Raw genomic sequence first — 54,979 nt, 5'->3', positions numbered from 1 at the left:
GGCGGTGCGTTTCTGCATCAAGGAATACAGGTTCATGGGGCTACTCCTTTGTAGGAAACTAAAGTTTGAGACCTTGGCCAGCTGGTCTGACCATCTGATGTTTATACTTTCACATGTGACTTGAGTCATGTCAAGAAGTGGCCGTTTCGTGACGATTCCGTCTGTGCGCGAGCTCCAGGGGAGCTGAAGGCCAAAGGCGCGGAATTCTTTGCCGAGGCAGACGAGGAAACAGCGGGGCCGGCGAGCTTCATCGTCCTGGACCCGGATGGCAACCCGGTGCTCGTCGACCAGCACGTCTGATCCGGGGGTCATGCCGGCGTATGCGCCGGAAAATCTTCATTGTGGTGGCTGGCCAACTGCGCCACCATGATCGTATGGATGCTGAAAAACCTAAAGCGGCGGAACTGAGCCTTCCGCAGGCTTTCCTGTTGTTGGCGACGAACGACAAAGACGGCAAACCTGAAGTGCCGGTGTTCGCACTCAGGACGACTTTGGCGGGGGCAATCCTGGCCGAATTGGACCTGCTTGGTGCCATCGGGCTGGACGGGAAGCACGTCAAGGCTACGGGTGCAGCCCCGCAAACGGACTTCCAGCACGAACTGGAGCTCATCCGTGGCAAATCCCGGCCCCACACGCCCAAGCAGTGGGTTTCCATGCTGGAAGGCCGGGCCCAAGTGCAGCGTGTCTACGAAGGGATGGCGTCGCGGGGAATCGTGGAACATGTCGGCGAAAAACACCTGGGCATCTTCAAGTCCATGCGGTACCCGGAGAAGGACCACAGCCCCGAAGCTGCGCTCCTGGACAGGATCCAGGCGGCACTGAACGGTGCCCCGGCCGAATCCGCGAAGCCTAAGGCCGAGCCCGATGCCAGTGCGTCTGATGGGGCGACTGAATCCACGGCGGCCGCCGTCGAGCCAGATACAACGTCGGCTTCCACGGAGTCCGACGCCGGGCACGGCACCAAGCCCGATACGGCGTCGGCTTCTACGGAGTCCGACGCCGGGCACGGCACCAAGCCGGATGCTCCGCCTGGTTCCAAGGAAACCGACGCCAGGACCACGGCGCTGATTGCCCTGCTTCATGCGGCCGGGCTGTTCGGCAAGCTCTTCCCGGCAGCGGATAGGGGCCGGGCAAGCGAGCTGGCGAAGGACTATTGGCCTTCCCGGGCGGTGGAGGACGAACTTCTGTTGGTCAGGCTGGCGCAGGAAGAAGCCGCAACCTTGTGACGCCGGCGGCTAGGAACGGTCTTCGTTGGCCATGCGCGCTACGTGGAGGGTGACGTACACGAGCAGCTTGTGTCTTCAATGGTGCAGATCGCCTGAGGCCGGATCAGAGGAGGGCTAGTTCGGCGAAAGTCGGCGGTCCGCTTCCCGGTGACCTTCGGCCGAAACGGGACGACGACGGCGGGAGACTCCCGCCGTCGTCGTGGTGTTGCGTGTGGGTAGTGCTAGAGGTTGACCGTCTCGAGGTTGGCTTCGCCGTGGTTCAGGCTGAGCGTAAACGTGCTGGGGCCGCTGGCGTGGACCGCGATGTTGCTCTTCGGGGTGTTGTGCCGGACCGAGAGATCGTGGATGAGGGCGTCGAGCTCGTGGTGCATCGTGGAGCGGTCCCAGAGCTTGTGGGTGACAGAGGTGGCAGTTTCAAACGTCATTGTTCAGTGCTTCCATTCGTGAATCCGGGTGTCCGGCTGCCGCACCGATGCGGAGCCGCCGTAGGGCCAAACCGGGAACGCTCCGGGACCGTTGGCGGCTCTGCGAGCTCACCGGTTTGGCCTCATTGCGTCCACCAGGATGGGTAAAACTGTTGCCGCCGGCCCTCTGATCCGCTGCGTGCGCGGGGCGTCGAAGGGGCCGTGGGCTGCTGCGGCGGGACTCTGACGTCCCTGCCGTGCCTTTCCATAGTGCACAGCGCGGCTCGATCGGCTCAAGCCGAATTGGCATTTATTGCCCGTGAGACTCGTCACAGGCGTTGGGGGATCGCAGCGTCCCCGCCCTCCCGGTTATGGTGTTGGAGCCGCGCAAGAGCCCAAGGGAACCTGAAGGAGCACGTTGTCCGCCGAAATGTCCGCTGCCCTCGCCGGGCTGGTCCTGATCGCCGTCGAGGTCATCCGGTCAGTACCCGCACTCCTGCGCGTGCAGCGCACCGGGACCAGCGACGGCGTCAGTGGCCTGAGCCTGGGCGTTCTGGCCGGCACGGGACTCGGCTGGCTGGCGCTGGCTGTGCTGGTCCAGAGTTGGTGGGTGCTGGCGGCCAACATCCTGTGGATCGTCATCCACGCCTTCCTGTGCCGGGAGGTCGCCAGGACCGACGCCCGGAAGAACCGCGAAATTATCCTGGCCGGCACCGGTTCGGCGGTAGCCCTCGTGCTTGCAACGGCCGGAGCCCGGTTCTTTTTGCCGGTTGAGGACGCCCTGGGTTTCATGCTGGGTCTATCGACTCTTTTCTACGCCGTCCCGGCGGCCTACGAAGGCCTGGTCAGCGCGTCAACCCGCGGACTGAGCCTGCTGTCCCTCGGCGTGAACACCGTGGAAGGGACCATCTATTTCCTGGCCGGAACCGCCGTCCTCACGATCGCCGAGGCGGGGGACCCTGTGTTCGGCTTCGCTTTCTTCGGGGCAGTCAGCATCGCCTCCAACGGCGTGCGGTTCGTGCGCGTCGCCTACCGGCGGGTCAAGGGCCTCGACTTGCCTCTGCCACCGGCGGCCGCGCCGGTCGCCGAGTCCCGGCCGTAGCGCCCCGGACGGACGGGGGAGCACGACGACGGGAGGCCCCCGCCGTCGTGCGCCTGGTTACCGGACTGGTCGTGATGGCGGCAGTGCCCGTCGCTGACGCGCCTCACGGTGACCGCAGGTCATCGAGCAGCTGTTGCACGTGGTGCGGCTGCTCGATGTTCGCGAAGTGGCCGCAGCGGGGGATCGTCACCATCCGGACGTGCGGGACCACATCGGCCAGCCGGGCCAGATCGGAGGGAGGCGTGAACACGTCGCTGTCCCCGCGGGTCGCCAGCACCGGGCAGAGGATCCCGCGCCACGGAGCAAAATCGTAGTGCGCCGCGGCCTCGGCAGCAGCGCAGAAGCCTGCGGGCCGGGCATTGCGGCCAAGGCCGCGGATCACGCTTTTGGAAAGGGCTGCGGGGTTCGCGAAGAACGGGGACAACAGCAGTCCCATCGCAGGCGTGGCACGGACTGCGCGGACCAGCGCCGACCCTGCCGGGCCGAGGGCCGTCACGGAACGCATGAGCAGCAGCATGCCGGCGAACGCCGGGAATCCGGACAGGCCGCGCAGCGGCCGACGGGCTGCTTCGGCCACGCCGAAGGTCGTAGCAGAGATGGCGGCTACGCTGGCGGTCCGCTCCGGCGACGTCGCGGCAATGTGCAACGCCAGGAACCCTCCCATGGAGTGGCCCACCAGGTTCCACCGCAGGTAACCGAGCGAGTCCAGCACGCCGGTGACAACGCTGGCCATCGCCTCGATGCTGAAGTGTTCGAGCCGCGCGCCCTTCGTGGATTCGCCCCAGCCCGGCAGATCAATCAGCACCCGCGTCCGGGTCTGCGCGCCGGCAAGCAGCGGGACGAAGTCAGCCCAGGATCCCGCGGCGCCGTGAAGGTAGACGTCGGGTGTGCCGGATGCGGGAGGCAGGCCTCCGGTGCCCTGCTGGACACGCACTGTGCAGGGACCCAATTCCGTGGGCAGGACATACCGCTGCAGGGCGGGCGCCACGTTCGGGCCGGTGCCCGGCTGAAGTCTCATCGTCACCCTCCGTTCGTGGTTTCCACACCTGATTCGGAGCCGCCGGCGTTCCGGACCGGTGTATCGCTGACCGCCTGGTGCCTGCGTTGGTGATGAATCCTGAACCAGCGGCACCGGCGGGTCCAGGGCACCCTAGGGGCGGGTGCGCTTCAGCCTGAGTTGCGCAGCCGGCGTGTGTTTGCGGCTCAGTCCCCGGGCGGGAGCGGGAGCCACCGGCACCGGTCCGCCAGGTTCCGGGCCCGCCGCGACAGCGGCCCGCCCGTAGCGGGCGGCCAGCGGCGTGGCGCTGAAGCCATGGGCCACGACGCTGAGCAGGACGGTGGCCGATATGACGGCCACTGCCTCGTCGGACGCGGGCCCCAGGGTTTCCAGCGCCAGCAGCGCGAAGACGAGCGAAGCCAGGCCGCGCGGGCCGAACCACCCCACGAACAGGACGGTCTTCCGGTCGAGTCCTGCACCGATCGAGGCCAGTGCCACCGGCAGCATGCGCACCAGCGTGAGGCTGAGAATGGCGTATACGAGAGTCAGCGGGACGAAGTTCTCCACCATCGTCGGAACTGCGATGGCTCCGAACGCCAGCCACACGAGCAGGGACACCAGGCCGCCCATCTGCTCGACGAAGACCAGTTCCGCCGGCCCCCGCTGGCCGGCGCACGTGCCGAACGCCAGCCCGCCGCAGAACGCGGCGACGAACCCGTTGCCGCCAGCGGCGAGGGCGGCGGAGTAGGCGAGCAGGCTCAGGGCAAGGACCCCGATGCCGGCGAAGTCCTCACCGGCGGTCCCGCGCCGGCGGGCCGCCCGCAGCAGCCACCCGCCCAGGGCCCCGGCTCCCGCGCCGACGCCGGCACCGATGAGCAGCTCGACGGCGGCGCTGCCGGGACCGTGGGCGCTCTCCAGACCCGCCGCGGCGGCCGCGCCGGCAATCGCGACCATTACAACCGGGGTGGCGATGCCGTCGTTGAGGCCGCTCTCGACAGTGATCAGCTGACGGATCCGCGACGGCACCGCCGGATTCGTCACCACCGGGATCCCCAGCGCGGCGTCGGTGGGGGCCAGCGCCGCGCCGACGAGGAGGGCAAGCCACAACCCGAACGGAGGGAAGAACCATAGGGCCAGGGCCCACCCGAACACGATCGTCAGGGGCAGGCCCACCCCCAGCAGCCGCACATAGCGGCCCACATCCCGGCGCAGCTGCTGGAGGGGCAGGCGGGCGGCGTCGGAGAAGAGCACCCACACCAAGGTGACCTCGACCATCGGGGTGAGGCCAGCCGGTGGTGCGGCGCCGTCGACCAGCCCGGACAAGGCCAGTCCTGCGCCGAAAGCTGTAAACACAACGGGGGCAGTCAGGTCCGCCCGCTGTAGCCGCGCCGAAACCAGGGCCCAGGCGAACAGGGCCGCGGTGATGAGGACGATAGCCGTCAGCTCCATGACGGATCGGCGCCCGCTTCCGCGGTCTCCACTTCAAATGCGCCGGAACCGGCCATACTCAAATTTTAGGCGGGATGGGCCAGCCAGCGCCCCGGTCCAAAGTCCCCTTGAAGCCGGGAATGGCGGGGCGTGGCCGGGCGCGCGCCGGACTCGCCGGAAACCCGCGAGATCGTCGGAAGCTTACGGCGAAATGGCAGCTTTCCGGCGACCTCGGCGCTGGGTGGGTGCGGAGCTAGGGCAGACGTGACGGCCGCAGCAGGCTGGGCGTACCGGCGCGCGCGGGATCCAGCTCCACGGGGCTGACCAGCACGGCCGGACCCTGGTGCAGTGTGCCGTCGGAGAGCGGCTGGCAGCGCACCCCTCCCCGGCCACGCATGGCGGCGTGCGCGCCCAGTGCCAGCATCTGGTCCATCCAGGCGCACGGGTGGGCCGGCCGTCCGGCCTTGAACCGCACCAGTTCCCCGCGCGATTCCAGCGCAAAGTCCCCGCCAATGAGGGGAGCCAGCTGGGCACCCCTGATGACCACGTTGCGCCGGGCCAGCAGCGGATCAAACGGTGCGGAGCCCAGCTCGGCGGCCATCTCCTCGAGGGCCTCGACGGCGATCAGGGTGACGGCCGCGTCCATGTGCGCGGCCTTGCCGAAGAACCGGTCGCCGACGATGCCCTTTCCGGCCACCAGCTCCACCCGGTCCGCGTCCGTCGTGGGGACGTCGGCTGCACCCTCGCGGGCGCGGCCGAAGTAGGCGTGGGCGGGCGACACGAGGAGGTGGAGGATCTCGACGTCGTACCTGTAGTTTGCCGTCATGTCCCCAAACTATCCTCCAAACCGGGGGAACCACAGGCTAAAACGGGCGACGGCGGACGGGATACGCGGATGCTGTGGCGGAAACCGGTGAGCGGGAGCAAAATGCAAGGAGCGTGAGATTCTGACCAGGCCGAGAGACCCGAGCGAGGCCTCGCTCTTCAGGAACCCGCGCCACGACGCAGCCAGCAGATGGTTCCTAGCGATGAGGTGAAGGCCATGGATGAATCCAATGCCAACGAGAACGTGGTCAACAGGCTGGTCTCCTGCATCAACGACCGTCGTGTCGAGCTCATGGACGAGCTCTTTCACGACGACGCCGTCATGCACTGGCCGCAATCCGGGGAACTCGTGCGCGGCGCAGAGAACCGGCGGGGAATCTACAACGCCTTCCCGCAACTGCCCACCATCACGCCCCGCAAACTGGTCAGCAGCGGGGACCTGGTGGTCCTCGAGGCGTCACTGGACTACGGCGGCCCGGCGTATGAAACGGTCTTTATCTTCGAATTCCGGGACGGCAAGATCGCCACGGAAACGGCGTACTGGAGTGAGGCCTTCGAGGCGCCGGCCTGGCGCGCCCAGTGGGTTGAAAAGGCCTAGCGGGGAAACCGCGGAGCGGCCTGCTCCCGCGGCGAACGTCTTCTGACGGGCGGAGTGCGGATGCAATGATGGTCGCCATGAACATTGTCGAGTTTCTGGAAGCGCGCATCGCGGAAGAAGAAGCAGCGATCCGGGACGGCATGTTCGTCGTCGGCACGTCCGAACTCCCGGAAGACGGAAGCGACGGCAAGGGGTCACTCGGTGGGCGGATGCAGGAAGAGTGCGCAGAGAAGAGGGCCATCATCGCCAGCTGGAAGGAAGCTGCCGAAGGCGAGGGAATTGAAGATCCCGGGGATGCTGAAGGGACCGTTGCCATTGCCCGCCGGGCAATGCTGACGATTCTTGCCGGGTCCTATCGTGACCATCCGGACTACGACCCCGGCTGGTCGCCCGAGCTGCCCAACGATGTGTCGGCTGAGGTGCGTGCCGAACCCTGAGGCGGGGTGCCCGGGCGGGCACTTCTTGGGGCCCGGGCCTGGCGGGAGCCTGCCAAGCGGTCCTGCCGGGCGCTATTCGGCGGACGGCCGCTTGCGCTGCATTTTTGTTGCCGCCCGCTGTCCCTTTGCCGCGAGGCGGCGCTGGTTCGAGCCCCGGGTGGGTTTGGTCGCCCGCCGACGGGCGGCTTCGGGAGCGAGGCCCTCCGCCACAAGATTGGCAAGCTTGGCCAGGGCCAGCTCGCGATTGCGCAGCTGGGAGCGCCGTTCGGAGGCGGTCACGGTGATCACCCCGGCGACGAGGCGTCGTTCAAGGCGCGTGACCAGCCGCAGCCGTTGTCCATCCGAAAGTACTGCCGAGTCGGCGACATTCCAGGAGAGTTCAACGCGGCTGTCGGAGGTGTTGACGTGCTGGCCGCCGGGCCCCGACGAGCGCGAGAACCGCCAGCCGAGTTCCGACGCGGGAATCGTGAGCGCGGGCGACACCTCCAGATCCATGCCACTAGCGTTGCACGGTTTGGGTGGATCAAGGTCCCGGAGCGGCGAGCTGCCGCGCCGCAGCCGTCCGGCGTCGGCTGTCTGCCGGGTCTACCCCGCCTCGGCCGCGCGGGCCGCGGCGCCGACGGGCGCCAGCCGCAACCTGCCCACCCGCTCAGCCAGGATCCGCCGCGCCTCCCCGGGGAGGCCCTCGTCGCTGATGAGCTCGTCTGCCTCCTCCAGGCCGGCGATGGTGCTGATGCCGAAGGTGCCCCACTTCGTATGGTCGGCCAGGACCACTACCCGGCGGGCCGCGGCCACGAAGGCCCGGTCCGTCTCGGCTTCCAACACATTGGGCGTTGTGAAGCCGGCGTCGGCATCCACGCCGTGGACGCCCAGGAACAGCACGTCCAGGTGCAGCTGCTTGAGGGCCGACGTGGCCAGCGGACCCACCAGGGCATCCGAGGGCGTGCGCTCGCCGCCCGTCAGGATCACCGTGGACGGGGACGGGCTCTGGTGGAAGACGTCGGCCACGCGCACCGAGTTGGTAACCACGGTGATCCGGGGACCGGTGGACAGCAGCTGCGCCAGCGCCCACGTGGTGGTGCCAGCGCTGAGGCCCACCGCCATACCCTCGCGCACCTGGGCCGCGGCCTCATGCGCGATCGCCATCTTTTCTTCCTGCAGCTGAGTCGCCTTCAGCTCGAACCCCGGCTCGTGGGTACTGACCGCGCCGGGCAGCTTTGCCCCGCCGTGGATCTTCTCCACGGCGCCCGCAGCGTCCAGGGCGTCGATGTCCCGGCGGACGGTCATAAGGGATACGCCCAGCATCCGGGCGAGGTCCGCGACGCGGACAATCCGCTCGCGCTGGACCTCCGCGAGGATGGCGGAGTGGCGGGCTGCGGCGAGCATTCTGCGTCCTTCGTAGGGGTGCTGGCGGGGGATCCGGCGGGAGCTGGCGGCTTGGGCCACCGGGGCTTCCTCCAGCACAGCGTACCGCCAGCACCCACTAATCGCACACACTTTCTGCTTTGTTTTGTGCTCTATTGTTTGAAAATGTTTTCTCATGTACAACTGAAACCATGACGCGAACCACCATGACCCGCCTGGCCGACGGCCGGGAGATCCTCTACTTTGACGACGCCGGGTCCGCCGAGCGGCCCGCCGCCTCCCTCGTGGACCACCGCGAGCTGCCCGCCCGCCCGGAACCGGGCCAGCTGCGCTTCGATGCCCTCAGCGGCGAATGGGTGGCCGTCGCCGCTCACCGGCAGTCGCGCACGCACCTGCCGCCGGCGGACCAGTGCCCCATCTGCCCGACGACGCCGGCCAACCGGACCGAGATTCCGGCGCCGGACTATGACGTCGCCGTCTTTGAGAACCGCTTCCCCTCCCTGGGCCCGGCCACGCACGATGTCCCGCCGGCGCCGGGCTGGGGGACCGCCGCACCCGCCGTCGGCCGCTGCGAGGTGGTGGCCTTCACGCCGCAGCACACCGGGTCCTTCGCCGAGCTGGGCTGGCAGCGCACCCGCACGGTGATCGACGCCTGGGCCCACCGCACGGAGGCGCTCAGCGCGCTGCCCGGCATCCAGCAGGTCTTCCCGTTCGAAAACCGCGGTGCCGAAATCGGCGTCACCCTGCACCACCCGCACGGGCAGATCTACGCGTACCCCTACGTCACGCCCCGCGCCGCGGTCCTGGCCGCCGCGGCCGGCGAATACGCCGCCACGTCCGGCGGCGGGGAGACGCTTACGTCCTCCCTGCTGCGGGCCGAACGCAATGACGGCAGCCGCATGGTGCTAGAGGGCGAACACTTCAGCGCCTACGTTCCCTTCGCGGCGCGCTGGCCGCTCGAAGTCCATCTGGTCCCGCACCGCCAGGTACCGGATCTAGCCGCCCTGAACGGCGCAGAACGGGACGAGTTGGCCGGGCTGTACCCGGAACTCTTGAAGCGCTTCGACGCCCTGTACCCGACGCCGACCCCGTACATCGCGGCCTGGCACCAGGCCCCGCTGGAGCCTGCCCTGCGCCGGGACGGCCATCTACACCTGCAGCTGACCTCGCCCCGCCGCGCCGCGGACAAGCTCAAGTATCTGGCCGGCTCTGAAGCCGCGATGGGAGCCTTCATTAACGACACCACGCCGGAATCCGTCGCTGCCCGGCTGCGGGAGGTGGCCGGCGAGGCGCCAGCCGGCGCCGCCCCGCTCACCACTGTGACCCCGGAAGGCGCGCCCGCATGAACACCACCGCGCGTACCGAAGCCGGGACCGGTGCCCTGGCAGACCGGTTCGAGGCCGCGTTCGGCGCAGCCCCGCACGGCGTCTGGGCCGCCCCGGGCCGGGTGAACCTGATCGGCGAGCACACCGACTACAACGAGGGTTTCGTCCTGCCCTTCGCGATCGACAAGCGGGCCAGGACCGCCGTCCGGCTCCGCAGCGACAGCAGCATCCGGCTGCTGTCCACCTTTGGCGGCCAGGGGCTCGTCGAAGCCGACGCCGCCGCCCTGGCGCCGGGCACCGTCAAAGGCTGGGTCAAGTACCCGCTCGGAGTGGTGTGGGCCCTGCAGCAGCGTGGCATCGACGTCCCCGGGTTCGACCTCCTCCTGGATTCCGACGTCCCGCTCGGGGCGGGGTTGTCCTCCTCGCATGCGATCGAGTGCGCCGTCGTCACGGCCCTGAACGAGCTCACCGGCGCAGGGCTCACCGCGGTGGAAATGGTCATGCTCACCCACCATGCCGAAAACGCCTTTGTCGGTGCACCCACCGGCATCATGGACCAGTCGGCATCGCTGCGCGGCGCCAGCGGTCACGCGGTGTTCCTCGACTGCCGGGACCAGTCCGTGGAGCTCGTCCCGTTCCGGGCGCAGGACGCCGGGCTCGTCCTGCTGGTGGTCGACACGAAGGTGGCGCATTCCCACGCCGACGGCGGTTACGCCTCCCGCCGCGCGTCCTGCGAGCTTGGCGCCGAGGTCCTGGGCGTCAAAGCCCTGAGGGACGTCGCCGTCGCCGACCTCGAGGAGGCCGGCGGCCTGCTTGATCCGGTCACGTTCCGGCGGGTCCGGCACGTCGTCACCGAAAACGCCCGCGTGCTGCAGGCAGTGGACACCCTCCGGTCCCACGGCCCGGCCCGCATCGGCCACCTCCTCGATGCCAGCCACGCCTCCATGCGGGACGACTTCGAGATCTCCTGCCCGGAGCTCGACCTTGCCGTGGACACGGCCCGCGGCCACGGCGCCATCGGCGCCCGCATGACCGGCGGCGGCTTCGGCGGATCGGCCATCGCCTTGACTCCGGTTCGGGACGAGCGGCAGGTCCGCGACGCCGTCGTGCGCGCCTTCGCGGAAGCCGGATTCACAGCACCGGACATCTTCACTGTCACGCCGGCCGCCGGAGCAGAGCGACTGTCCTGACGTCGGCTGTTCCCCACCGGCACCCTCGCCTCGCAAGCTCGGCCAGGGAACCCTGCCGGCGTGGGCCCAACCGGCCCCCTCGCCTCGCAAGCTCGGCCAGGGAACCCTGCCGGCGTGGGCCCAACCGGCCCCCTCGCCTCGCAAGCTCGGCCAGGGTGCGGCTTAAGCGGGGCAGCCGCAGGACTGCCGGATCCGGAGTTCGGTGGGGAAGATGCGGTGCTCCGCCGGTTCGCCGCGGCGCGCGCCGAGGAGTGCGCCGACGGCGGCTTCCGCCATCACCCGGACCGGCTGCTCCACGGTCGTCAGGGCGGGCCAGCTGTATTCGGCCTCGGCAGAGCCGTCGAAGGAAGTCAGGGCGATATCGCCCGGCACGCTCAGTCCGGCTTCGTGGATGGCGCGCAGGATGCCGATCGCCTGCATGTCCGAGCTGGCGAAGATGGCCGTGGGCCGGTCCGCCGAGGCAAGCAGCCTGCGGCCCACGGTGTACCCGCCTTCCCGGCTGAACGGTCCGCGGACAATAGGCCCCTCCGGCAGCCCTGCCGCCGCAAGCGCCTGCAGCCAGCCCTCTTCACGGAGGTCGTAATCGTGGCCCGTGTTGGTGCCCATGGCGAGGGCGATGCTGGTGTGCCCGTGCCCGATCAGGTGATCCACCGCTATCCGCGCCCCGGCCGCCAGATCCACGCCCACGCTGTTGAATCCGGGTGACTTGCCGCCATGGTTCAGGAGCACTGCGGGAATCTCGGCCGACTCGAGGGCCGCGAGGTCGGGTTCAAACAGCACGCTGGCGAGCACCACCCCGTCCACCTGGCGCGAGGCGAGGTTCCGGATGTTCCGGCGCTCCTTGGAGAGGTTGCCGTCGGAGTTGGTCAGCAGCAGGGCGTAGCCGAGCTCGGCCGCGGCGTCCTCGACGGCATGGGCCAGCAGCGAAAAGAACGGGTTGGTGTTGTCCGGGATGACCAGGCCAATGGTCTCACTGGAGCCGAGCTTGAGCGCGCGGGCGGCCGCGTTGGGCCGGTAGCCCAGAATGCGGATGGCATCCTGGACCTTCGCCTCGGTGGCCGGGGCCACCTTCTTCGGGCCGCCGTTGACGACATAGCTGACGACGGCGGTGCTGACCCCGGCGTAGCGGGCGACGTCCTTGCGGGTCACTGGGCCGCGGGGGGTGTGTACTGCCGAAGTCGTCATGGAGTCCATGCTAGCCACAGGGCCAATCGCTCACGGGTGCCTCTCGAGATGGACATTTCAGACAGTGTCCCATTGCTATCTACTCGAGTCAATCGTTACTGGCGGGTACAAGAAAACTGCGGTGAATGCTAGAAATATCTCTTGCCAGCCAAAATCTACTCGTGTAGATTCTGTTCCAGCTGTTACCCACATCACACCACCAGGAAGAGTCAACGATGACTACCATCACCAAACTTCCGGATCCCGTGGCTGGCGGATCCAAACCTCCGCACCGCGGGAACACCCTCCGGGCCGGCCGGGGACGCCGCCTGGGCGACCTCCGGATCGCCCTGCTGTTCATCCTCCCGGCCATGGTCGGCTTCGTCGCCTTCTTCCTGGTTCCCACGATCCGCGGCGTCTACCTCAGCTTCACCGAATACAGCGTCTTGGGGGATCCCACCTGGATCGGCACCCGGAACTACACCGCGATCTTCGCGGACGAGCTGTTCTGGAACGCCATGGCCGTCACCCTCCAGTACGTCGGCCTGAACATCGGTTTTCAGACTGTCATCGCCCTCGGGCTGGCGCTGCTGATGCACCGGGTGGCGAAATCCACGCTCATCCGGGGCGCCCTGCTGCTGCCGTTCCTCGTCGCCAACGTGATCGTGGCGCTCCTGTGGTTCTGGATGCTCGACTACCAGATCGGGATCGTCAACGAGATCATCAACTGGTTCGGCCTGCCCCGCATCGCCTTCTTCGGCAGCGAACAGTGGGCCATCCCCACCATCGCCGGCGTCAACGTCTGGCGGCACATGGGCTACACGGCACTGCTGATCTTCGCCGGGCTGCAGTCCATCCCCAGCCACGTCTACGAGGTCGCGTCCCTCGACGGCGCATCCCCCACCCGGACCTTCTGGAGCATCACCATGCCGCTCCTGCGCCCCGTGCTGGTGCTGGTCCTCGTGGTCACGGTGATCGGGTCCTTCCAGGTGTTCGACACCGTGGCCGTCACCACCGGCGGCGGACCCATCAACGCCTCCCGCGTCATCCAGATGTACATCTACCAGAAGGCCTTCGGTGAATCCGATTTCGGCTACGCCTCGGCCCTGTCCGTCATTCTCTTCGTCATTCTCGCCCTCGTGGCCTTCATCCAGATGAAGTTCCTCAAGGGCAACGAATCGGATCTGGACTAAGGAACCCCAGCCATGACAACCTCCGCCCTTTCCCGCAAAACGTCCGCCAAAACCGCACACCGGAAGCCCGGGAAGCCGTTCAACTGGCGCCGCGCCGGCGCCTGGACACTTGTCGTCGTCGCCGTCGTCGTGACCATCGCGCCGTTCCTCTGGATGCTCCGCACCGCGCTCTCCAGCAACGCCTCCCTCGCCTCCAACGCCAGCAACCTACTGCCGGCCGACTTCAGCCTCGGTGCCTTCAAGCGGGTCCTCGGCCTGCAGACCCCCGAGGAGGCCATCGCCGAGGGCGGCTCAGGCGCCGCCATCAATTTCTGGCTGTACCTGCGGAACTCCATCATCTTCGCCACGGTCACCACCGCCGGGCAAGTTTTCTTCAGCGCGATGGCCGCCTACGCCTTCTCCCGGCTCCGCTGGCCCGGACGGAACGTGGTCTTCGGCCTGTTCCTCGCCACCATGATGGTCCCGCCGATCTTCACCGCCCTGCCCAACTTCCTCATGATCAAGAACCTGGGGCTGCTCAACACGTTTGCCGGTCTGGCCCTGCCCTTCCTGTTCATGACCCCCTTCGCCATCTTCTTCCTGCGCCAGTTCTTCCTCTCCATGTCCCGCGAAGTGGAGGAAGCCGCCATGCTCGACGGCGCCAAACACGTCAGGATCTTCTTTCAGATCGTGCTGCCCAATGCCGCCGCCCCGCTGGCCACCCTGGCCCTGCTGACGTTCATCGGCCAATGGAACGAATACTTCTGGCCGCTGCTGGTGGGCCAGGACGAAAGCGTCCGGGTCCTCACCGTGGGCCTGGGTGTCTTCAAATCGCAGTCCCCGCAGGGCGCCCCCGACTGGTCCGGCCTGATGGCCGCCACCCTGATCGCCGCACTGCCCGTCCTCCTGCTCTTCATCGCCTTCGGCAAGCGGGTGGTCAACTCCATCGGCTTCTCCGGCATCAAGTAACCCGAACGCACCCGCGCTTACATGTCCACACCGCACATCCCTGAAAGGTCCACCATGAAGAAGACCCTCGGCGCCGTCGCTGCCGCCGCAGCCATCGCCCTCTCCCTGTCCGCCTGCGGAGGTTCCGCCCCCTCCGCCGAAGCCAAGGGTGAAATCAACTACTGGCTCTGGGACGCGAACCAGCTCCCCGCCTACCAGCAGTGCGCCGACGATTTCACCAAGGCCAACCCGGACATCAAGGTCAAGATCACCCAGCGCGGCTGGGACGACTACTGGACCACGCTGACCAACGGCTTCGTGGCCGGCACGGCCCCGGACGTCTTCACCAACCACCTCTCCAAGTACCCCGAGTACGCGGCGAAGAAGCAGCTGCTCTCCCTGGACGACGCCGTCGCCAAGGACGGCATCAAGCTGGAAAGCTACACCAAGGGCCTCCCCGAACTGTGGGTCGGCCAGGACGGCAAGCGCTACGGCCTGCCCAAGGACTGGGACACCGTGGGCCTCTTCTACAACAAGGCCATGGCCGACTCCGCGGGTCTCACGGCGGACCAGATGGCCAACCTGGACTGGAACCCGCAGGACGGCGGCAGCTACGAGAAGGCGATCGCGCACCTCACCGTGGACAAGAACGGCGTGCGCGGCGACGAGGCCGGCTTCGACAAGAACAACGTCGCGGTCTACGGCCTCGGCCTCGCGGGCGGCGGCTCCGGCCAGGGCCAGACCGAGTGGAGCTTCCTGACCGCCACCACGGGCTGGACCCACACGGACAAGAACCCGTGGGGCACCGAGTTCAACTACGACGATCCCCGCTTCCAGGAAACGATTGCCTGGTGGGCCGGCCTGATCGACAAGGGCTACATGCCCAGGCTGGAAACCACCGTGGGCGCCAGCCTCGCCGACAACTTCGGCGCCGGCAAGGCCGCCATCAACACCACCGGCGACTGGCTGATCGGGCAGTACCAGAGCTACAAGGGCGTGGAAACCGCGTTCGCGCCCACCCCCAAGGGCCCCGAGGGCAAGCGCGCCAGCATGTTCAACGGCCTGGCCGACTCGGTTTGGGCCGGCACCAAGAACCCGGCCGCCGCGGTCAAGTGGGTCGAATACCTCGGCTCCGCCGCCTGCCAGGACGTCGTCGCCAAGAAGGCCGTCGTCTTCCCGGCCATCACCAGCTCCTCCGAGATCGCCGCCAAGGCCTTCGCGGACAAGGGCACGGACGTTTCCGCCTTCACCACCCACGTCAAGGACGGCACCACGTTCCTCTTCCCCATCGCGGACAAGGCGGCCAAGGTGGACGGCATCATGAAGCCGGCCATGGACGCGGTCCTCGCGGGCAAGAAGCCGGCCAGCTCACTCACCGAAGCCAACAACCAGGTCAACGCCCTCTTCAAGTAGGGCCCCACCGCCCCGGATGCCGCCGCTACCTCCTCGCGGCGGCGGTATCCGGTATTCCCTTTGATGCACACTGCCTGACCCGCGTTTCCGCATCCCCGGACGCGCCCCGAACCACCGAAAGAGACCTGCCATGGATCCCCTGTACCTCCGCTCCGCCAGCACCAGCCTGGTGATCAGCTTCGACAGCGGAGAGGCCGAGGTCATCCACTGGGGTGCCGATCTGGGCGCCGCCCTTCCCGATCTGGCCATCCTCGGAGCGCCCGTCCCGCATTCCGCCGTCGACGCCGCCGTCCCCGCCGGGCTCCTCCCGCAGGCCTCCTCCAGCTGGCGCGGCCGCCCGGCCCTGCGCGGCCACCGGATCGCCGACGGCGTCCCCGGCTACGACTTCTCCGTCCGGCTCCGCGTGGCGGAGGTGACGGCCGGCGCCGTCGGGAACGCCGCGGTGATTGTCCAGGACGACGCCGACGCCGGGATCCGCGTGTCGTCCGCGTTGGCCCTGCACGACGGCGCCCTGCTGGAACTGCGGCACACCGTCACCAACACCGGGACCTCGCCGTACCAGCTCGACGAACTGGCCACGGTGCTCCCGGTGGCGCCGGACGCCGTCGAACTCCTGGACCTGACCGGCCGCTGGTGCCGGGAACGCCACCCGCAGCGCCGAGCCATCGAGCAGGGCACCTGGGTGCGCACCGGCCGGCACGGCCGCACTGGCCACGACTCCTCGCTCCTCTTCGCCGCCGGAACCGCCGGCTTCGGCAACCGCCACGGCAAGGTCTGGGCCACCCACCTGGCCTGGAGCGGCAACCACGAACAGTTCGCGGACAGCACCGCGGACGGCAGGACCATGATCGGCGGCTCCGAACTGCTGGGCCCGGCCGAGGTGATCCTGGCCCCCGGCGGCAGCTACACGACGCCCGCCCTGTTCGCCGCCTACTCGGACCGCGGCCTGGACGGCATCAGCGAATCCTTCTACGCCTGGTTCCGGAACCGGCCGCACCACGTGCTGCCCGCCGCGGACGCCGCCGGACACCGCGCCGGCGCCGGGAAGCCCCGCCCGGTGGTGCTGAACACCTGGGAGGCCGTGTATTTCGACCACAATCTCACCACCCTGATCGAACTCGCGGACTCCGCCGCGGAGCTCGGCGTCGAGCGGTTCGTGCTCGACGACGGCTGGTTCCGCGGCCGCCGCGACGACCACGCCGGCCTCGGCGACTGGTACGTGGACGAGGCCCTCTGGCCGTCCGGCCTCACCCCGCTGATCGACGCCGTCACGTCCCGCGGGATGGAATTCGGGCTGTGGGTGGAGCCGGAGATGGTCAACCTGGACTCCGACGTCGTCCGGGCGCACCCGGAGTGGATCGCAGGGCCCTCGGTGCAGAGCTTCAAGGACGGCGGACGGCTGCCGCTGGAATGGCGCCACCAGCACATCATTGACCTCGTCAACCCGGACGCCTGGCAGTACATCTACGACCGCGTGGATGCGCTCCTGCGCGAGAACAACATCAGCTACCTCAAGTGGGACCAGAACCGGGACCTGCTGGAGCACGGCCACGCCGGCCGCGCCTCGGTGCACGAACAGACCCTCGCCGCCTACCGGCTCTTCGACGCGCTCAAAGCCGCGCACCCCGGCGTGGAGATTGAAAGCTGCTCCTCCGGCGGCGCCCGGGTGGACCTGGGCATCCTGGAGCGGACGGACCGGATCTGGGCCTCCGACTGCAACGACGCCCTGGAACGGCAGAGCATCCAGCGCTGGACCGGGCTGGTGGTCCCGCCGGAGCTGGTGGGCGGGCACGTCGGCCCCACCACCTCGCACACCACCGCCCGCACGCACGACCTGTCCTTCCGCGCCATCACCGCCCTGTTCGGGCACTTCGGGATGGAATGGGACGTCCGGCAGGTCGACGGCGTGCAGCGCGAGGAGCTCAAGCGGTTCATCGGCATCTACAAGGAGCACCGCGGCCTGATCCACTCGGGCCGGATGGTCCGCGCCGACCTGGCAGATGACTCCCTGATGCTGCACGGCGTCGTGGCAGGCCCGGCCGCTTCCGCCGGCGGTCCCGCGGGCGACTCCGCGGTGAAGGGCACGACGGCGGCGCTGTTCACCCTGGTCAGCACCGGCACCTCACCCGCAGAGCAGCCCGGCCGGATTGCCATCCCTGGCCTGGCCGCCGACGCGGATTACCGGGTGGAAGCGGTATTCCCGGTTCCGGGCGACGCCGACTACGCCCGCACGTTCACGCAGGTCCAGCCCCCGGCCTGGCTCGAGTCAGGGGCCACGGCGAGCGGCCGCTTCCTGGCCGAGGTGGGTCTGCCGATGCCCGTCCTCAACCCGGAGCACGCATTGCTGCTCAAGGTCACCACCGCCTAGCCCCACCATCGGCTGCTCCAAAACTGCCCTTTTGAGCCCCCCCAAAACGGCCGTTGTGGAGCAGCCGATGCCCTAAGGCTGCAGCGGCAGGTACAGCACCGTGTAGATTCCCAGGCCGGCGAGGACCACCACGCTGCCCGCGATGGCCGCCGTCCCCTTGATATTTGCCCTCATCACCGCTCCTCCGATGCCGCTGGCATGGTGGTGGTAGCGGCGTCGCTGCGTCAGGGCTATGCCGAGGGCGACCAGCAGTGAGCCCGCCACCAGCGTGCCCGCGAACCAGCCGTGGTGCGGCATCCAGCGCAGGAAAATACAGGCCGCCGTGATCAGCGTGAAAGAGGTCCGCCGCCAGGCCAGGTCCGTACGCTCAGGCTGGAGCCCGGGGTCGTTGTGCACCGCCGCCGGCCTGGCTTTCGCCACGGCTACGCCCGCCCGATCACGAAAACGATCAGTACGGCCGCGACGATCGCCCCTCCGATTGCCAGGACCGGGGCGAGCAGGGGAGCCGGCAGCGGAGCCTGGAGCCGCATGGCACGCTCCACGTTGAGCCAGCGGAAGAACGAGCCGCCACCGGTCACCAGCCCCAGCAGGAGCAACAGCACGGCGACGGTCTTCCGCAGTTGCGGGTCAAACAGCTCCGAGGTGAAGGCCTCGACGGCGATGCCGCCGGCCACAAGCGCCAGTGAGGTCCGAATCCAGGCCAGGAATGTGCGCTCGTTGGCAAGGGTGAACCGGGGGTCCGGGTCGGTCCCGCCACCCAGGGACCGGGCCAGGAATCCGCGGCGGTTCCCGTCCGACCCCGAATCCTCCCCGACCGACCCCGCCGCGGTGCCGTTGGCGGCCGGGGTCAGGCCGTCCGGTGCCCCGCCTGGCTCCACGCGATCGGGGGCCGCGTGGCCGGAGTGTGACGTGTCGGGTGTCTCGTCGTGTGCAGTCATGGTGCTCTCAGGATGCCACCCCGCGGAATGATTCGGCATCGCAATGGTCCCTGCCACGCCTGGCGCCAGCCACGGTTCGCGGCGAAAACCGCGCCGCTGGTCCGGGATTTAGATCCCCGGAATGCGCAGCACATCCACGGCAGCCAGCAGGTAGGGCGCCGGGTCGGGGTCCGTGCCCGCAGCCCACTGCATCCAGGCCTCGAAAGTCGCGGCCAGATACGCCGCACACAGGTAGCCTGCGGAGTCCTCGGGAACCCCGTGGTACAGAAGGTACTGCCGCGCCCGGTCGCGCTGGGGTGCCAAGGAACCGTAGCTCCGGCTGGCCAGTTCGGGATGATGCGCGATCAGGCGCAGGCGCCCCCGCGACACCGCAAGGTCGGGAATTACCGCCACTCCGGCGATCGCGGCGGCCCGCAATCCTGCCATGACGTCGCCGTCGGCCGAACGCCGGACCCGCGTCTCCTCCAGGACCAGCCCGGAGGCCCGGACAACAGGTTCCATGCCGCCCCAGATGAGGTCGGCTTTGCTGGAGAAATACCGGTACAGGCTCTTGCGCCCAATCCCCGCCTCGCGCGCGATGTCCTCCATCGAGGTCTGTTCGTAGCCGTTCTCGGCGAAGAGCCGGAGCGCGAGGCCGGCGATGGCATCCGGGTCGATGGTCGCCGGACGCCCGGACGAACGCGTGCTGGTTGGTCTGGAGTCTTGCGCGGGCATTCCACCAGTATTCACCCTTTCATTATGACACAGGGTGTCATAAGGTAGAAAGCGACAGTATTTCGAAACGTTCGGAAGGGCATCATGGGCAACGACGCATCATGGCAGGAAACCACCACCGCGGGCCGTTTCGCCGGCAAAACGGTCATCGTTACGGGCGCCGGTTCGGGCATCGGCCTGGCCACGGCCCTGCGCGTAGCCAAGGAGGGCGGCAAGGTGATCGCGGCGGACATCAGCTCCGAGCGGCTGGACGCACTGGTCGCCGGAAACGGCGGCCTGGACCTGGTCCCCGTGGCCGGTGACATTTCCACCGAAGAAGCCGTCGCCGCCGTCGTTGCCGCCGCTGGCGTGCGGGTCGACGCGCTGGCGAATGTCGCGGGCATCATGGACCACTTCGCCCCGATCCACGAAGTTGACGACGACACCTGGGACCGGGTCTTCCGGATCAACGTCACCGCCCTGATGCGCCTGACCCGTGCCGTGGTGCCGCTCATGCTCGAGGCGGGCTCCGGTTCGGTGGTCAACGTCGCCTCCGAGGCGGGGCTGCGCGGTTCCGCTGCCGGGGCCGCGTACACCGCGTCCAAGCACGCCGTCGTCGGCCTGACCCGGAACTCCTCGGTGATGTACGGGCCGAAGGGTCTGCGTTTCAATGCCGTGGCACCGGGCGCCACCATCACGAACATCGAGGCTACCTGGGGTTCCCAGCTGGCGGCCGAACGGCTCGGCCCGCTGATGGGTGCGAACATCCCCGCCCCCGCCACGGCGGCGCAGCTCGCCGCCTCCATCACCTTCCTGCTCAGCGACGACGGCACCAACGTCAACGGGGCAATCCTCGCCTCCGATGGCGGCTGGTCGGCGGTCTAACGGCATCCAAGAACGACCGGAGCGGACGACGGCGGGAACTCCCCGCCGTCGTCCGCTCCCGTCTTCCGGCGCACCCGACCGGGTGCTGGCCGGCTGGCCGGCTTGAGTGCGGTCTGCCGGACGGCTGCGGCCTCCGTGACATTGAACGTCCGGGTGGCTGTGCCGCTAATGCCACTACGCGGGTCTGGATGTGCCAGCGGATTGCATGGTTCAGCTGAACCGCCGTTCCTTTCATGCATCTAATTGCCCTTTCCATGACGTTCTTGAAGAAGCTTTCCGGCCGGAGCAATGCGCACCACTCTCTGCGGAAGTGAGCAGATCTGCTTTTCTATATTTGGGTAGTTCTTCTGTCTTTTCCTGGCAGAGAAGGAACTGTTATGGAATCCGCGATATGGCCCCCAAGTGTCAGCGGCACTGCACTCAGAATCCCGTTTCCCCCTGTACGAGCGGCCTCCGGCGGCTCTGCTTTGGCTGGCGTGCGCTGGCTCTGGGCGTTTCCAGCCGAGCGGCGTACGGTTCCAATAGCAGGGCAAAAGTGCTGAAACTCAACGAATATGGGCACCCTTTTTGCTGACCGAGTACACCGCTGAAGAGCGAGTCGTGGTTCCCGAGTAGGTCGCCACGGAGACCCAAGTAGAGGCATGCGGGTCGCGCATCGAGTGGAACAAACAACCAAGTACCAGCCACTCGTGACACAACTTTGGGTGAACTTTAGGCTCTAGGCAAGGCCACAGTCAGTGGCAAGTGGGGTTGGGGTTGCTGATATTTCGACGGATGTCTTGAATTCGTCCACTAGGTTCTCATTCGCAGATGGCCAGACCATCGAGGTCCGGAAATTTCATAAGGTGGTGAGGCTTTTGTCTATTCCAAATATGGTCCCTAATTCGCCGGCCGAGCAAATCGCCGCCTCGCCCAGGGCTTCGGTGAGTGTGGTTATTCCGACTCTTAACGAAGAAATGAATTTGCCCTGGGTTCTGCGGCGCATGCCTTCATACGTGGATGAAGTGGTCATTGTGGACGGTCGCTCCCATGACCACACCATTGACGTCGCCCGCGCACTGCGGGTCGACGTCGTTGTGGTGGCGGAACCCCGCAAAGGTAAGGGCATCGCCGTCCGTGCCGGCTTCGCAGCGGCGTCGGGAGACATCATCGTGATGCTCGACGCGGACGGGAGCATGGATCCGCAGGAAATCGGCTGGTTCGTTTCTCCACTCCAGCATGACTACGACTTCGTCAAAGGCTCGCGCTACGTAACCGGGGGCGGGTCGGAGGACCTCACCTGGCTGCGGAACACCGGGAACCGGGTCCTGACCGGGTTGGCGAACACGGTTCTGAGAAGCAACTACTCGGACCTTTGCTACGGCTACATTGCGCTTCGCCGGGAATGCCTGGAGGTCCTCGAGCTGGAGTCGGACGGCTTTGAGATCGAGACGGAGCTGATTGTCAGGGCCGCCCGCGCAGGCCTCCGCATCGCGGAAGTGCCGAGCTTCGAACTTGACCGCATCTCCGGCGTTTCGAACTTGCAGACTTTCCGCGACGGATGGCGGGTCCTCCGCACCCTGGCACGGGAATGCACCTCGTGGGAGGCGCCGACCGCGGGGGCAAGGCCCGAAGCCCTCCGGCGGGTCAAGTACACCTACCCGAACGTCCGGTTTGCCCGCACACCCACGGATCCGCACAGCGTGCTCACCGTGGCGGAAGGAGCCTAAGGTGCTCGACTTCAATTTCCGGCCCACAGCTTCCGTTGTTATCTGTTCCTACACGGAGCAGCGCTGGGAACTACTGATGGACGTCATTGACTCAGTCCACGCCCAGACGCTTCAACCGAAGCAGGTAATCGTAGTGGTGGACCACAACGAGGACCTGTACAAGCGGCTGGTGGCTGCCGTTCAGGACGTCACCCTCGTGGAGAGCACCGGGCTCCAGGGGCTTTCCGGGGCGCGGAACACAGGCGTAGGCCTGGCAACTTCGGAGATCGTGGCGTTCTTGGACGACGACGCAGTGGCAGCCCCGGACTGGCTCGAAAAGCTGACGGCGCTCTACGACGACTCCGACGTCCTGGCGGTTGGCGGGAAGGTCGAGCCGGCTTGGGAAGGCGGCCGGCCCGGCCACTTCGGCCATGAACTGGATTGGATCGTCGGCTGCAGCCACCGCGGCATGCCCAAGGTGGCCTCCGAAGTTCGCAATGTCATCGGCGCCAACATGTCCTTCCGGCTCCAGGTGCTCCAGCAGGTTGGCGGCTTTGATCTCTCTCTTGGACGCCAAGGCACGAAACCGATGGGATGCGAAGAGACCGAAATCTGCATCCGGGCGGCTGTTGGCTCCCCGGGCTCCCGCATTGTGTACGAACCGGCAGCGCTAGTGCATCACCATGTGCCGGTCCAGCGGGGGACGTTCCGGTACATGCTGGAGCGTTCCTGGTCGGAGGGTTTGTCCAAAGCCCAGGTCAGCCACATCGTGGGACACAAGCGGGCATTGGGCCCCGAGCGGCGCTACGTGCGCAGCGTCCTGCCCCGAGCGGTCTTTTCCGCACTAGCGGCCTGGGGCCGGGGCGCCGACCCCGACGGTTTGCGCCGGGCGGGCGCCTGCGTGTCCGTCCTGGCGACCACGGCCGCAGGGTATCTCTACGGACGCCGGATCGCCCACGGCTCCGGATCGCTGCTGTCCCGCTCAACTCCTGTCCCCGTTAGCGTCCCTCCCTGGAGGGAAGCCACCTGATTGGTGCCGGAATCGGTTTGTGACGGCAACCGCGGGGGCTTAGGGTGCCGGAGTTGTCACGGGTCGATCCGGCGCACCTCGATCGGCCATAGTCTCGCTTCGCCGAGCTTGCCGGCAATTTCTACCGCGCGGTCCAGGTCAACACAATCCACGATGTAATAGCCGGCCACGATCTCTTTCGTCTCGATGAATGGGCCGTCGGTCACGGTGAGCGCGGTGCCGTTGTTTCGGACGAACGTTGCCTCTTCAGCGAGCTCATGAGCTGCCAGGAACTCACCCGTTGCCCTGAGTTCCTGCTGCAATGCCGTGTGAGCCCGCATGATCGCCTCGATCTCGGAAGCGGAGAGTGCGTTCCATTTGTCGACGTTGATTGGGATCAGCAATAGGTGTTTCATTTTTCCCCGTTTGCGGTTGGCGGCGTGGTTTTGTTCCGGTTGGCTTCGGGTGAGGATGCAGGGCTCGTCTCGGCCAGGCGTTTTGAGAGGTAGCGCTGCTCGACCTCCGTTGGGGCGAGGTCCCGGGCCCGCTGATACTCGCAACTGGCCTCAGTTTTCCTCCCCAGACGTCGCAGCAGGTCAGCTTTCGCGGCCGGCAGGAGGTAGTACCCCTCGAGTGTCCGTGTCCGTTCCAGCTCTTCGATGAGGGCAAGGCCAGCTTCCGGTCCTTGGGACATCGCGACAGCGACGGCCCGGTTTAGCTCCACCACCGGTGACGGCGCAATCTGGGCAAGCGCCCCGTACAGGACTGCCACCCGGGCGAAGTCGGTGCTGCCGGAATCAACGGCGGTCATGTGGCACGCCGCAATGGCGGCCTGGATACGGTAGCTTCCGGGCCGGGATCTCAGTGAAATGCCCAGGCGATCGGCGGTCGCGAGCAGCGTCACGGCTTCAACAGTCGCAGCTTGATCCCATGCCCGGCGGTCCTGGTCCTCAAGCGGCACCAGGTCCCCGGCGGCGTCCGTCCGGGTCCGGCGCCGGCCGTGGTGAAACAGCATGAGGGCCAGCAGAGCCAGAGCCTCGGGTTCCTGCGGGGAGCCGTTGAGCAAGCCAACCAGCAACCGGGTGAGGCGGATCGCTTCCCTGGCCAGAGGCTCGCGGATCAATGTGCCGCCACCGGTGGCCGAATATCCTTCGTTGAACATCAGATACAGCACGGCAAGGATTCCGGCGGTGCGTTCAGATATCAACTCTGGCGGCGGCACGCGGTATGGGATCCCGGCATCGCGTATCTTCGCCCGGGCCCGGACGAGCCGCTTGGACATGGTTGCTTCAGGGACGAGAAACGCGCGGGCGATCTCGCCGGTCGTCAGCCCCGCGACAGTGCGCAAGGTCAGCGCCACCCGGGCGGCCAGAGGCAGGGCAGGGTGGCAACAGGTGTGAATTAGCCGGAGCCGGTCATCCTCGGCAGCCGTTGCTGTGCCTGTCTCGTCGTCCAGTTTTTCGAGCTCGGTGAGGATCGCGAGTTCACGCACGGCCCTCTTTTCGGTGGCCGCGCTCCGAAAGCGGTCGATCGCCCTGTTCTTGGCCACCGTTGTCAGCCAGGCCCCGGGATTCCTGGGAACGCCGTGCTCAGGCCAATCGATGAGGGCCTTGGCGAACGCATCCTGGACACTGTCCTCGGCCAGGCTCCAGTCGCCCGTCACGCGGATGAGGGTTGCCGTGATTCGTGCTGCCTCAGCGGCGGACGCGGCTTCGACGGCGGCCCGCACGCCTGTCAGTTCCGTCACCCCGGCCGCCGGGCCTACGACTGCTCGCCGAGCGGCCACACGGGCCTGATCTCGATCTTGCCGAACCGGGCCATGGGGTGTTTGGACGCCACCTCGATAGCCTCATCGAGATCGGCGCAGGCGATGATGTCATAGCCGGCGATCCATTCCTTTGTCTCGGCGAACGGCCCATCCGAAACCATCACCTCGCCGCCGCGTACCGCGACCGTGGTTGCGTCCTCGACAGGTCGCAGCCTGTCGCCATGCCGGATAACGCCGCGGGCTTCCATTTCAGCACCCCATTCGACAATGTTGTCCTCGGCGGCCACATATGCGGGCGCTGTCGGATCGGTGCAGATGAAAAGCATGTACTCCACGATGACTCCTTCTTCTTGGCTGATACACCACCACGACGAACGGGATGACACGAAAAGGACACCTGACGGGAAGATATTTCCGGGCCATCCTGACTGCGTTCAGCGCCCGCGGCCCAGCGAACCATCAGGGGGCGGAAGCCGGGACTAATCCACCACGAGATTCTGATGTCCGTCGATCAGCTCCCGGACGATGTCGAGGTGGCCCGCGTGGACGGAAGTCTCAGCGAGCACCCGAAACAGGACCTCACGCCCATCGGACATCGGCGGTGCGTCGAACACGCTGGCCGGGGGCCACCACCGGGGAGGGGCATCCAAATCGATCTCCGCCAGGACCTCGTCACTTCGAGCGATTTCGCGCTTGTAGATGTCCATCGCGTCGGCACCGGTCATCGGCTTCGACGCCCAGCCGTTGTGAAGTTCGGCGATCGCCCTGTCATCCCCACCGAGAACAGCCGATATCCAGAACATCTCGTCGTCGAAGGCCAGATGGTTGAGCAGCTGCGTCATCGTCCAGCCGGACGGGACCAAAGCTCGTCCCATATCATCGTCGTCGAGGCCGTCGACTGCTCGGAGAACATGTTCCCGCCCCCTCGCCAGCTGGGCGAGCAATTGGGCGTCGCTCCGGGGTCCCGCCATGCCCCCACCGGCCATCGGGGTTATGGCGGTGCTGTCCTTGACCCGGTCGATGGTGGCGCCCCAGCCCTCCTGACAGCCTCCGAGTATCAGCTTTTGCACCTCTTCGACGTCAAGGGACTCCGAGAACTCGGCTGTAAGGATAAGCGCCGTTTTCGAGCCTGTGCCGTTGAACTGCACCGTGACCACAGGGGCTGTCAGTTCGTTCTCGCCGTCGAGTTCGGGCCAGCCTCCAAGTGCTCCCCAGCGGAAGATGAGGCATTCGTCGGGAACGATCTCCAGGTAGATTCCCCCGGTGGGGTAGCTTAGGCCGTCATTGACGATCATCATCTGTTTCCAGGTACCCCCAACGCGGAGGTCGACCTCTATGGGCGTGGCAGGCGTCGGCATTGCAGGGTTGTAGAACCAAGCAAGGTGCGCAGGATCAGTCCAAGCTGTGAACACCGAATGCCGCGATGCAGCGAGGATCCGGGTAAGGGTGAAGCTTCGATCCTGGGACGGGGGGTCGGTCGTCATCTTTCCTCCGGTTCTGTGAGCCATCGGGGCGATCAGGCGCTAAGGCGGGCAGGGCATCAGGCGGTCCAACCGCTTGCCCCAGGAGCCGCGGTTCGCGCCCGAGCCTAATTACGCACCCAGGCAAACACAAGGCTGGTCGTTGCAGTCCGGGGTCACGAGGGCCCAAATCAGATTGCCATTCCCGGGCAGAGGAACCGGAAATTCGCTGCGGGAAGACGGTTCACGGCAAGATGTGACCATGGAGAACACGGACCAGCAGCCTTGGGTGAAGAACTATCAGCCGGGCGTCCCGGCCCGGATTGAACTGCCCACCGAGTCGCTTGTGGACATGCTGGAGCGTTCCGTGGCCCAGGCCGGCACGGCCCCCGCACTGGAGTTTTTCGGCCGCCGCACCAGCTATGCCGAACTCGGCGAACAGGTCGAACGGGGGGCCGAGGGCCTGCGCCGACTGGGAGTCCGCGCCGGCGACCGGGTAGCGCTGATCCTGCCGAACTGCCCGCAGCACGTCGTCGCCTTCTACGCGGTACTGCGCCTCCGCGCCGTCGTCGTCGAACACAACCCGCTGTACACGTCCCGGGAACTCCGCCACCAGTTCGAGGACCATCAGGCCCGCGTTGTCATCGCCTGGGACAAGGCTGCGTCGGCCGTACGGGACTTCCCGTCCGACGTCGAGATCGACCACGTTGTCTCGGTCAACCTCCTCGAGGCGTTCCCCGCCGTCAAGCGCCTTGCCCTGCGCCTGCCGGTCAAGAAGCTGCGGGCGTCCCGCGAAGCGCTGACCGGTCCCGCCCCGGGAACGATCGCGTGGAAGGCTCTCCTGGGGCATGGCCGGATCGACCCGGAACACCCCCGCCCCTCGGTGGATGACCTCGCCGCGATCCAGTACACCTCGGGAACCACCGGCCGTCCCAAGGGCGCCATGCTCACCCACTTCAACCTGTACTCCAACGCCCTGCAGGGCGAGGCCTGGATGCAGGGCGCCGAGTACCGCAAGGAAATCTTCTACGCGATCCTGCCGATGTTCCATGCCTTCGGCATGACGCTCTACCTCACCTACGGGGTCCGCAAGCAGGGCCTTCTGGTGCTCTTCCCCAAGTTCGATCCGGACCTCGTGCTGGACGCCATGAAGAAATCGCCCGCCACGGTGTACTGCGCGGTCCCGCCGATCTACGAACGCACCGCCATGGCCGCCAAGGAAAAAGGCATCTCGCTCCGGTCCTGCAAGTACTGCATCTCCGGCGCCATGAACCTGCCGGACCATGTGGTGGAACTGTGGGAGTCGGTCTCCGGCGGGTTGCTCGTGGAGGGCTACGGCATGACCGAGTCCTCGCCGGTCGCACTGGGAAACCCCTTCCACCCCACCCGCCGCAACGGCACCATCGGGGTGCCGTTCCCGTCGACCCTCATGAAGGTCGTCGACGTCGACGATCCCGCTGTGGAGGTCCCGCCGGGCCAGCCGGGTGAGCTGCTGCTGAAAGGCCCGCAGGTATTCCAGGGCTACTGGAACAACCCGGAGGAAACTGCCAAGACCCTGACCGCCGACGGCTGGCTGCGGACCGGCGATGTGGTGACCGTGGACGGTGACGGATTCACCACCATCGTGGACCGGGCCAAGGAACTCATCATCACGGGCGGCTTCAACGTCTCGCCCACGGAGGTGGAGACGGTGCTCCGGCTGCACAAGGACGTCAAGGACGCGGCCGTCGTCGGAAAGCCACTCGAACGGGGCGGCGAGATGGTGGTCGCCGCCGTCGAACCCGAACCCGGCAGCACGCTGGATGAGGACGCCCTCCGCGAGCACTGCCGCGAGCACCTGGCCGGCTATAAGGTCCCCAAACGGATCGTCGCCATCCCTGACATGCCCCGCTCGATGCTCGGCAAAATCCTCCGCAAACAGGTCCGCGAGCAGGTCCTGCCGACGCTCTGACCCTCCTGAAAGCCAGGACTCGGCGACGGCGTCATCCGGCCCCGCGGGGGCACTCCCTTGGCTGCATGGAGTTTGGTTCGCATACTGGAAGGGTGCTTTTGCGGCCGGAAAGGGGAGGGGAACGATGAGCGGCGAATCGGGCGGTGCGTTCCGGCGCCGCGTGGAGCGCGCGGCCGAACTCCGCGTGCTCCGGATCAGCGGAATGACGGTGCAGGAAGAGGAAGAGCTGGCCGCCGCCGACGCGAAGGAACGGGAACTGCGTGCAAAGTTCGACGACGCCGCCCGGGCCGAATATCTGATCCGCGATGCCATGGCGCAGGGAAAGTTCGATCACTTGAAGTACGCCGGCAAACCCATCCCCGGCCTGGGGGAGAACTACGACCCTGACTGGTGGGTCAAGGGACTTCTCCAGCGCGAAAGCATCACCGGAATGGGTCCCCCGGCGATCCTGCTCCGCACCGAAGATGCCGGCCTTGACGCACGGATCGACGAGCTGCACTCCGAGAACCAGATCCGTGAGCTCCTGGACGACTTCAACGCGCGGGTTGTCGACGCCCGTCGGCAACTGCAGGGTGGACCGCCAGTTGTCACCAAGACCCGCGACGTCGAGGCCGAACTCCGGCGCTGGCGGGAACGCCGCGCGGTGCTCGCCGTTGAGCAGGAAGCGTTGCAGGAACCGGAAATCCGCCGCCGATGGTGGCGGCGGATCCGGCCGGGCTCCTAGCCCGCTGCTGCAGCTCGGCTGGCCGCGCCCGTCCGCGGCCCGCGCCGGTCCCGCGCGTCAGTATTTGGCGATCTGGGTCAGGTAACCGTAGAACTTCCCCTTGATCGGACGGAGGGGATCGCCCTCGAAGCCGAAGTCCCGGTGGTTCTTGTTGTAGTCGGCTGTGAGCTCCTGGAATTGGGCCATCAGTTCCTTGCCCGAGCCCTCACATGCTCCCTCGCTGATGCACAGAGCCAGCGAACCGGCGACGGCGGGGCTCGCGAAACTGGTCCCGTGGGCCACCCCATACCCGCCCGGCACCGTCGAGGTAATGCAGACTCCGGGGGCGGCCACGGTGTGTTCCCGGTCCTCGGATGCGCTGGCGTAGTTAGAGAAGAACGCAGGGTGGTCATCCAACTGGCCCCGTTTCGACCAGTCGTCGGGCCCGCAGATCGGCGCTGCGAGGCCATCGGGCTTGCCGTCGAAGTCCGCGATCGCCGTGGCGGTCAGCACTTCGTCGTAGGTGGCCGGGACAAAATCGGCGATGTCTTGGCCGGAGTTTCCAGCCGCAACGGCGTAGGCGACTCCCGCCTTGACGGAGCGGCAGATGGCGTAGTGCATCGGATCCGTTCCCTTGCCGCAGTTGGGGGTCTCGGTGCCCGGTCCGCCGATGCTGATGTTGGCCACCTGGATGTCGTTGTCCGGATTCCCGTCCTTGCGCGTCGCGGTCACCCAGTCGATGGCGCAGATGAGCATTTCCTCCGTGATTACACCGGCGTCATCAACAACGCGCACTGACCACAGCGGGGTTCCGGGCGCCGTACCGATCACGCCCAGATTGTTGTCCTTTGCGCCGATCACCCCGGCCACCAATGTCCCGTGCCCGACGTCGTCAGTGGAGGTGACCTTGACCGGCGAGCCGGTCGAGCAGTCAATGCCGCCGCGCACATTGAGGTCCGGGTGGCTGGCGTCGATGCCGCTGTCGATCACAGCCACGTTGACGTCGACGGAGCCCCGGCCCCACTGTTGCTGGTCGTCGGGGAGAGTGCCGCCCATCCTCAGCCACCAGAGTGGCGCCACCTGCGTGCTCGGCGTGGCGTCCTTGGGCGTCTCGAACTCCCTGGCCACGGTGATGAAATCCACGCTTGGATCTGCAGCGAGGCGGGCCGCGACGGAGGGCGTCATCGTGGCGGCGTACCCGGTCACGGCGTCACGATAGACCGTGGAAACGGTAAGGCCATAGCTGCTCTGCTGGGCCGCGGCGGCGGTGCCGGCATCAGCCAGGCCGTCCTTCAGCACCACAATGTATTTTTGTTCCTGTTCGGCACCGGTCGAGGGGAGGGCCGCAACGAGCCCGCCGGCCAGGGCCAGGGTCAGTGCTGCGAGACCGCCGACGATCCGCCGGAACCGTTGCCTGGCTTTAGGCGGGGGAGCGGCGCTCCCGGGATCACGGGGTGGCTCCGCGGCTGTGGGCGCTGGTAGTCGTGCTGATCCCGGACGGCGGACGTAGCTGAACATAATGGCCTCCACTAAGCGTCTTCGCTAATGAGCGCCCCCCGCTCTTAGCTTAGGCCAGCGATTGGATATTGCACACGGACCTTTGGAAATTCTTGGGCGGCCGGCAGCCGTTGGTGTGTGGCGCCAATACTCCTAGGTGCGTAACCAGTCCTGGTCGAAGTCCGGGTGGTCGTAGTAGGGGAGGGCAAGGGCATTCAGCGACTGTTCCATCCACTCCAGCGACTCCGGGATCCAGCCCGCGTCCGGGTCCGTCCCGCTGACCAACGTTGCGAGGGCTGCCTGACGGGCGGATTCCACGATGCGGATCAGGCGCCGCTTGGCCTCGCATTCGAGCAGCAGCCGCTGTTCGTACCAGGCTCCGGATTTCGAGACGGTCCGGTCGCCAAGGAGGGTCCGGGCCACGGCCTCGTCCTCGCTGATGCGTTCGGACAGGAATTCCACGATGTCCACACCGCGAGCGTACGCGCGGTCCTTGCCCGGCAGCCAGTTCCGGCTGCGGCGTGGCACTGCTGCCTAGCGCGCCGCCAGGTTTTCCGCGTCCTCGGGACCCACGAAGTGGCAGGATCCCTTGTGCCGCTCGCGCAGGTCGCAGGTCCGGCCCGTCGGGAGATGAACGTTGCCGCAGAGGCCGGTAACCGCGACGTCCTCGCGGACATGCAGGCTGCTCAGGTCGGGCCGGAACTGGCTTTCCTCGTGGATTTTGGGGCCGCTGGGAGGATCGTGCTCTGGACTGGTCATGTCTGCTGCTCCTTGGAGGGTTGCCGTGCAGGGAGGTGTCAGTCTCGATCTGGGTCCGTGACCAGTTTGGCACCACCGCGTTAACTCCCGGTTACAACTCCGTTAGCTTCTTGTCTCAGGTTCCGGGCCGGGATGCCGACGACGACGGCGGGGCGCGCCGCCGTCGTCGACCTCGCTGCCGTCGCAGCTGGCCACGGTGTCCCGATCAGAAGCTTCTCGCATTGGCCAAGACGGGAAGTTTGGCCCGTACGTGCGGGATGTCGGCCGTATCGATATCGATGACTGCCAACTCCGGTTCGCTGCCCATGGTTGCCAGCGCCACGCCGAGTGGCGAGACCACTGCGCTGCGGCCGATGCCGGTGGGGGCTGTGCCGGCCGAGGGCGCGCCGACACTCGCCGGATCCGCCTGGCCGCAGGCGACGACAAAAGACGTGCTGTCCACTGCGCGGGCACGGACCAGGAGGTCCCACTGGTCCGCCTTGCCAACACCTGCTCCCCAGGAGGCGCACACGATGTTCACGTGGGCGCCGGCACGGGCGTTCGCGGCGAAGAGCGCCGGGAAGCGGACGTCGTAGCAGGTGGCCAGGCCGAAGACCGTTCCGCCGACCTCGAACGTCACCGGGGACACGCCGGCGTCGACGGAGTCGGACTCCGCAAAGCCGAAGGCATCAAAAAGATGGATCTTGTCGTAGGCCGATTCGATTCCGGGCCCGGTAACCAGCAGCGTGTTCCTTACCCGGGCGCCCTGGCCCGGGGTGAACATGCCAGCCACGATCGTGATTCCCAGCTCTGCCGAGATGCCGCGCACCGATTCCGCCCACGGGCCGTCCAGTGGTTCGGCCACTGCGTTGAGGTCATTTCCGAAGGCGCACATCGTTGCCTCGGGAAACACGACCAGCTCGGCGCAGGCATCCGCGGCGCGGGCGGCGTATTCTCGGATAAGGTCCAGGTTCAGGTCCGGATCGGCACCTGAAATGATTTGGGCCACTGCTAGACGCATGGGTTTACTCCAGTCTGTTGTATACATAATGTATGCGAAAAATGTCAGGGACGACCGCTTCCGGTCGGGAGAAGGCGTATACCTACCTGCGCGAAAACGTCCTCATCGATCCTGAAATGCAAGGCAAGTTCCTCAACGAGCAGGAACTTGCGGCCGAGATCGGGGTGTCTCGCACGCCCGTCCGCGAGGCACTGCTGCTGCTGGTCTCGGACGGCCTCGTCGAGCTGATTCCCCAGCGCGGCGCGTACGTACCCGTCGTCACCGGCCGGGAGATCTCAGAACTGATGGAACTCCGCGGTGTCCTGGAAAGCCACGCAGCCCGGCTGGTCATCGCGGAGGGCGCTGTGCCCGTTCAGGAAATGCAGGAAACCTTGGATTTGCAGGCTGCGCTGCCAGACACGTTGGCGCCGGAGGCTGCGCGCGAATTCATCAGGCTGGACACCCTCTTCCATCAGCAGCTCATCGATGCGGCAGGCAATGAGTTGATCTCCAGCACCTACAGCAAGCTCCACGTCCGCCAAATCCTCGTGGGCGTTTCGGCACTGTTCCGGACTTCCGGCCGGCGCCATGACGTTTGTGCCGAACACCAGAGCATCCTGGATGCCCTGGTGTCCGGCGATGCGGCTATGGCCCAGGAGGCGATAGACCGTCACCTCGCTGTCACGCGGGACCTCCTGCTGCGCACCTAGCCCTTGACGGCCACGCCGGCATCTTCGCGGCTTGTGGCGGGGCCATCCAGCATCACTCGGTACTCCTCGTCCTCCGTGGTGTTGGGGTTCCGGCCGAGCGCGAGCCCGACCAGCGTCACGGCAACAGCAACGGCGACGTAGATGGCCACCGGAATCCACGTGCCGAACTGGGACAGCAGCAGGGTGAACATCAGCGGGGCGACGGCTCCGCCGATCACGCCGGCAAAGGTGTAGGCCAGGGAACTGCCGGTGGAGCGCAGCCGGGGAGAGAACTGCTCCACGATGAAGGCGGCCTGGGGCCCGTACATGAAGGAGTGGGTCATCAGGCCCAGCACAATCCCGATGATCAGCATCGGCTCGTTCTTTCCACCGAGTACGACAAAGAACACGAAAGCCCAGACGGCTCCGAGCACGGCTGCTGTTCCGTAAACAAGCCGCCGATTGAAGCGGTCCGAGACGGCGCCGGCCAGCGGGATCATGAACAGCTGGAACGCGGACCCGATCAGGACCGCAGTCAGAACCTGGCTGCGCTGATAACCCAGCACCTGGATGCCGTAGGTGAGGGTGAAAACAGTGAACAGTGCGTAGACCACATCGGGGCCAACCCGGCAGAGGGTGGCGGCGACCAGCGGGCGCAGTTCCTTGCTGAACACTTCGCGGATGGGAGCAGAGGGCTGTTCGCCGTGGGCCTCAATCGCCTTGAAGATCGGAGTGTCCTCGAGCTTGAGCCGGATCCATAGACCGAAGCCGACGAGCACGGCGGACATCAGGAAGGCAATGCGCCAGCCGAAGCTGAGGAACTGCTCTTCCGAGAGCATCAGGGTAAGGATCGCGAGGGCACCGTTGGCCAGCAGGTTGCCGGCGGGCGGGCCCACCTGTGCTGCCGAGGCCCAGAAGCCCCGCCGTTTCGGGTCGCCGTACTCGCTCGAGAGCAGGACGGCGCCACCCCATTCGCCGCCGACGCCGACGCCCTGGGCGAAGCGGAGGAGTACCAGGATAATTGGCGCAACGATGCCGATGCTGGCGTAGCCCGGCAGAAGGCCGATCAGCACGGTGGCGACGCCGATGATCATCAGTGTGGTGACCAGGACCTTCTTGCGGCCGATTCGATCGCCGAGGCGGCCAAAGATGATGCCGCCGATCGGGCGCGAAATGTAGCCCACAGCGTAGGTGGAGAACGCCAGAATGGTGCCCGTCAGCGGGTCCGAGGACGGGAAGAAGATGATCGGGAAGACGACGGCGGCCGCCGCTGAGTAGACGGCGAAGTCGTACCATTCAAGTGCCGTGCCGGTCAGGCTGGCGGCAAAGGCCTTGTACAGCCCCTTGGGGCGAATCGGCGCGTCCGGCTGCGCTGCTGTTCCGGACGTCGTGGTTGGGGCGTTGCCCATACTGTTCCTCCACAAAGTTACGAAGTGATGCCTGTCACGCTGGCATTAAATGTATACATTACGCATACTGGATGTACATTGGCGACTGTTTCTGGTTTCCGGTTTGTAAATTTTCCCAGCCCCAACAAGCAAAGGACGTGCTCGCATGGTTACGTTGAGCTTCGAACTACCCGATGGAAGTACCCGCAACGTCGAGGTCCGGCATCTCCTGAACGCGGGATACGCGGGCCGCGAGCAGGACGAAGTCCAGGCCCACATTGAAGAATTGGCGCTCCTGGGTGTCCCCGGGCCCACCACGACGCCGGCGCTGTATCCCGTATCGCCGTACCTCGCCCAGCAGACCTCCGAGGTCCGCGTACAGCACGCCCGGACTTCCGGCGAAGCGGAGTGGGCGATGGTGATCACCGAGGATGATGTCCTGCTGACGGTGGCATGCGACCATACCGACCGCGAACTTGAAGTCCACGGCGTTGCCTGGAGCAAGAATGCCAGCCCGGACGTGCTGGGCCGCAAGGCCTGGCGGCTCGACGATGTGCGGGGCCGCCTGGATCAAATCACGCTGAAGGGGTGGGTCGGCGCGGGCGATGAACCCGACACACTTATCCAGGACAGTACGCTGGGGGCACTCCTCACCCCCGACTACTGGCTGGATGTCCTGGCTGAGCGCGGACTCAAGCAGCCCGGCACTGTTCTGATCTCCGGCACTGTTGCGATGAATGCCGGTGTTGACCAGTTTGCACGGAGCTGGAAGGTGGAAATGACCGATCCCGCCACCGGGGCAAGTGTTGATGCCAGCTACATTGTGGACCGCATGCCCGAACCAATCGGCTGATCGGAAACTGCACACCCCAGCGGGTCGACGGCGGCGCCAGGACGGCCGCCGCCGTCGACCTCGCTGCCGGTTTCGCCGCCGGAACAAAACAACAAAGTTGAATGTTCAATAAAATATGGACTTTGGTATCTTCACTTTCGGCGAGCTCTCCCGCAACCTCCGCACCGGCAAAGCGCTGTCCCCGCAGCAGCGCCTGAAGGAGATCATTGAGCTCGCCAAACTGGCGGATCAGGCGGGCTTGGGGTTCCTGGGCCTCGGCGAGCATCACCGGCGCGACTTCGCGCTGTCAGCCCCCGAGATCGTCCTGGCGGCCATCGCCAGGGAAACCACGACGCTGCGGCTCAGCACAGCCGTCACGGTGCTCTCCACCCAGGACCCGGTGCGGCTCTTCGAGCAGTTCGCCACCCTGGACCTGATCTCCGACGGGCGCGCGGAGATCATCGCCGGCCGGGGCGCCTTCATCGAGTCCTACCCGCTGTTCGGCCACGAACTGGAAGACTACGACGCCCTCTTCGAAGAGAAGCTGCAGCTGCTCCTGGAATTGCGGGACAAGGCCGCCGTGACCTGGCAGGGGACGCTGACCCAGAGCATTCCCGGGATGGACATCGCGCCGCGCCCGGTCCAGGGCAGGCTTCCGGTGTGGGTCGGCGTCGGCGGCACTCCCGCCAGCTTCGCGCGGGCGGGACGTTTGGGTCTTCCCCTGTTCGTTGCCCTGCTGTCCGGACCCGCCCGGTTCCGCCGGCTGGTGGAGCTCTACTACCAGTCGGCCGCCGACGCCGGACACGACGCCGGCTCCCTGCAGGTGGGGGCCGGCGGTCACTTCTACGTGGCGCCCACCTCGCAGCAGGCACGCGACACTTTCTACCCCTACTACCGGGCCTATTTTGAACAGAACATGCCGCGCCCGGTGGACCATTTTCCGCGCTCCACCTTCGATGACTGGGCCGAACCCGGCGGCGGCCTGCTGGTGGGCAGCCCGCAGCAGGTCATCGAAAAACTGCTGGAAATTCAGAACACGCTCGGCACCAGCCGCTACATGGCCCAGATCGGCCTTGGCGGCCTGCCGTTTACCGAGACCGCCCGGTCCATCGAGCTGCTGGCCACCGAGATCATGCCGGCCGTGAACCGGGAAATCGGGACCGTCCAGCCGGTTCGGAGCGGCACTTCAGTCCTCGACGGCGAGCGGAATCTCCAGGAACCCGCCCGCGGCGTCCCAGCTGCTCGCGGTCCCGAGATGCCGGCTTAGCCGCCGCATCCGTTCCGCGATCTGCCGGGAACTCCCGCCCGCCAGCCGCCGGCACGTAGAAGACTCCGGGCCCGCTGCCCGCCTCCCAGTCCGGTTGGTTGTCCGTGAAGGCAATGAGCCCGACGGCGGCCCCTGACACGCTGCGCACCGCGGGCCTGCAGGCGGCGTCACGGTCCAGTCCGGCACCGGCATGCAGGCGCACCGGCCGGGAGCTCAGGACTCGTAGTTTTCCACCTGCTCGACAGGGCGGGGCTCCGCGTCATCAGGGTTTTCGCCGTACTGCAGCTTGGCCCGGCGCTGCCTCAAGAGGTCCCAGCACTGGTCCAGATCCTCTTCGATCCGCTGCAACCGGGCGTGCTCCGGACTGTGTTCATAGTCCGGCGAGGAGGATGGCGCCTTTTCGCGGAGCGTCTGCTCCTCTTCCACCAGCGCCGAAATTCGCTCCAGGATGTGTTGTTCGTCCATGACGGCCTTCTTTTCGGGTAGCAGTCCTACCGCCAGACTAGCGAGGCCGTGATCCGCTGACCAGAGGATGAATAACCGGGGAGGGGCCATGAAATAATCAGCTTGCTTATTATTTCATGGCTTCCTAGAGTTGACTCCGTAAGGCATCAAACTCTCCGAGTGGAGGGCGCCGGCCGTTCAGCGGCGGTGTTGACCTCCCCGGGCACCAGAGGAGGACCCATGTCACAGCACAATATTGCCGGTAAGAAAGTCGCGTTCCTGCTCACGGACGGCGTGGAGCAGGTGGAACTGACCAGCCCCTGGAACGCCGTGAAGGAAGCCGGCGGCGAGCCCACCCTCGTGGCGCCCAACAGCGGCAAGCTGCAAGGCTTCGATGGCACCGAAAAGGGGCAGAAGTTCGACGTCGACATCACCGTCGCCGACGCTAACGCCGCCGACTTCCATGCGCTGGTGATCCCCGGCGGCGTCGTCAATGCGGACCACCTCCGCGCCGACAAGGATGCCCAGGCCTTCACCCGTGCCTTCTTCGAGCAGCACAAGCCGGTGGCCTCGATCTGCCATGGCCCCTGGCTGCTGATCGACGCCGGCGTCATCACCGGCCGGAATGTCACGTCCTACCACACCCTCCAGACCGACCTGAAGAACGCCGGAGCCAACTGGAGTGACCAGGAGGTGGTGGTGGACCAGGGCCTGGTGACCAGCCGGAACCCGCACGATCTCCCCGCATTTAACGACAAGCTGCTGGAAGAGATCGCAGAGGGCGAGCACGCCGGACAGACGGCCTGAGGGGCAGTGCCACGCAGGGGGACCGTGCCAGGGGCCGGGAACCGGCGGCGGCGCCTATCCTAATCGGTTGATTTGGGGCAGGATGTGCCATGTAAAAGTGCGCCGGCCGCGGCCGCAACATGGCACCTTGGCCGGCGCCCCAGCTGCAAGGAGTCCCGGATATGACCACGCTTAACCCGTACTTGAGCTTCCGCGACAACGCCAAAGAAGCCATGACTTATTACCACTCCGTGTTCGGCGGTGAACTGAACCTCAGCACTTTCGGTGAATACCACGCCAGCGAAGACCCCGCCGAGCAGGACAAGATCATGCACGCCATGCTGACCACCGAGAAGGGCATGGTGCTGATGGGAGCGGACACTCCCAACGGCATGGACTACACGCCCGGCACCAGTATCTCCGTGTCCCTCAGCGGTTCCGACGAGGCCGAGTTGCGCGGCTACTTCGACAAGCTCGCCGACGGCGGGAGCGTTACGGTGCCGATGGAGAAGGCGCCCTGGGGAGACATCTTCGGCATGTGCACGGACAAGTTCGGCACCGACTGGCTGGTCAACGTCGGACCGGAGCCGGGCCAGGGCTAGGGACGTCCAAAGCGGTCCATTCGTCCCGTTCCTCCGCCGGGCCTGTCGCTTTCTGGCGTCACTGGCACCGGCGGAGGCGTGGGCCTCCATGGGTCTTGGCCGCGGGGAATGCACGTCGATGGGACTTCCGGCGACTGGCGCCCACGCCCTTCCGCTGTATTCCCCTCCTGCCGGGGACGCGGTTATCCTGAAATCGGTCGGGACACCGCATCTTCTTCGAGTCCACCCTCCCGGCCCGGAGAGGCATGCCATGAACGAGAAGCTCCACCTCACGCCCGAGGACGAGTTCCCCGAGGACCTCAGCAAGGTGGAAGACACGGAGTTGCAGGTCCTCGACAGCCAGGTCCAGCGCCAGCTGGACTACGAGTACGTGGTGGAGGGTGAACCGAACCCGGAGACCGAGTTCAGGCACTACGACCTGGACGAGGAGTTCAGCGAGCGGGACAAGCGCGCAGACTGACCGGCGGAATCTGTCAGTATGCTTACTAGACGCTGCCCGGCGGCGTACAGAAAGCGCTGAACAGAAAAGAGCACACCATGAGCAGGCCCGACCGCTTCGAGATTGAGGCCGCAGGCCAGCTCGGCCACGTTTTTGTCTCAAGGGGCCCAGCCGGCCCCTTGCCCGCACGGCCCGCCGTCGTCCTCATCCACGGAATCGGCGTTTCACACCGTTACTTCCGACGGTTGCACGGGCGGCTGGCGGAAACCGGCGACACCTACTCGATCGACCTGCCCGGGTTCGGCGCGACTCCAAGGCCCGCCCACGCTCTCTCGGTCGCTGACCACGCCACCTACATCCTTGGCGCCCTGGAACAGCTCGGAGTCCTCGAGTTTGTGCTCGTCGGGCACTCGATGGGAAGCCAGTTCGCGGTCGAGGCAGCACTGCAGCAGCCTGACCGGGTGTCCCAGCTGGTCCTGATGGGGCCGGTGGTCGATTCAAAACGCCGCTCCGTCCTGCAGCAAGCCCTGGCACTGGGCCGTGACAGCCTCTTCTTCGAGAGCCCCTCCTCGAACGCCCTCGTCTTCACGGACTACCTCCGCTGCGGCCCAAGCTGGTACCTGAAGACCCTGCGGGTCATGATGGATTACCACACCGAGGAGCGGGTCGCTTCAATTGCGGCGCCGGTCCTTGTGCTGCGGGGCGCCAACGACCCGGTCGCGTCCGCGGACTGGTGCCGCCGGTTGGCCGCGCGGGCTGCCCAGGCGAGGCTGGTCGAAATCCAGGGCACCGGCCACGTCCTGCAGCACAACCGCGCCGCAGAAGTGGCTGAAGCGATCCTGGGCTTCGCGGGGACCCACGCAACGGCCAAGGAAACTTTGCGGGAGAATCCGGCATGAGCGGGGTGCTTCAGGCTGCCCGCTGGTGGGTCCAGGACTACCTCTACGCCGCGGGGCGGCAGATCGTCAGCGCGGCGTCGCGGACCAAGCCGGAGGATTTCCTCAGCGGCGCGGGCCGGCCCGTCGTCGTGATTCCCGGAGTCTACGAGGACTGGCGCTTCATGCTGCCGCTGGTCCGGCGGCTGCATGAGGCCGGCCATCCGGTGCATGTGCTGGCGCTGCTGCACCGGAACCGGCTCGCGGTGCCGAAAGCCGCGGATCTGATCGCCGGCTACATCCGGGAACGTGGCCTGACGAACGCAATGATCGTCGCCCACAGCAAAGGCGGGTTGATCGGCAAGTTCGTGATGATGCAGCTGGACCCGGAACGACGGATCGCCGGCATGGTGGCGGTCTGCTCGCCGTTCTCCGGCTCGCGCTACGCCTCGTTCATGCTGCTGCCGAGCCTGCGCGCCTTCTCGCCACGGAGTGCCGTGACCATGCAGCTCTCCCGCGAGGAGCGCGTCAACGAACGCATCACCTCCGTGTACGGCAACTTCGACCCGCACATCCCTGAAGGCAGTGTTCTGCCGGGCGCACGGAATATCCAGCTGGACACTGCCGGCCACTTCCGGATCCTGGCCCACGGGGATACGATCCGCACCATCCTGGAGGTGGCCGCCGAAGAACCGGCCGGAGCTCCCACCCCGCCTCCCGGGTTACCGGCCTAGACGTCGAAGTGCGTGTGGATGGGACCCTGGCCAAGCGACTCCACGAGCCCCGCAGCCACCACGTTCAGCTTGATGTTGCGCGCACTTGAGGCCGACTTGAGCAGCTCGAACGCCTCGGCCTGGCTGCAACGGTTCTGCGCCATGATGATGCCCACAGCAACATCGATGCTGGTCCTGCTCTCCAGCGTGGCCTTGAGGTTCGCCGCAGTGTCGCTGTAATGCGCAAAACGCACCGCCAGCCGCAGCGCCAGAGAGGTCTGGCTCACGAAGTCCCGGGCCAGTTCCAGCGCCCGGCCGTCGAACCGGCCCGGCCGATGCGAGTAAAGATTGAGGGCCGCGCGGGTGTCACCGTCAAGCAGGAAAGGCACGGCCAGGATGGAACGCACGCCGTGGCCCCGGACCGTGGCGGCGTATTGCGGCCACCGGGCGCAGTCCTCCACCTCCGGGATGTGAACGGTTTCCTGTTCCCGGGACGCCGTCACACACGGGCCGTCGCCGAAGGCGTACTGGATTTCATCCATGGCCTGGGCTGCCGCGCTGCTGCTGGCAACAGTTGCAGCCTTCCGGTGCCGGAAGAGCGTGATTCCGCAAAGGACCTCGTCGCCGGGTTCCGAGAGGCTGCGCGCGGAAACGCGAGCCAGTTCGCGCAGGAACTCCTCGACGTCGGAGCTGTTGAGCACTAGTTCATGCAGGTGCTGGTCGGTTGAAGTTGCGGTTGATTCGCTAACCACTATCTCGTCGTGCCGTTTCACTCAGGTCAACACGATCCGGACGGGCAGCGCGCCACCAGCCGCAAAGCGGTGGGGGACGGCAGAGAGCCGGATCGAAGAACAATCCAACGGCTCGCTGCAAAACCGTACCGGGAAATTATATACAGCCGGATCTGGTGCCACTGAACGGGACGGCCAAAGTGGAGCAACCGCCGTACAAGCTCGCGGACGTACCCTAAGACATAACTCGTAGTTCGATTGGAAACTCCGTGCCAGAGCTCGATACCCGGGAACCGCGCTCCCTCCTCCTCTCGATCGCCGACGCCGCCCACCGGCCCGCGAACGAGGTCCTCGAGCGGCTGGGATCGAGCGTGGAAGGACTGAGCAGCAGCGAGGCCGCCCAACGGCTCCGTGAGCTGGGGCCGAACGCGGTACGAACCCACCAGGCCAGCGGATGGTCGGTCCTGGGCCGGCAGCTGCGCAGCCCCATCCTGATCCTGCTGCTCGCTACAGCCGGTCTCTCGCTCTTCCTCGGTGACGCCACGAACTCGATCGTCATCGGTGTCATCCTGCTGGTCAGCGTCGGACTCGGGTTCAGCAACGAATTCAGGGCGGAACGTGCCGCGGAGGCGCTGCACTCCCGTGTCACCCACCGTGCCGTGGTGGTCCGTGACGGAACGCCCGTGGAAGTGAACGTCACCGCACTGGTGCCCGGCGACGTCGTACACCTGGCCATCGGTGCGATCATCCCCGCCGACGTGCGGCTGCTAAGTTCCAAGGACCTGCTCTGCGATGAGAGCATCCTGACCGGGGAGTCCATGCCGGTCGGCAAAGACTCCGCCCCGGTGCCTGGGACGGCGGCGCTGGGGGACCTGACATCCTGCCTGTTCATGGGGACGGTGATTCAGGGCGGCAGCTGCACCGGTGTGGTGGTCTCCACCGGCGGGCGGGCCGAATTTGGCCGGATCGCATTGGGCCTCGGCGAGCGCCAGCCCCAGACAGAGTTCCAGCTGGGCCTGCAGCGGTTCTCCTACCTGCTGCTCCAGGTCGCGGTGGGCCTCACGTCCCTGATCTTCATCGCCAACCTCTTGCTGCAGCGGCCCGTCATCGAGTCGCTGCTGTTCTCACTCGCGATCGCCGTCGGAATCACGCCGCAGCTGCTGCCCGCCATCGTCAGCACGAGCCTGGCGACCGGAACGCGGCAGCTGGCCAAGCGCAAAGTCCTGGTCAAACGGCTGGTCTGCATTGAGGACCTCGGCGACATGGACGTCCTGGTGACTGACAAGACCGGGACGCTGACGGAGGGCAAGATCAGCTTCACTGCCGCCCTGCCCGCCGGCCCCGGCGTCTCCGCCGATGAACTGCTGACCCTGGGGCTCCTCGCCACGGAAGCGGACTACGCCGAATCCCAGGGGTCCCCGGTGGGCCTAAATCCGTTGGACGCCGCGCTGTGGGCCTCCGCCGGTGCGGCCGCCTTCCCCCCGGACCGGTATCGGCGCCTCGACGTTATCGACTTCGACCATCTGCGGCGGAGGACCAGCGTGCTCGTCACCGACGCGGGAGCCGGGCCCAGCATCATCACCAAGGGGTCTCCCGAAGACGTTTTGGCGCTCTGCGGGCCCACCCCTGCCGGCGTGCAGGCGATGCTGGACCAACAGTTCGACGCCGGATCCCGGGTTGTTGCCGTCGCCACCCGGGCGGCCGATGGCGCGACAGTCATCGGCCCGGCCGACGAACGCGGCCTGGTCCTCGCCGGCTTCCTCATCTTCCTGGACCGGCCCAAGCCCAACGTCCGCGCCTCCCTGGACCGGCTTGAGGAGCTCGGCATTACGGTCAAGATCGCCACGGGAGACAATCCCAAGGTGGCAGAAAAGGTCTGCGAAGAGCTCGGCGTACTCTCCGGCGGGACACTTACAGGCGCCGCAGTCGAGGCCATGTCCGATCCGGAACTGGCCGCCGCGGCCCGCGAGGCCAGCATCTTCGCACGCGTCTCGCCCGAACAGAAGGCGCGGATCATCAGGCTCCTGCGGCAGAGCGGAAGGTCCGTAGGGTTCATGGGCGACGGCGTGAACGACGCGCTGGCGCTGCACGCCGCGGACATCGGTGTTTCCGTCGACAGCGCCACCGACGTCGCCAAGGACGCCGCCGACGTCGTGCTGCTGGACAAGGATCTGGGCGTCCTGGCCGAAGGCGTGATGGAAGGGCGGCGGATCTTCGCGAACACCATCAAATATGTCCTGATGGGCACTTCCAGCAACTTCGGCAACATGTTCAGCGCCGCCACGGCCTCCGTGGTGCTGAGCTTCCTGCCGATGCTGCCGGGACAGATCCTGCTGAACAACCTGTTGTACGACGCCGGCCAGCTCGCCATCCCGGGGGACCGGGTGGACAAGGAACAGCTGCTGGCACCATCGCACTGGGACATCGGTTTCATCCGGCGCTTTATGTTCGTGTTCGGCCCGATCAGCTCACTGTTCGATTTCGCCACGTTCGCCCTGATGCTGTTCGTCTTCGACGCCGTTCCAGGGGAATTCCGGGCCGGCTGGTTCATCGAGTCCATCGTCACGCAGACGCTCATCATCTTCGTCATTCGAACCCGACGCGTGCCTTTCTTTCGCAGCAGGCCGTCGCTGGGCCTGATCGGCGCGTCCCTGGGCGTCATGGCCCTCGGTATCTACCTTCCGCTCTCGCCGCTGGCCGGGGTGCTTGGCTTCGATCCGCTGCCCGTCCCGTTCTTTCTCGCCCTGTTGGGGATGGCCGCCGTGTATCTGGTGCTGGTTGAAATAGCCAAACTCTGGTTCTATGCCCGGGCCGCGCAGCAGCGGGTCCCGGCCCCGCCTGCGGGGGTGCGCCGCCGCGGCCGCGCCCACCACATCGCGCGCCGTGCTGCGCGGTTTAGCACCGCCAAGACCGGCCCACTGCGCCCCCACCGCGGACCGCGCCGGGGGCGCCGGTCAAACCGGGCATAAAGGCCCTCACATACCCCGGGTTCCTGACAGATAGTGGGAGGAACGGCGAACTGGTCAATTTCCCAGCCTGCGAAGCGCACGCCTGGATGGAGGCCACGGCCGGCATCTCGATTGGAAAGCCAAACCGATGAGCATCTTCGAAGACAGGGTCGACGCCGGGCGGCAACTGGGACGGCGGCTCGCGGAACTGCGGGGCCAGGACATAGTGGTCCTGGGCCTGCCGCGCGGCGGCGTCCCCGTCGCCTTCGAAGTCGCCGCCGCCCTCGATGCGCCCCTAGACGTGATCGTCGTCCGGAAACTCGGGCTTCCTTACCAGCCCGAGCTCGCCATGGGCGCCGTCGGGGAAGGCGGCGCCCGGGTGCTGGAAGAACGCGTACTCGCCCATGCCCGGGTCAGCGACATGGAGTTGCAGGCTGTTGAGGACCACGAGCGCGCCGTGCTGGAGAACCGGGTGCTCCGGTTCCGGAAAGGCAGGACCCGCCAAGACCTCACCGGGCGTATCGCAGTGATCGTCGACGACGGAATCGCCACCGGATCCACGGCCAGGGTCGCCTGCCGGGTCGCCCGGCAGCTTGGCGCAGCGAGGGTGATCATGGCGGTACCGGTGGCGCCGGCCGACACCCTCGGCAGCCTCACCGAGCCCGACGAGGTGGTCTGCCTCGCTACACCGCACCAGTTTTCCGCGGTCGGCTACCACTACCGGGATTTTTCGCCCACCGAGGACGACGAGGTGGTGAAGCTGCTCGATGCCGCCGCCAAGCGCCTGGGGAACTCGCCGCCTGCGTCCCGGAAGCCGGCCGCAGCCGGCGCGGACGCCCCCGCGGAGATCGACGAGGAAATCGAGATTCCGTCGCGAGGGGTACGGCTCCAGGGCCAGCTGCATTTGCCGGTCCCTGCCCGGGGCATCGTATTGTTCGCGCATGGCAGCGGCAGCAGCCGCCACAGCCCCCGGAACAGGTATGTGGCCGGGGTGCTTCAACAAGGCGGGCTCGGCACACTGCTGCTGGACCTGCTGACGCCGGCGGAGGAACGGAACCGGGCCAACGTTTTTGATATCGAACTGCTCGCCCGTCGGCTGTCCTCGGCCACGGACTGGCTCGTCTCGCGGCGGGATACGGCTTCCAGCCCCGTTGGCTATTTCGGAGCCAGCACGGGTGCCGGGGCTGCGCTCTGGGCCGCTTCGGAGCCGACCGCCAGGGTCGACGCCGTCGTCTCCCGCGGCGGCCGACCCGATCTGGCCGGTCCCCGGCTCTCCGCCGTCCGGGCGCCGACGCTGCTCATCGTGGGCAGCTCCGACCACGAGGTCCTGGAGCTCAACCGCAAGGCGAAGTCCATGATGCGCTGCCCCAACCAGCTGGCCGTCGTCCAGGGCGCCACGCATCTGTTTGAGGAACCCGGCACGCTGGCGGCTGCCGCCATCCTCGCCCGGGACTGGTTCGTCGACTACCTGCTGCCGGCCAAAACCGGTCCCCTGGCATAGCGTCAGGCCCGGTGCACCTGGGGGCGGCCGGCGCAGGGCATAAGGGCACGAAGGCTGTCTGCCGGCCGGTTACCGGTCCCGGCCCTCGGCCCGGGACTTGATGCCCAGCAGCATGCGCCGTTCCATGATGAACTGCAGGGGCTCCAGAACCGGCCGGAGGATCAGTCCCACGGCCAGGGGCGAATAGTCGTAGCGCGTCCGGGACAGCAGCCGCGTGGTGCGCTCGTCGACCGGTTGCAGGACAAATGTCCAACCCAGTTCCAGCCGCGGGCCTGCGGGTGCAACGATGGAGGAGGTGATCTTCCCGGTGCGCGGATCCATGGTGCCGCCGAGACCCAGCACGGAGCCGGCCTCCAGCCGCCGGACCGGAATGCCGACGTCGGGGCCGAGCGGGATGACGTCGCCGACGTCGAGCCGCGGGTGTCCGGGCGGGATCCGGTCCGCGCTGCGCATGCCGGGGCCCGCGGCGTTCTCGAGCACGTCGTAGCTGTACATTCCGCCTCGTCCGGCAGCCAGCTGGACGAGCCAGGGCCAGACGTCCGCGGCCGGTGCGTTGATGGTGACGGCACGGGTGCTCTGCATCCGAGGCGTGCGAACGAGCTCGTCGCCGGGAAGCGGCCCGGCAGCTTCCTGAGCGCTCGCACCCCAGCGCAGCAGCCGCGGCCGGACGGCCAGAACGTAGCAGGCAGCGGCGGCTGCCGCGGCCAGTGCCGCCACCGGCCCGCGGAGCCGGAGGGATGCGGGGGACCGGCTCATCCGCCCGGCTGTTGTTTGCCCGGGCTGTCGCCGACCACGAGCACCGGGCAGTCGACACGGGCACTGGCCATGCGGCCGGCGAGCCGAAGCGCCGTCGTCGAGAAGTCCGAACCGTCCACTCCCGCGACCATCCGCTGATCAGCGTTCATGGCCCCCAGCCTGCCCGGTCCGCCCGGCAGAGCCTAGGGCCAAAAGTCACCCGGGGCTGGGCACCGTCCGCCGCCCGCCCTAGGGTGGAACAAAACACCACCCAACCCCGTCGTTTCAAGGAGTGCCGATGAGAGTTGCTGTTACCGGAGGAAGCGGAAAGCTCGGCCGGAGCGTCGTCCGGCGTCTGAGCGAGGACGGCCACGAGGTCACCAACCTGGACCGCGCCGGCACGCGCGGACGCGGATTCACCGAGGTCGACCTGCGCAACTACGGCCAGGTGGTGGATGTGTTCCTGGGCCTTGAAGACCGGCACGCTGGGTTCGACGCGGTGGTGCACCTGGCCGCGATCCCGGCTCCAGGCCACGCCCCGGACGCCGCGACATTCGAGAACAACATGCTGTCGACCTACAACGTGTTCCAGGCGGCCCGCCGGGCCGGGATCAAGAGAATTGTCTACGCGTCCAGTGAGACGGTGCTGGGACTGCCGTTCGACGTCGACCCTCCCTATGTCCCGGTGGACGAGGAATACCCGGCCCGGCCGGAAAGCACCTATTCCCTCGTCAAGCACCTCGAGGAGCAGATGGCGATCCAGCTCACCCGCTGGGATCCGGAGCTGAGCATCACCGGACTGCGCTTCTCCAACGTGATGGACCCCGAGGACTACGAGGAGTTCCCCGGCTTCGACGCCGACGCGCGGCTGCGCAAGTGGAACCTGTGGGGCTACATCGACGGCCGGGACGGCGCGCAGGCCGTGGCCCGCGCCCTCGAACACGGCACCCCGGGGTTCGAAGCGTTCATCATCGCCAACGCGGATACCGTGATGAGCCGCTCCAGCGCCAGCCTCGCAGCGGAGGTGTTCCCGGACGTGCCCGTGACCAAGGAGCTCGGTGAGCACGAAACCCTGCTCTCGATCGACAAGGCCAAGCGGCTGCTTGGTTACGCGCCGGAGCACACTTGGCGGAACTACCACCCGCTCCGCACCACTCCCACCGAAGACTGAACGCAGAAGCAACGCGGGGTCACCTCGAGCCCATCGCCGGGGGCCAACATGGGCCGTAGCTGACCCCGCGTTGTGGCTGGCGCGGCGGGTGAGGGGCTAGGCGGCGGGGCCGTGCTGGTGGCTGGACCAGATGTCGCCCATCTCCTCGGTGGACTGCTCCACGATCCGGCTCATGGCGGCGTGTGCCGCGTTCGCCTCGCCGCGCTGGATGGCGCTGGCCACATCCACATGCAGCTGCAGCGCTTCATGGTGCGGCAGGTGCGGCATCAGGCCGTGCTCGGTGCGCCCGGTCAGGACCTCGGTGACAAGGTTGTGCAGCTGGGAAAACATGGGATTCCCGGAGGCTTTGAGCACCGCGGCGTGGAACTCGATGTCCAGCCGGAGGAATTCGTCGTTGTCCCCCCGCTGGCCCGCCGCCCAGAGCCGCGCCGCCTGGGAGACGAGATCGCTGGCGGCGTCCAGGGAAGCGCGCCCGGCGGCGAGCCGCGCGGCCTGGGGTTCAACGGCGCCGCGGAGTTCGTTCAGTGCCTGCAGCTGCTCCAACCGCCTGGAGGAGGCCAGCCGCCAGCGGATCACCTGCGGATCGTAGGCGTTCCAGGCGTCTTCCGGCTGCACCACCGTGCCCAGCCGCCGTCGTGATTCCAGCATGCCCTTGGAGGAAAGCACCCGCGCGGCTTCCCTGACCACCGAGCGGGAGACGCTGTGCTGCGCCTCGAGCTCGTCCAGCCGGAGGATCGAGCGCGGCGCCAGGGTCCCCTCGGCAATGGCGAGCCCCAGGTTTTGGACCAGCACGGAATGCAGGTCAGCTGAGGACTCCGCCTTTGGGGTTTTCATAAATAAATCATACGGGTGGGACGCAAGGGGTTGTTTAAGTCTGCTTTATTTATCTAAGATCACTTCCAGAGCAGATGTAAAGATGCATTTGCAGCCGGCTGGACCGTGATGCCCAGCCCTGAAGAACCAAGGGAGTCGTAATGAAGCGACGTTCGATCGTGCAGTACGCGGCTGTCGCCGCGGCCCTGTCTCTGGGCCTCACCGCCTGCGGCGGCGCCAGCGGCAGCAGCGATGCAAAAGCCGCCGGCACCGTCCGGGTCACCCTCGCGAACCACGTCTGGACCGAGGGCATCAAGGCAGCCATTCCGGAATTCGAAAAGTCCAGCGGCCTCAAGGTCGAGCTGACCCAGCTCGGCGAGGACCAGCTCTCGGACCAGTACAACGTCAAGCTCAACGCCGGCAGCGACGAGATCGACGTCATGATGTACCGTCCGCTGCAGGAGGGCAAGGCGTTCGCAAAGAACGGCTACCTCGCGGACCTGACGTCCAAGGTCTCCTCGGACTCCAGCTGGGACTGGAAGGATTACCAGGAGGGCCCCGTCAAGGCCACCACCGCTGACGGCAAGGTCGTTGGCGTCCCGATCATCACCGAACGCGAAGTGCTCTACTACCGCAAGGACCTGCTCAAGGCGGCCGGCCTCGAGGTTCCCAAGACCATGGAAGAGCTCGAAGCAGCGGCCAAGGCCATCAAGGCTTCCTCGCCGGACACCGCAGGCTTCGTGGCCCGCACCGGCAAGTCCGCCGCCGTCACCCAGTTCTCCAGCTTCCTCTACAGCTTCGGCGGCGACTTCACCGATGCCAGCGGCAAGTCCGCCGTCAACACCGACGAAGCCAAGAAGGCCTACGCCTTCTACGGCGGCCTGATCAAGAACTACGGCCCGGCCAACGTCAGCACCGACATGAGCTGGCCCGAGGCGATGGCCATCTTCACCCAGGGCAAGGCAGCCTTCTACACTGAGGCCGACTCGCTCTACAAGAACGCCACCGACCCGGCCAAGTCCAAGGTCGCCGACTCCGTCGGCTTCGCCGCGCTGCCCGCCGGACCGGCAGGTTCAAAGCCGTACAACATCCCGTCGTGGGGCCTCGCCGTCAACGAAGCCTCGGGCAACCAGGACAATGCTTGGAAGTTCATCCAGTGGGCCACCAGCAAGGAACGCACCCTCGAAGCGCAGAAGGCCGGCGTCCCCGGACCGCGTGCCTCCGTCTGGGCCGACCCGGCCGGTACCTCCACCTACCCGAAGGACCTGGCCGAGGCCATCTCCGCCAGCGCCAAGAACGGCGTCGGCCACGACCGTCCCGAGGTTGTCACTGTCGGAAAGGCCCGCGAAATCGTGGGCGGCCCGATCGTAGCGACCATCACCGGCGAGGACGCATCCGCCGCCGCTGACACGGCCCACGACGCTTTCCAGAAGTTCCTGGACAGCGAAAAGAAGTAGCACCGGCGCACTTCACGCCCGATGCACCACCAGCCCGGCGGGGCGGCAGCCCAGCCGCCGCCCCGCCGCGGCCAGCTCTTCACTTCACCCCCGACTCCTTAGGTGAACCATGTCTGTATTGACCCCTCCCCGCAACGCGCAGTCCCAGCCGCCGTCCGGCCGCAACGGCGGCCGTGCCCCCGGCGCCCGCGAGAACTTCTCCGCCTGGGCTAACCGGCACCGCAAGTGGCTCTTCGCCGCCCCCGCGATGATCTTCGTCGGCGTCCTGATCATCTTCCCGCTGGCCTGGACCCTGTACCTCAGCCTCACCGACTCGCAGGGTTCGGTCCGCGCCGCGTCCGAGTTTGTCGGCTTGGAGAACTACCTCACGGTCCTGTCCGACGTCGAACGCTTCTGGCCCGCCGTCGGCCGCACGCTGAGCTTCACCGGCGTCGCACTGGTCTGCGAAGTGGTCCTGGGCATGTGCATCGCGCTGCTGCTGTGGCGCCCGTTCCGCGGCGAAAAGTGGGTTCGCGTCGCCATCCTCCTGCCGCTGGTCGCCACCCCCGTGGCCGTCGGCATGATGTGGCGGCTGATCTTCGACCCCAACATCGGCTTCGTCAACCAGCTGCTGGGCATGGTCGGCATCCCGCCGCAGCCGTGGCTCTCCGGACAGGACACCGCGCTGGGCACCACCATCTTCATGGATATTTGGCAGTGGACCCCCATGGTGGTGCTGATCCTGCTCGCCGGCCTGACCTCGCTGTCCGAGGAGCCCGACGAGGCGGCCCGGATGGACGGCGCCAACGCCTTCCAGCGCTTCTTCTTCATCACGCTGCCCCTCATGATGCCGACGGTGATCGTGGCCATCCTGCTCCGCGGCATCGACGCCCTGAAGACCTTCGACATCCTCTACGCCACCAAAGGCAAAGGCGGCGGATCCTTCCACGAGGTGGAGACCCTCAACGTCTACGCCTACGGCCTGAGCTTCGACTACAACCAGTACGGGCTGTCCTCCGCGGTGCTGATCCTGTTCTTCATGATCATCATCGGCTCCATGTGGCTGCTGACCATGCGCAAGAAAGCGGTAAGCAAATGACCGTCCTCACCGAAAACACCGAAACTAAAACCACTCCGAACAGGCCCGCGCCGGCCCCCCGCCGCCGCAAGCACCTGGGCACCCGCGCCTACAAGGCTTTCCGCGTCGCGGCCCTGATCGCCGTCGTGCTGTTCCTGGTGGCCCCGCTGTTCTGGATGCTGCTGGCGTCCTTCAAGACCAACGTGGACATCTACGACACCGGCAAGTCGTTCTTCTTCACCCCCACGGGCGAGAACTACGCCAACGTGCTCCAGCGCAACAACTACTTCGTCTTCATCTTCAACAGCTTCTGGGTGGCCTTCGTCTCCACGGCCCTGTCCCTGGTCCTCGGGGTCCCGGCGGCCTACGCGATGAGCCGCTTCACCATGCACCGCTCCGCCCTTGTGGTCCTGATGGCCCGTGTCATCCCCGGCGTCTCTCTGCTGGTGCCCTGGTACTACGTCTTCTCCAACCTGAAGATGGTGGGCGGCTTCGAAGTCCTGATCCTCAGCCACATGTTCGTCTCGTTGCCGCTGATCGTCTACATCATGATGAGCTACTTCGACTCGCTGCCGCTGGAACTGGAGGAATCCGCACAGGTGGACGGGCTCACCCCGATCGGCGCCTTCCGCCGCATCACCCTGCCGCTCTCCGTGGCCGGCATGGCCACGGCGGGCATCCTGTCCTTCATCTTCTCGTGGAACAACTTCATGTTCGCCCTGGTGCTCTCCGGATCCAAGACCAAGACCCTCCCGGTCGCGATCTTCGACTTCGTCTCCTACGCCAGCATCGACTGGGGCGGACTCATGGCGGCCGCCACGGTGGTCACCGTTCCGATCATGATCATTGCGCTCTTCACGCAGAAGTACATCGTCTCCGGCATGACCGCCGGCGCAACCAAGGGCTAGGCCACCGATGACACTCATCAGCAGGATTGAAACGTTCCTCATCGCCCCGCGCTGGCTCTTCGTCCGAATCGAGACCGACAGCGGGATCGTCGGCTGGGGCGAGGCCAGCTGCGAGGGCCGCAGCGAAACGGTCCGCACCGCCGTCGACCAGCTCTCCGAGCTGCTCATCGGCAACGATGCGCTTCGGATCGAGGACCACTGGCAGGTCATGACCAAGGGCTCCTTCTACCGCGGCGGACCCATCCTGGCCAGCGCCGTCTCCGGGCTGGACCAGGCCCTGTGGGACATCGCCGGCAAGCACTTCAACACCCCCGTGCACCAGCTCCTGGGCGGACACGTCCGCGACCGGATCCGGATGTACGGCTGGGTGGGCGGGGACGAGCCCAACGAGGTCGCCGACCAGATCAGCGCCCAGCTGGAGGTCGGTCTCACCGCCGTCAAGATGAACGCCAGCGGCCGCATGAGCCCCGTCGCCTCTGTCGCGGAGATCGACGGCGTCGTCCGCCGCGTCGCGGCCGCCCGCGAGGTGCTCGGCGACCACCGCGACGTCGCGGTCGACTTCCACGGCCGCTTCAGCCTCGCCAACGCCCGGCGCGTGGCGCCGCTGCTGGAACCGTACCGGCCCTTCTTCCTCGAAGAGCCGGTGGTCCCGGAGAACACGCACCTGCTGCGCGAATTCACCTCGTCCACCACGACGCCGGTCTCCACCGGTGAGCGGCTCTACAGCCGGCAGGAATTCCTGCCCGCGCTGCAGGCCGGCATCGCGGTGGCCCAGCCGGACCTCTCCCACGCCGGCGGCATCACCGAGGTCCGCAAGATCGCCTCGCTCGCCGAAATCTACGAGGTCCAGCTCGCCCCGCACTGCCCGCTGGGTCCGCTGGCGCTGGCCGCCTGCCTGCAGGTGGGCTTCGCAACACCCAACTTCCTGATCCAGGAGCAAAGCATCGGGATCCACTACAACCAGGGCGCCGAAGTCCTGGACTATGTGGTGGACAAGTCCCCGCTGAAGTTCGTGGACGGGCACATCGAACGCCTGACCGGCCCGGGCCTGGGAATCGAAATCGACGAGGCCGTGGTCCGCGCCGCGGACAAGCGCGGCCACGCCTGGCGCGGGCCCGTCTGGCGCCACCCCGACGGCGCCTTTGCAGAATGGTGAATGACATGACTTCAGTGCTGACCCCGGAACTACTCCTGGCGGGAATCCGGCAGACCCGGCTGGTGGCCATTGTGCGCGGCAACGACGGCGGTGCGGCCGCGAAGGCCGCCCTCACCGCGATGGAGGAGGGCTTCCGTTTCGTCGAGATCGCCCTCACGACGCCGGACGCGCTCACCGCGATCCGCGAGGTCCGCGCCGCCGCCCCGGCAGGCTGTTTCGTCGGCGCCGGCACGGTGCTGACAGCGCAGGATGTGGATGATGTGGCCGAGGCCGGCGGCCAGTTCATGGTCACCCCGGCCCTGGCCGAGTCGATCGTTGCCTCCGCAGCGCGGGGAATCCCGGTGCTGGCCGGGGCACTGACGCCCACCGAGGCCTACGAGGCGATGACCCGCGGCGCCACCGCGGTGAAGCTCTTCCCCGCGTCCATCGGCGGACCGGGCTACCTCAAGGCCCTGCGCGATCCGTTCCCCGGGATCCCCTTCATCGCCGTCGGCGGCGTGGGGCTCGAGGAGGCGGCTGGCTACTGGCAGGCGGGCGCCGTCGCGGTCGGCCTGGGCGGACCGCTGTTCGGGGACGCCGGCTCCGGCGGGGACCTGGCCCCGGTGCGTGAGCGGGCCCGCGCCTTCGTGGCGCTTGCCGCCGAATTCGACCGCCGGACCGCCGCGGAGCGCCCGCTGTGAATCCCGATCCTGTGCTTCCCGTCCAGGGGCTTCCCGTCCCGGGGGCCTCTGAGCTCCTGACCCTCGGAGAATCGATGGTCTCGCTGCGCTCCGCCGGGCCGCTGTCCGCCGGCGGCGCCCTGGGCATGCATGTGGCCGGGGCGGAGTCGAACGTGGCCGTCGGTGTTGCCCGGCTCGGCCACCGGGTGGGCTGGGCCGGTGTGGTCGGCGCCGACCCGCACGGCGAGTTCATCCTGCGGCAGTTGCGGAGCGAGGGCATTGCGGTGCAGCACCGGAAGGACGCCACCCGCAGCACCGGTGTGATGTTCCTCGAACAGCGCACCGCCGACGTCACCCGGGCCTTCTACTACCGCGCCGGTTCCGCCGGGTCCACAATCGGCCGGGACGACGTCGATGCTGCCTTCCGGAGCGGCGCAAGGGTCCTGCACCTCACGGGAATCACCGCCGCCCTCAGCCAGGAGGCGCGGCGGGCCGTGGAGTACGCTGCCGCCCGCGCGGCCGGCGAAGGGCTGGAAGTTTCCCTTGATGTGAACTACCGCAGCAAGCTCTGGTCCCGGGACGAGGCGCGCGCCGTCCTCACCCCGCTGGCCCGGTACGCGAGCATCCTGATCGCCTCCGACGACGAACTTGAACTGGTCGCCTCTGGCGAAGCTGCAGTCTCCGGCGACGCTGCAGTCTCTGGCGACGCCGAAGCGGCGATGGCCGCCGAACTGATCGACGGCGGCGTACGCGAGGTCGTGGTCAAACGCGGCGCGGCCGGCGCCGGGGTCCACACCGCGGCCGGCCGGTGGGAAACGCCTGCCGTGCCCGTCACCAGCATCGACACCGTGGGCGCCGGCGACGCGTTCACCGCCGGCTACCTCTCCGCCCTGCTCGACGGCGAGGACGTGGCCGGCCGCCTGCAGCGCGGCGCCCTCGCAGGGGCCTTCGCCGTCAGCACCGCCGGTGACTGGGAGGGCCTGCCCCGCCGGGACGAGCTCGCACTGCTCGGGGCCACGCCCAGCGGGACGACCCAGCGCTAGGACCGGCCCCGGCCGCCTCCGCCCGATTCATTTCAGACCGACACCGAAAGCCTTGGACCAACTGTGAAAATCATTGCTGCTGAAGTCTTTGTGACCAGCCCTTCCCGGAACTTCGTGACCTTGCGGATCACCACGGAGGATGGTGTGACGGGGATCGGGGATGCGACGCTGAACGGGCGCGAGCTCGCGGTCGCGGCGTACCTGAAGGAACACGTCGCGCAGTTGCTGGTCGGTAAGGATCCGCACCGGATCGAGGACACGTGGCAGTTCCTGTACCGGTCCTCGTACTGGCGCCGGGGCCCGGTGACGATGGCCGCGATCGCCGCGGTGGACATGGCGTTGTGGGACATCAAGGGCAAGGTCGCCGGGATGCCGGTGTACCAGTTGTTGGGCGGGGCGTCGCGGAACGGGCTGCGCGCGTACGGGCATGCCTCGGGCGCGGACCTGCCCTCGCTCTTCGATTCGGTCCGGGA

The 54,979-nt window shown here is 67.0% G+C and carries 58 protein-coding genes and 1 pseudogene (1 of these 59 cut by a window edge); 34 read left to right on the top strand and 25 right to left on the bottom strand.

Features of this window, described 5'->3' with window-relative positions:
- Positions 1-36: the start of an NAD(P)H-dependent oxidoreductase gene (locus tag AC1DC5_RS11170; protein WP_476865165.1), read on the bottom strand. Its footprint begins 1,323 nt before the window's first position; only the first 36 of its 1,359 coding nucleotides appear in the window; its start codon is at positions 34-36; its stop codon lies beyond the left edge, outside the window.
- 84 nt (positions 37-120) lie between these two features.
- Here AC1DC5_RS11170 and AC1DC5_RS11165 point away from each other — a divergent pair, with 84 nt between their 5' ends.
- Together AC1DC5_RS11165 and AC1DC5_RS11160 are read left to right on the top strand one after the other, a co-directional pair.
- Positions 121-300, top strand: coding sequence for a VOC family protein (locus AC1DC5_RS11165; protein ID WP_441405941.1), 180 nt, complete (start codon positions 121-123; stop codon positions 298-300).
- A 74-nt stretch (positions 301-374) separates the two neighbouring features.
- On the top strand, positions 375-1,226 hold the full coding sequence (locus tag AC1DC5_RS11160; protein ID WP_476865164.1) for a GOLPH3/VPS74 family protein: 852 nt from the start codon (positions 375-377) through the stop codon (positions 1,224-1,226).
- 221 nt (positions 1,227-1,447) lie between these two features.
- On the opposite strand, the gene AC1DC5_RS11155 is transcribed toward AC1DC5_RS11160, so the two are convergent.
- Positions 1,448-1,651: a hypothetical protein gene (locus AC1DC5_RS11155; protein ID WP_224047615.1), complete on the bottom strand. Its 204-nt coding sequence runs from the start codon at positions 1,649-1,651 to the stop codon at positions 1,448-1,450.
- A gap of 397 nt (positions 1,652-2,048) precedes the next feature.
- Here AC1DC5_RS11155 and AC1DC5_RS11150 point away from each other — a divergent pair, with 397 nt between their 5' ends.
- On the top strand, positions 2,049-2,732 hold the full coding sequence (locus AC1DC5_RS11150; protein WP_441405943.1) for a hypothetical protein: 684 nt from the start codon (positions 2,049-2,051) through the stop codon (positions 2,730-2,732).
- A gap of 103 nt (positions 2,733-2,835) precedes the next feature.
- On the opposite strand, the gene AC1DC5_RS11145 is transcribed toward AC1DC5_RS11150, so the two are convergent.
- The 3 genes from AC1DC5_RS11145 to AC1DC5_RS11135 form a co-directional block, all read right to left on the bottom strand.
- On the bottom strand, positions 2,836-3,750 hold the full coding sequence (locus tag AC1DC5_RS11145; RefSeq protein ID WP_441405944.1) for an alpha/beta fold hydrolase: 915 nt from the start codon (positions 3,748-3,750) through the stop codon (positions 2,836-2,838).
- A 132-nt stretch (positions 3,751-3,882) separates the two neighbouring features.
- The gene (locus AC1DC5_RS11140) at positions 3,883-5,178 is read right to left on the bottom strand and encodes a cation:proton antiporter domain-containing protein (RefSeq protein WP_476865163.1); all 1,296 of its coding nucleotides are present in this window, start codon (positions 5,176-5,178) and stop codon (positions 3,883-3,885) included.
- 232 nt (positions 5,179-5,410) lie between these two features.
- A complete protein-coding gene (locus AC1DC5_RS11135) occupies positions 5,411-5,983 on the bottom strand; it encodes an MOSC domain-containing protein (protein WP_476865162.1) in 573 nt (190 codons plus the stop codon).
- A 216-nt stretch (positions 5,984-6,199) separates the two neighbouring features.
- On the opposite strand from AC1DC5_RS11135, the gene AC1DC5_RS11130 reads away from it, so the two are divergent.
- Together AC1DC5_RS11130 and AC1DC5_RS11125 are read left to right on the top strand one after the other, a co-directional pair.
- Positions 6,200-6,580 (top strand): nuclear transport factor 2 family protein, encoded by a 381-nt coding sequence (locus AC1DC5_RS11130; RefSeq protein ID WP_476865161.1) that lies wholly within the window; start codon positions 6,200-6,202, stop codon positions 6,578-6,580.
- Positions 6,581-6,657: 77 nt separating this feature from the next.
- On the top strand, positions 6,658-7,017 hold the full coding sequence (locus AC1DC5_RS11125) for a DUF6221 family protein (RefSeq protein WP_476865160.1): 360 nt from the start codon (positions 6,658-6,660) through the stop codon (positions 7,015-7,017).
- A gap of 72 nt (positions 7,018-7,089) precedes the next feature.
- On the opposite strand, the gene arfB is transcribed toward AC1DC5_RS11125, so the two are convergent.
- The gene (gene arfB, locus AC1DC5_RS11120; RefSeq protein WP_441405949.1) at positions 7,090-7,512 is read right to left on the bottom strand and encodes an alternative ribosome rescue aminoacyl-tRNA hydrolase ArfB; all 423 of its coding nucleotides are present in this window, start codon (positions 7,510-7,512) and stop codon (positions 7,090-7,092) included.
- A gap of 90 nt (positions 7,513-7,602) precedes the next feature.
- On the bottom strand, positions 7,603-8,403 hold the full coding sequence (locus tag AC1DC5_RS11115) for a DeoR/GlpR family DNA-binding transcription regulator (protein ID WP_476865159.1): 801 nt from the start codon (positions 8,401-8,403) through the stop codon (positions 7,603-7,605).
- A gap of 170 nt (positions 8,404-8,573) precedes the next feature.
- On the opposite strand from AC1DC5_RS11115, the gene galT reads away from it, so the two are divergent.
- Entirely contained in the window at positions 8,574-9,728 is a 1,155-nt protein-coding gene (gene galT / locus AC1DC5_RS11110) for a galactose-1-phosphate uridylyltransferase (RefSeq protein WP_476865158.1), read from the top strand.
- Positions 9,725-10,897, top strand: coding sequence for a galactokinase (galK, locus tag AC1DC5_RS11105; protein WP_476865157.1), 1,173 nt, complete (start codon positions 9,725-9,727; stop codon positions 10,895-10,897). Before galT ends, galK begins: the two co-directional genes overlap by 4 nt.
- A gap of 162 nt (positions 10,898-11,059) precedes the next feature.
- On the opposite strand, the gene AC1DC5_RS11100 is transcribed toward galK, so the two are convergent.
- A complete protein-coding gene (locus tag AC1DC5_RS11100) occupies positions 11,060-12,091 on the bottom strand; it encodes a LacI family DNA-binding transcriptional regulator (RefSeq protein WP_476865291.1) in 1,032 nt (343 codons plus the stop codon).
- Positions 12,092-12,297: 206 nt separating this feature from the next.
- Between AC1DC5_RS11100 and AC1DC5_RS11095 the strand changes: the two genes are divergently transcribed.
- From AC1DC5_RS11095 to AC1DC5_RS11080, 4 genes are all read left to right on the top strand, one after another.
- Complete coding sequence (locus tag AC1DC5_RS11095) at positions 12,298-13,254, top strand: carbohydrate ABC transporter permease (protein WP_441405952.1); 957 nt, start codon at positions 12,298-12,300, stop codon at positions 13,252-13,254.
- A 12-nt stretch (positions 13,255-13,266) separates the two neighbouring features.
- A complete protein-coding gene (locus AC1DC5_RS11090; protein ID WP_476865156.1) occupies positions 13,267-14,202 on the top strand; it encodes a carbohydrate ABC transporter permease in 936 nt (311 codons plus the stop codon).
- Between the two features lie 54 nt (positions 14,203-14,256).
- Positions 14,257-15,594, top strand: coding sequence for an ABC transporter substrate-binding protein (locus AC1DC5_RS11085; RefSeq protein ID WP_476865155.1), 1,338 nt, complete (start codon positions 14,257-14,259; stop codon positions 15,592-15,594).
- A 130-nt stretch (positions 15,595-15,724) separates the two neighbouring features.
- Positions 15,725-17,962, top strand: a complete 2,238-nt coding sequence (locus AC1DC5_RS11080) for an alpha-galactosidase (RefSeq protein WP_476865154.1) — start codon at positions 15,725-15,727, stop codon at positions 17,960-17,962.
- Positions 17,963-18,034: 72 nt separating this feature from the next.
- Here AC1DC5_RS11080 and AC1DC5_RS11075 read toward each other — a convergent pair whose 3' ends face one another.
- The 3 genes from AC1DC5_RS11075 to AC1DC5_RS11065 form a co-directional block, all read right to left on the bottom strand.
- On the bottom strand, positions 18,035-18,382 hold the full coding sequence (locus tag AC1DC5_RS11075) for a DUF202 domain-containing protein (protein ID WP_476865153.1): 348 nt from the start codon (positions 18,380-18,382) through the stop codon (positions 18,035-18,037).
- Between the two features lie 2 nt (positions 18,383-18,384).
- Positions 18,385-18,735 (bottom strand): YidH family protein, encoded by a 351-nt coding sequence (locus AC1DC5_RS11070; RefSeq protein WP_476865290.1) that lies wholly within the window; start codon positions 18,733-18,735, stop codon positions 18,385-18,387.
- 273 nt (positions 18,736-19,008) lie between these two features.
- Positions 19,009-19,614, bottom strand: coding sequence for a TetR/AcrR family transcriptional regulator (locus AC1DC5_RS11065; RefSeq protein ID WP_476865152.1), 606 nt, complete (start codon positions 19,612-19,614; stop codon positions 19,009-19,011).
- An 84-nt stretch (positions 19,615-19,698) separates the two neighbouring features.
- Here AC1DC5_RS11065 and AC1DC5_RS11060 point away from each other — a divergent pair, with 84 nt between their 5' ends.
- The 3 genes from AC1DC5_RS11060 (at position 19,699) to AC1DC5_RS11050 (ending at position 23,196) form a co-directional block, all read left to right on the top strand.
- On the top strand, positions 19,699-20,478 hold the full coding sequence (locus AC1DC5_RS11060) for an SDR family NAD(P)-dependent oxidoreductase (RefSeq protein WP_476865151.1): 780 nt from the start codon (positions 19,699-19,701) through the stop codon (positions 20,476-20,478).
- 872 nt (positions 20,479-21,350) lie between these two features.
- Complete coding sequence (locus AC1DC5_RS11055; RefSeq protein WP_441405960.1) at positions 21,351-22,187, top strand: glycosyltransferase family 2 protein; 837 nt, start codon at positions 21,351-21,353, stop codon at positions 22,185-22,187.
- A 1-nt stretch (position 22,188) separates the two neighbouring features.
- Entirely contained in the window at positions 22,189-23,196 is a 1,008-nt protein-coding gene (locus AC1DC5_RS11050) for a glycosyltransferase family 2 protein (protein ID WP_441405961.1), read from the top strand.
- Positions 23,197-23,252: 56 nt separating this feature from the next.
- On the opposite strand, the gene AC1DC5_RS11045 is transcribed toward AC1DC5_RS11050, so the two are convergent.
- From AC1DC5_RS11045 to AC1DC5_RS11030, 4 genes are all read right to left on the bottom strand, one after another.
- Complete coding sequence (locus AC1DC5_RS11045; protein WP_476865150.1) at positions 23,253-23,579, bottom strand: YciI family protein; 327 nt, start codon at positions 23,577-23,579, stop codon at positions 23,253-23,255.
- An 8-nt stretch (positions 23,580-23,587) separates the two neighbouring features.
- Entirely contained in the window at positions 23,588-24,904 is a 1,317-nt protein-coding gene (locus tag AC1DC5_RS11040; protein ID WP_476865149.1) for an RNA polymerase sigma factor, read from the bottom strand.
- Between the two features lie 32 nt (positions 24,905-24,936).
- Entirely contained in the window at positions 24,937-25,269 is a 333-nt protein-coding gene (locus AC1DC5_RS11035; protein ID WP_476865289.1) for a YciI family protein, read from the bottom strand.
- A 153-nt stretch (positions 25,270-25,422) separates the two neighbouring features.
- Positions 25,423-26,427, bottom strand: a complete 1,005-nt coding sequence (locus AC1DC5_RS11030) for a mycothiol transferase (RefSeq protein ID WP_476865148.1) — start codon at positions 26,425-26,427, stop codon at positions 25,423-25,425.
- Positions 26,428-26,665: 238 nt separating this feature from the next.
- On the opposite strand from AC1DC5_RS11030, the gene AC1DC5_RS11025 reads away from it, so the two are divergent.
- A complete protein-coding gene (locus tag AC1DC5_RS11025; protein WP_476865147.1) occupies positions 26,666-28,354 on the top strand; it encodes a long-chain-fatty-acid--CoA ligase in 1,689 nt (562 codons plus the stop codon).
- Positions 28,355-28,478: 124 nt separating this feature from the next.
- Complete coding sequence (locus AC1DC5_RS11020; protein ID WP_476865146.1) at positions 28,479-29,078, top strand: DnaJ family domain-containing protein; 600 nt, start codon at positions 28,479-28,481, stop codon at positions 29,076-29,078.
- A 57-nt stretch (positions 29,079-29,135) separates the two neighbouring features.
- On the opposite strand, the gene AC1DC5_RS11015 is transcribed toward AC1DC5_RS11020, so the two are convergent.
- From AC1DC5_RS11015 to AC1DC5_RS11000, 4 genes are all read right to left on the bottom strand, one after another.
- Positions 29,136-30,587, bottom strand: coding sequence for a S8 family peptidase (locus tag AC1DC5_RS11015; protein WP_476865145.1), 1,452 nt, complete (start codon positions 30,585-30,587; stop codon positions 29,136-29,138).
- Between the two features lie 120 nt (positions 30,588-30,707).
- Positions 30,708-31,025, bottom strand: coding sequence for a DUF6221 family protein (locus AC1DC5_RS11010; protein ID WP_476865144.1), 318 nt, complete (start codon positions 31,023-31,025; stop codon positions 30,708-30,710).
- A gap of 63 nt (positions 31,026-31,088) precedes the next feature.
- Positions 31,089-31,313 (bottom strand): hypothetical protein, encoded by a 225-nt coding sequence (locus AC1DC5_RS11005; protein ID WP_476865143.1) that lies wholly within the window; start codon positions 31,311-31,313, stop codon positions 31,089-31,091.
- Positions 31,314-31,518: 205 nt separating this feature from the next.
- The gene (locus AC1DC5_RS11000; protein ID WP_476865142.1) at positions 31,519-32,313 is read right to left on the bottom strand and encodes a carbon-nitrogen hydrolase family protein; all 795 of its coding nucleotides are present in this window, start codon (positions 32,311-32,313) and stop codon (positions 31,519-31,521) included.
- A gap of 32 nt (positions 32,314-32,345) precedes the next feature.
- Between AC1DC5_RS11000 and AC1DC5_RS10995 the strand changes: the two genes are divergently transcribed.
- Positions 32,346-33,002, top strand: a complete 657-nt coding sequence (locus AC1DC5_RS10995) for a GntR family transcriptional regulator (RefSeq protein WP_441405972.1) — start codon at positions 32,346-32,348, stop codon at positions 33,000-33,002.
- Here the strand turns inward: AC1DC5_RS10995 and AC1DC5_RS10990 are convergent.
- The gene (locus AC1DC5_RS10990) at positions 32,999-34,390 is read right to left on the bottom strand and encodes an MFS transporter (RefSeq protein ID WP_441405973.1); all 1,392 of its coding nucleotides are present in this window, start codon (positions 34,388-34,390) and stop codon (positions 32,999-33,001) included. The genes AC1DC5_RS10995 and AC1DC5_RS10990 overlap by 4 nt on opposite strands.
- A gap of 145 nt (positions 34,391-34,535) precedes the next feature.
- On the opposite strand from AC1DC5_RS10990, the gene AC1DC5_RS10985 reads away from it, so the two are divergent.
- Both AC1DC5_RS10985 and AC1DC5_RS10980 read left to right on the top strand, forming a co-directional pair.
- Positions 34,536-35,222 (top strand): DUF2848 domain-containing protein, encoded by a 687-nt coding sequence (locus AC1DC5_RS10985; RefSeq protein ID WP_476865141.1) that lies wholly within the window; start codon positions 34,536-34,538, stop codon positions 35,220-35,222.
- Positions 35,223-35,337: 115 nt separating this feature from the next.
- A complete protein-coding gene (locus AC1DC5_RS10980; RefSeq protein ID WP_476865140.1) occupies positions 35,338-36,468 on the top strand; it encodes an LLM class flavin-dependent oxidoreductase in 1,131 nt (376 codons plus the stop codon).
- Between the two features lie 213 nt (positions 36,469-36,681).
- Here AC1DC5_RS10980 and AC1DC5_RS10975 read toward each other — a convergent pair whose 3' ends face one another.
- The gene (locus tag AC1DC5_RS10975; RefSeq protein WP_476865139.1) at positions 36,682-36,933 is read right to left on the bottom strand and encodes a DUF2630 family protein; all 252 of its coding nucleotides are present in this window, start codon (positions 36,931-36,933) and stop codon (positions 36,682-36,684) included.
- A 219-nt stretch (positions 36,934-37,152) separates the two neighbouring features.
- Between AC1DC5_RS10975 and AC1DC5_RS10970 the strand changes: the two genes are divergently transcribed.
- The 5 genes from AC1DC5_RS10970 to AC1DC5_RS10950 all read left to right on the top strand — a co-directional run bounded on the left by AC1DC5_RS10970 (position 37,153) and on the right by AC1DC5_RS10950 (position 40,348).
- Positions 37,153-37,719 carry a type 1 glutamine amidotransferase domain-containing protein gene (locus AC1DC5_RS10970; RefSeq protein WP_476865138.1) on the top strand — a complete coding sequence of 189 codons (567 nt, stop codon included), beginning with the start codon at positions 37,153-37,155 and terminating at the stop codon, positions 37,717-37,719.
- A 161-nt stretch (positions 37,720-37,880) separates the two neighbouring features.
- On the top strand, positions 37,881-38,300 hold the full coding sequence (locus AC1DC5_RS10965) for a VOC family protein (protein ID WP_441405977.1): 420 nt from the start codon (positions 37,881-37,883) through the stop codon (positions 38,298-38,300).
- A gap of 250 nt (positions 38,301-38,550) precedes the next feature.
- A complete protein-coding gene (locus tag AC1DC5_RS10960) occupies positions 38,551-38,760 on the top strand; it encodes a hypothetical protein (RefSeq protein ID WP_441405978.1) in 210 nt (69 codons plus the stop codon).
- Between the two features lie 77 nt (positions 38,761-38,837).
- The gene (locus AC1DC5_RS10955) at positions 38,838-39,638 is read left to right on the top strand and encodes an alpha/beta fold hydrolase (RefSeq protein WP_441405979.1); all 801 of its coding nucleotides are present in this window, start codon (positions 38,838-38,840) and stop codon (positions 39,636-39,638) included.
- A complete protein-coding gene (locus tag AC1DC5_RS10950) occupies positions 39,635-40,348 on the top strand; it encodes an esterase/lipase family protein (RefSeq protein ID WP_476865137.1) in 714 nt (237 codons plus the stop codon). Before AC1DC5_RS10955 ends, AC1DC5_RS10950 begins: the two co-directional genes overlap by 4 nt.
- Here AC1DC5_RS10950 and AC1DC5_RS10945 read toward each other — a convergent pair.
- The gene (locus tag AC1DC5_RS10945; protein ID WP_441405981.1) at positions 40,345-41,079 is read right to left on the bottom strand and encodes a GAF and ANTAR domain-containing protein; all 735 of its coding nucleotides are present in this window, start codon (positions 41,077-41,079) and stop codon (positions 40,345-40,347) included. The genes AC1DC5_RS10950 and AC1DC5_RS10945 overlap by 4 nt on opposite strands.
- Positions 41,080-41,327: 248 nt before the next feature.
- Between AC1DC5_RS10945 and mgtA the strand changes: the two genes are divergently transcribed.
- Entirely contained in the window at positions 41,328-44,027 is a 2,700-nt protein-coding gene (gene mgtA / locus AC1DC5_RS10940; protein WP_476865136.1) for a magnesium-translocating P-type ATPase, read from the top strand.
- Between the two features lie 127 nt (positions 44,028-44,154).
- On the top strand, positions 44,155-45,507 hold the full coding sequence (locus AC1DC5_RS10935; RefSeq protein ID WP_476865135.1) for a phosphoribosyltransferase family protein: 1,353 nt from the start codon (positions 44,155-44,157) through the stop codon (positions 45,505-45,507).
- A 69-nt stretch (positions 45,508-45,576) separates the two neighbouring features.
- On the opposite strand, the gene AC1DC5_RS10930 is transcribed toward AC1DC5_RS10935, so the two are convergent.
- Both AC1DC5_RS10930 and AC1DC5_RS10925 read right to left on the bottom strand, forming a co-directional pair.
- Positions 45,577-46,263, bottom strand: a complete 687-nt coding sequence (locus tag AC1DC5_RS10930) for an SRPBCC family protein (RefSeq protein ID WP_476865134.1) — start codon at positions 46,261-46,263, stop codon at positions 45,577-45,579.
- Positions 46,260-46,412, bottom strand: coding sequence for a hypothetical protein (locus AC1DC5_RS10925; protein ID WP_476865133.1), 153 nt, complete (start codon positions 46,410-46,412; stop codon positions 46,260-46,262). Before AC1DC5_RS10925 ends, AC1DC5_RS10930 begins: the two co-directional genes overlap by 4 nt.
- Before the next feature lie 128 nt (positions 46,413-46,540).
- Here AC1DC5_RS10925 and AC1DC5_RS10920 point away from each other — a divergent pair, with 128 nt between their 5' ends.
- Complete coding sequence (locus AC1DC5_RS10920; protein ID WP_476865132.1) at positions 46,541-47,413, top strand: NAD-dependent epimerase/dehydratase family protein; 873 nt, start codon at positions 46,541-46,543, stop codon at positions 47,411-47,413.
- A 96-nt stretch (positions 47,414-47,509) separates the two neighbouring features.
- Here the strand turns inward: AC1DC5_RS10920 and AC1DC5_RS10915 are convergent, their stop codons facing one another.
- Positions 47,510-48,247 (bottom strand): FadR/GntR family transcriptional regulator, encoded by a 738-nt coding sequence (locus tag AC1DC5_RS10915; RefSeq protein WP_441405987.1) that lies wholly within the window; start codon positions 48,245-48,247, stop codon positions 47,510-47,512.
- Between the two features lie 140 nt (positions 48,248-48,387).
- Here AC1DC5_RS10915 and AC1DC5_RS10910 point away from each other — a divergent pair, with 140 nt between their 5' ends.
- From AC1DC5_RS10910 to AC1DC5_RS10880, 7 genes and pseudogenes are all read left to right on the top strand, one after another.
- Complete coding sequence (locus AC1DC5_RS10910) at positions 48,388-49,683, top strand: ABC transporter substrate-binding protein (protein ID WP_441405988.1); 1,296 nt, start codon at positions 48,388-48,390, stop codon at positions 49,681-49,683.
- A 109-nt stretch (positions 49,684-49,792) separates the two neighbouring features.
- The gene (locus AC1DC5_RS10905; RefSeq protein ID WP_476865131.1) at positions 49,793-50,761 is read left to right on the top strand and encodes a carbohydrate ABC transporter permease; all 969 of its coding nucleotides are present in this window, start codon (positions 49,793-49,795) and stop codon (positions 50,759-50,761) included.
- A complete protein-coding gene (locus tag AC1DC5_RS10900) occupies positions 50,758-51,648 on the top strand; it encodes a carbohydrate ABC transporter permease (protein ID WP_476865130.1) in 891 nt (296 codons plus the stop codon). The genes AC1DC5_RS10905 and AC1DC5_RS10900 overlap by 4 nt, the downstream gene beginning before the upstream one ends.
- A 7-nt stretch (positions 51,649-51,655) precedes the next feature.
- A complete protein-coding gene (gene dgoD / locus AC1DC5_RS10895) occupies positions 51,656-52,804 on the top strand; it encodes a galactonate dehydratase (RefSeq protein WP_441405991.1) in 1,149 nt (382 codons plus the stop codon).
- A gap of 5 nt (positions 52,805-52,809) precedes the next feature.
- Positions 52,810-53,484, top strand: a complete 675-nt coding sequence (locus tag AC1DC5_RS10890; RefSeq protein ID WP_476865129.1) for a bifunctional 4-hydroxy-2-oxoglutarate aldolase/2-dehydro-3-deoxy-phosphogluconate aldolase — start codon at positions 52,810-52,812, stop codon at positions 53,482-53,484.
- Positions 53,481-54,506, top strand: a complete 1,026-nt coding sequence (locus AC1DC5_RS10885) for a sugar kinase (protein ID WP_476865128.1) — start codon at positions 53,481-53,483, stop codon at positions 54,504-54,506. Before AC1DC5_RS10890 ends, AC1DC5_RS10885 begins: the two co-directional genes overlap by 4 nt.
- 63 nt (positions 54,507-54,569) lie before the next feature.
- Positions 54,570-54,979, top strand: a pseudogene (locus tag AC1DC5_RS10880) (bifunctional D-altronate/D-mannonate dehydratase); the annotation flags it as partial.

Source organism: Arthrobacter sp. 10L424, assembly GCF_056395325.1.
Note: the sequence above shows the minus strand (reverse complement) of the source record. Positions and strands in the feature narration are given on the sequence as shown.

Bases quoted from the DNA above. Each gene is read 5' to 3' on its own strand.
- AC1DC5_RS11160 (WP_476865164.1), top strand. From the start codon at position 375: ATGGATGCTGAAAAACCTAAAGCGGCGGAACTGAGCCTTCCGCAGGCT.
- AC1DC5_RS11155 (WP_224047615.1), bottom strand. From the start codon at position 1,651: ATGACGTTTGAAACTGCCACCTCTGTCACCCACAAGCTCTGGGACCGC.
- AC1DC5_RS11145 (WP_441405944.1), bottom strand. From the start codon at position 3,750: ATGAGACTTCAGCCGGGCACCGGCCCGAACGTGGCGCCCGCCCTGCAG.
- AC1DC5_RS11140 (WP_476865163.1), bottom strand. From the start codon at position 5,178: ATGGAGCTGACGGCTATCGTCCTCATCACCGCGGCCCTGTTCGCCTGG.
- AC1DC5_RS11135 (WP_476865162.1), bottom strand. From the start codon at position 5,983: ATGACGGCAAACTACAGGTACGACGTCGAGATCCTCCACCTCCTCGTG.
- AC1DC5_RS11130 (WP_476865161.1), top strand. From the start codon at position 6,200: ATGGATGAATCCAATGCCAACGAGAACGTGGTCAACAGGCTGGTCTCC.
- AC1DC5_RS11125 (WP_476865160.1), top strand. From the start codon at position 6,658: ATGAACATTGTCGAGTTTCTGGAAGCGCGCATCGCGGAAGAAGAAGCA.
- arfB (WP_441405949.1), bottom strand. From the start codon at position 7,512: ATGGATCTGGAGGTGTCGCCCGCGCTCACGATTCCCGCGTCGGAACTC.
- AC1DC5_RS11115 (WP_476865159.1), bottom strand. From the start codon at position 8,403: ATGCTCGCCGCAGCCCGCCACTCCGCCATCCTCGCGGAGGTCCAGCGC.
- galT (WP_476865158.1), top strand. From the start codon at position 8,574: ATGACGCGAACCACCATGACCCGCCTGGCCGACGGCCGGGAGATCCTC.
- galK (WP_476865157.1), top strand. From the start codon at position 9,725: ATGAACACCACCGCGCGTACCGAAGCCGGGACCGGTGCCCTGGCAGAC.
- AC1DC5_RS11100 (WP_476865291.1), bottom strand. From the start codon at position 12,091: ATGGACTCCATGACGACTTCGGCAGTACACACCCCCCGCGGCCCAGTG.
- AC1DC5_RS11095 (WP_441405952.1), top strand. From the start codon at position 12,298: ATGACTACCATCACCAAACTTCCGGATCCCGTGGCTGGCGGATCCAAA.
- AC1DC5_RS11090 (WP_476865156.1), top strand. From the start codon at position 13,267: ATGACAACCTCCGCCCTTTCCCGCAAAACGTCCGCCAAAACCGCACAC.
- AC1DC5_RS11085 (WP_476865155.1), top strand. From the start codon at position 14,257: ATGAAGAAGACCCTCGGCGCCGTCGCTGCCGCCGCAGCCATCGCCCTC.
- AC1DC5_RS11080 (WP_476865154.1), top strand. From the start codon at position 15,725: ATGGATCCCCTGTACCTCCGCTCCGCCAGCACCAGCCTGGTGATCAGC.
- AC1DC5_RS11065 (WP_476865152.1), bottom strand. From the start codon at position 19,614: ATGCCCGCGCAAGACTCCAGACCAACCAGCACGCGTTCGTCCGGGCGT.
- AC1DC5_RS11060 (WP_476865151.1), top strand. From the start codon at position 19,699: ATGGGCAACGACGCATCATGGCAGGAAACCACCACCGCGGGCCGTTTC.
- AC1DC5_RS11055 (WP_441405960.1), top strand. From the start codon at position 21,351: ATGGTCCCTAATTCGCCGGCCGAGCAAATCGCCGCCTCGCCCAGGGCT.
- AC1DC5_RS11035 (WP_476865289.1), bottom strand. From the start codon at position 25,269: ATGCTTTTCATCTGCACCGATCCGACAGCGCCCGCATATGTGGCCGCC.
- AC1DC5_RS11030 (WP_476865148.1), bottom strand. From the start codon at position 26,427: ATGACGACCGACCCCCCGTCCCAGGATCGAAGCTTCACCCTTACCCGG.
- AC1DC5_RS11025 (WP_476865147.1), top strand. From the start codon at position 26,666: ATGGAGAACACGGACCAGCAGCCTTGGGTGAAGAACTATCAGCCGGGC.
- AC1DC5_RS11020 (WP_476865146.1), top strand. From the start codon at position 28,479: ATGAGCGGCGAATCGGGCGGTGCGTTCCGGCGCCGCGTGGAGCGCGCG.
- AC1DC5_RS11005 (WP_476865143.1), bottom strand. From the start codon at position 31,313: ATGACCAGTCCAGAGCACGATCCTCCCAGCGGCCCCAAAATCCACGAG.
- AC1DC5_RS11000 (WP_476865142.1), bottom strand. From the start codon at position 32,313: ATGCGTCTAGCAGTGGCCCAAATCATTTCAGGTGCCGATCCGGACCTG.
- AC1DC5_RS10995 (WP_441405972.1), top strand. From the start codon at position 32,346: ATGCGAAAAATGTCAGGGACGACCGCTTCCGGTCGGGAGAAGGCGTAT.
- AC1DC5_RS10990 (WP_441405973.1), bottom strand. From the start codon at position 34,390: ATGGGCAACGCCCCAACCACGACGTCCGGAACAGCAGCGCAGCCGGAC.
- AC1DC5_RS10985 (WP_476865141.1), top strand. From the start codon at position 34,536: ATGGTTACGTTGAGCTTCGAACTACCCGATGGAAGTACCCGCAACGTC.
- AC1DC5_RS10980 (WP_476865140.1), top strand. From the start codon at position 35,338: ATGGACTTTGGTATCTTCACTTTCGGCGAGCTCTCCCGCAACCTCCGC.
- AC1DC5_RS10975 (WP_476865139.1), bottom strand. From the start codon at position 36,933: ATGGACGAACAACACATCCTGGAGCGAATTTCGGCGCTGGTGGAAGAG.
- AC1DC5_RS10970 (WP_476865138.1), top strand. From the start codon at position 37,153: ATGTCACAGCACAATATTGCCGGTAAGAAAGTCGCGTTCCTGCTCACG.
- AC1DC5_RS10965 (WP_441405977.1), top strand. From the start codon at position 37,881: ATGACCACGCTTAACCCGTACTTGAGCTTCCGCGACAACGCCAAAGAA.
- AC1DC5_RS10960 (WP_441405978.1), top strand. From the start codon at position 38,551: ATGAACGAGAAGCTCCACCTCACGCCCGAGGACGAGTTCCCCGAGGAC.
- AC1DC5_RS10955 (WP_441405979.1), top strand. From the start codon at position 38,838: ATGAGCAGGCCCGACCGCTTCGAGATTGAGGCCGCAGGCCAGCTCGGC.
- AC1DC5_RS10950 (WP_476865137.1), top strand. From the start codon at position 39,635: ATGAGCGGGGTGCTTCAGGCTGCCCGCTGGTGGGTCCAGGACTACCTC.
- AC1DC5_RS10935 (WP_476865135.1), top strand. From the start codon at position 44,155: ATGAGCATCTTCGAAGACAGGGTCGACGCCGGGCGGCAACTGGGACGG.
- AC1DC5_RS10930 (WP_476865134.1), bottom strand. From the start codon at position 46,263: ATGAGCCGGTCCCCCGCATCCCTCCGGCTCCGCGGGCCGGTGGCGGCA.
- AC1DC5_RS10925 (WP_476865133.1), bottom strand. From the start codon at position 46,412: ATGAACGCTGATCAGCGGATGGTCGCGGGAGTGGACGGTTCGGACTTC.
- AC1DC5_RS10920 (WP_476865132.1), top strand. From the start codon at position 46,541: ATGAGAGTTGCTGTTACCGGAGGAAGCGGAAAGCTCGGCCGGAGCGTC.
- AC1DC5_RS10915 (WP_441405987.1), bottom strand. From the start codon at position 48,247: ATGAAAACCCCAAAGGCGGAGTCCTCAGCTGACCTGCATTCCGTGCTG.
- AC1DC5_RS10910 (WP_441405988.1), top strand. From the start codon at position 48,388: ATGAAGCGACGTTCGATCGTGCAGTACGCGGCTGTCGCCGCGGCCCTG.
- AC1DC5_RS10905 (WP_476865131.1), top strand. From the start codon at position 49,793: ATGTCTGTATTGACCCCTCCCCGCAACGCGCAGTCCCAGCCGCCGTCC.
- AC1DC5_RS10900 (WP_476865130.1), top strand. From the start codon at position 50,758: ATGACCGTCCTCACCGAAAACACCGAAACTAAAACCACTCCGAACAGG.
- dgoD (WP_441405991.1), top strand. From the start codon at position 51,656: ATGACACTCATCAGCAGGATTGAAACGTTCCTCATCGCCCCGCGCTGG.
- AC1DC5_RS10890 (WP_476865129.1), top strand. From the start codon at position 52,810: ATGACTTCAGTGCTGACCCCGGAACTACTCCTGGCGGGAATCCGGCAG.